Source organism: Helicobacter sp. NHP19-012, from assembly GCF_019703325.1.
In the GTDB taxonomy this organism is placed as follows: Bacteria; Campylobacterota; Campylobacteria; order Campylobacterales; family Helicobacteraceae; genus Helicobacter; species Helicobacter gastrofelis.
The window spans coordinates 454,922-511,337 of record NZ_AP024819.1 but is presented as its reverse complement, the minus strand read 5'-3'; the positions used below and the strand labels follow the sequence as shown (position 1 = coordinate 511,337).

At 42.8% G+C, this 56,416-nt stretch carries 55 protein-coding genes and 9 pseudogenes (1 of these 64 only partly in view); 28 read left to right on the top strand and 36 right to left on the bottom strand.

Features of this window, described 5'->3' with window-relative positions:
• Positions 1-22: 22 nt before the first annotated feature.
• The 3 genes from K6J74_RS02665 to K6J74_RS02655 all read right to left on the bottom strand — a co-directional run bounded on the left by K6J74_RS02665 (position 23) and on the right by K6J74_RS02655 (position 1,841).
• On the bottom strand, positions 23-460 hold the full coding sequence (locus tag K6J74_RS02665) for a hypothetical protein (protein WP_221272342.1): 438 nt from the start codon (positions 458-460) through the stop codon (positions 23-25).
• A 361-nt stretch (positions 461-821) separates the two neighbouring features.
• Positions 822-1,031 (bottom strand): hypothetical protein, encoded by a 210-nt coding sequence (locus K6J74_RS02660; protein ID WP_221272341.1) that lies wholly within the window; start codon positions 1,029-1,031, stop codon positions 822-824.
• A gap of 450 nt (positions 1,032-1,481) precedes the next feature.
• Positions 1,482-1,841, bottom strand: coding sequence for a hypothetical protein (locus K6J74_RS02655; protein WP_221272340.1), 360 nt, complete (start codon positions 1,839-1,841; stop codon positions 1,482-1,484).
• 51 nt (positions 1,842-1,892) lie between these two features.
• Between K6J74_RS02655 and K6J74_RS02650 the strand changes: the two genes are divergently transcribed.
• Positions 1,893-2,672, top strand: a complete 780-nt coding sequence (locus tag K6J74_RS02650; RefSeq protein ID WP_221272339.1) for a protein rep — start codon at positions 1,893-1,895, stop codon at positions 2,670-2,672.
• A 692-nt stretch (positions 2,673-3,364) separates the two neighbouring features.
• On the opposite strand, the gene K6J74_RS02645 is transcribed toward K6J74_RS02650, so the two are convergent.
• Positions 3,365-3,535, bottom strand: a complete 171-nt coding sequence (locus K6J74_RS02645) for a hypothetical protein (RefSeq protein ID WP_221272338.1) — start codon at positions 3,533-3,535, stop codon at positions 3,365-3,367.
• A gap of 1,294 nt (positions 3,536-4,829) precedes the next feature.
• Between K6J74_RS02645 and K6J74_RS02640 the strand changes: the two genes are divergently transcribed.
• On the top strand, positions 4,830-5,276 hold the full coding sequence (locus K6J74_RS02640; RefSeq protein WP_221272337.1) for a hypothetical protein: 447 nt from the start codon (positions 4,830-4,832) through the stop codon (positions 5,274-5,276).
• A 915-nt stretch (positions 5,277-6,191) separates the two neighbouring features.
• On the opposite strand, the gene K6J74_RS02635 is transcribed toward K6J74_RS02640, so the two are convergent.
• From K6J74_RS02635 to K6J74_RS02620, 4 genes and pseudogenes are all read right to left on the bottom strand, one after another.
• The gene (locus K6J74_RS02635; RefSeq protein ID WP_221272336.1) at positions 6,192-6,833 is read right to left on the bottom strand and encodes a hypothetical protein; all 642 of its coding nucleotides are present in this window, start codon (positions 6,831-6,833) and stop codon (positions 6,192-6,194) included.
• Positions 6,834-7,184: 351 nt separating this feature from the next.
• Entirely contained in the window at positions 7,185-7,448 is a 264-nt protein-coding gene (locus K6J74_RS02630) for a hypothetical protein (protein ID WP_221272335.1), read from the bottom strand.
• 913 nt (positions 7,449-8,361) lie between these two features.
• On the bottom strand, positions 8,362-8,853 hold the full coding sequence (locus K6J74_RS02625) for a KdsC family phosphatase (protein ID WP_221272334.1): 492 nt from the start codon (positions 8,851-8,853) through the stop codon (positions 8,362-8,364).
• Positions 8,854-9,115: 262 nt separating this feature from the next.
• Positions 9,116-10,781, bottom strand: a pseudogene (locus K6J74_RS02620) (ABC transporter ATP-binding protein/permease).
• Positions 10,782-10,971: 190 nt separating this feature from the next.
• Here K6J74_RS02620 and K6J74_RS02615 point away from each other — a divergent pair.
• Positions 10,972-11,568, top strand: a complete 597-nt coding sequence (locus K6J74_RS02615; protein ID WP_221272333.1) for a peroxiredoxin — start codon at positions 10,972-10,974, stop codon at positions 11,566-11,568.
• Positions 11,569-11,570: 2 nt separating this feature from the next.
• Here the strand turns inward: K6J74_RS02615 and K6J74_RS02610 are convergent, their stop codons facing one another.
• Positions 11,571-12,221 (bottom strand): class II aldolase and adducin N-terminal domain-containing protein, encoded by a 651-nt coding sequence (locus tag K6J74_RS02610; protein WP_221272332.1) that lies wholly within the window; start codon positions 12,219-12,221, stop codon positions 11,571-11,573.
• The gene (locus tag K6J74_RS02605) at positions 12,218-13,054 is read right to left on the bottom strand and encodes an ATP-binding cassette domain-containing protein (protein WP_221272331.1); all 837 of its coding nucleotides are present in this window, start codon (positions 13,052-13,054) and stop codon (positions 12,218-12,220) included. The genes K6J74_RS02610 and K6J74_RS02605 overlap by 4 nt, the downstream gene beginning before the upstream one ends.
• A gap of 451 nt (positions 13,055-13,505) precedes the next feature.
• Here K6J74_RS02605 and K6J74_RS02600 point away from each other — a divergent pair, with 451 nt between their 5' ends.
• Entirely contained in the window at positions 13,506-13,670 is a 165-nt protein-coding gene (locus tag K6J74_RS02600) for a hypothetical protein (RefSeq protein ID WP_221272330.1), read from the top strand.
• A gap of 9 nt (positions 13,671-13,679) precedes the next feature.
• On the opposite strand, the gene mnmE is transcribed toward K6J74_RS02600, so the two are convergent.
• The 12 genes and pseudogenes from mnmE to K6J74_RS02540 all read right to left on the bottom strand — a co-directional run bounded on the left by mnmE (position 13,680) and on the right by K6J74_RS02540 (position 21,152).
• The gene (mnmE, locus tag K6J74_RS02595; protein WP_221272329.1) at positions 13,680-15,038 is read right to left on the bottom strand and encodes a tRNA uridine-5-carboxymethylaminomethyl(34) synthesis GTPase MnmE; all 1,359 of its coding nucleotides are present in this window, start codon (positions 15,036-15,038) and stop codon (positions 13,680-13,682) included.
• A pseudogene (locus K6J74_RS08895) lies at positions 15,031-15,797 on the bottom strand (Jag N-terminal domain-containing protein). The gene mnmE and the pseudogene K6J74_RS08895 overlap by 8 nt, the downstream one beginning before the upstream one ends.
• An 8-nt stretch (positions 15,798-15,805) precedes the next feature.
• Positions 15,806-17,446: a membrane protein insertase YidC gene (yidC, locus tag K6J74_RS02585; RefSeq protein WP_221272328.1), complete on the bottom strand. Its 1,641-nt coding sequence runs from the start codon at positions 17,444-17,446 to the stop codon at positions 15,806-15,808.
• Positions 17,443-17,763 (bottom strand): membrane protein insertion efficiency factor YidD, encoded by a 321-nt coding sequence (gene yidD, locus K6J74_RS02580; protein ID WP_221272327.1) that lies wholly within the window; start codon positions 17,761-17,763, stop codon positions 17,443-17,445. Before yidD ends, yidC begins: the two co-directional genes overlap by 4 nt.
• Complete coding sequence (rnpA, locus tag K6J74_RS02575) at positions 17,760-18,119, bottom strand: ribonuclease P protein component (protein WP_221272326.1); 360 nt, start codon at positions 18,117-18,119, stop codon at positions 17,760-17,762. The genes yidD and rnpA overlap by 4 nt, the downstream gene beginning before the upstream one ends.
• Before the next feature lie 10 nt (positions 18,120-18,129).
• A complete protein-coding gene (gene rpmH, locus K6J74_RS02570) occupies positions 18,130-18,264 on the bottom strand; it encodes a 50S ribosomal protein L34 (protein ID WP_015106717.1) in 135 nt (44 codons plus the stop codon).
• 63 nt (positions 18,265-18,327) lie between these two features.
• Positions 18,328-18,726: a biopolymer transporter ExbD gene (locus K6J74_RS02565; protein WP_221272325.1), complete on the bottom strand. Its 399-nt coding sequence runs from the start codon at positions 18,724-18,726 to the stop codon at positions 18,328-18,330.
• A 9-nt stretch (positions 18,727-18,735) separates the two neighbouring features.
• Positions 18,736-19,203: a TonB-system energizer ExbB gene (gene exbB / locus K6J74_RS02560; protein WP_221272324.1), complete on the bottom strand. Its 468-nt coding sequence runs from the start codon at positions 19,201-19,203 to the stop codon at positions 18,736-18,738.
• A gap of 4 nt (positions 19,204-19,207) precedes the next feature.
• Positions 19,208-19,660 carry an SsrA-binding protein gene (gene smpB, locus K6J74_RS02555; RefSeq protein WP_221272323.1) on the bottom strand — a complete coding sequence of 151 codons (453 nt, stop codon included), beginning with the start codon at positions 19,658-19,660 and terminating at the stop codon, positions 19,208-19,210.
• Positions 19,657-20,424 carry a 4-(cytidine 5'-diphospho)-2-C-methyl-D-erythritol kinase gene (locus K6J74_RS02550; protein ID WP_221272322.1) on the bottom strand — a complete coding sequence of 256 codons (768 nt, stop codon included), beginning with the start codon at positions 20,422-20,424 and terminating at the stop codon, positions 19,657-19,659. The genes smpB and K6J74_RS02550 overlap by 4 nt, the downstream gene beginning before the upstream one ends.
• Entirely contained in the window at positions 20,421-20,657 is a 237-nt protein-coding gene (locus tag K6J74_RS02545) for a carbon storage regulator (protein WP_221272321.1), read from the bottom strand. The genes K6J74_RS02550 and K6J74_RS02545 overlap by 4 nt, the downstream gene beginning before the upstream one ends.
• A 6-nt stretch (positions 20,658-20,663) precedes the next feature.
• A complete protein-coding gene (locus K6J74_RS02540; RefSeq protein ID WP_221272320.1) occupies positions 20,664-21,152 on the bottom strand; it encodes a peptidylprolyl isomerase in 489 nt (162 codons plus the stop codon).
• A gap of 80 nt (positions 21,153-21,232) precedes the next feature.
• Between K6J74_RS02540 and K6J74_RS02535 the strand changes: the two genes are divergently transcribed.
• Positions 21,233-22,201 (top strand): hypothetical protein, encoded by a 969-nt coding sequence (locus tag K6J74_RS02535; RefSeq protein ID WP_221272319.1) that lies wholly within the window; start codon positions 21,233-21,235, stop codon positions 22,199-22,201.
• Positions 22,202-22,484: 283 nt separating this feature from the next.
• Here the strand turns inward: K6J74_RS02535 and K6J74_RS02530 are convergent, their stop codons facing one another.
• Positions 22,485-23,468 carry an alpha/beta hydrolase gene (locus K6J74_RS02530; protein ID WP_221272318.1) on the bottom strand — a complete coding sequence of 328 codons (984 nt, stop codon included), beginning with the start codon at positions 23,466-23,468 and terminating at the stop codon, positions 22,485-22,487.
• A 298-nt stretch (positions 23,469-23,766) separates the two neighbouring features.
• On the opposite strand from K6J74_RS02530, the gene K6J74_RS02525 reads away from it, so the two are divergent.
• Positions 23,767-24,786, top strand: a complete 1,020-nt coding sequence (locus tag K6J74_RS02525) for an aliphatic amidase (protein ID WP_221272317.1) — start codon at positions 23,767-23,769, stop codon at positions 24,784-24,786.
• A 172-nt stretch (positions 24,787-24,958) separates the two neighbouring features.
• A pseudogene (locus K6J74_RS02520) lies at positions 24,959-25,255 on the top strand (MerR family DNA-binding transcriptional regulator); the annotation flags it as partial.
• Between the two features lie 5 nt (positions 25,256-25,260).
• Here the strand turns inward: K6J74_RS02520 and tnpA are convergent.
• Positions 25,261-25,688 (bottom strand): annotated as a pseudogene (gene tnpA / locus K6J74_RS02515) (IS200/IS605 family transposase).
• 69 nt (positions 25,689-25,757) lie between these two features.
• Between tnpA and K6J74_RS02510 the strand changes: the two are divergent.
• The 7 genes and pseudogenes from K6J74_RS02510 to K6J74_RS02475 all read left to right on the top strand — a co-directional run bounded on the left by K6J74_RS02510 (position 25,758) and on the right by K6J74_RS02475 (position 31,510).
• Positions 25,758-27,025: pseudogene (locus K6J74_RS02510) on the top strand (RNA-guided endonuclease InsQ/TnpB family protein).
• Positions 27,026-27,352 (top strand): annotated as a pseudogene (locus K6J74_RS02505) (IS607 family transposase); the annotation flags it as partial.
• Between the two features lie 16 nt (positions 27,353-27,368).
• Positions 27,369-28,652, top strand: a pseudogene (locus K6J74_RS08980) (RNA-guided endonuclease InsQ/TnpB family protein).
• 276 nt (positions 28,653-28,928) lie between these two features.
• Positions 28,929-29,665: pseudogene (locus K6J74_RS02485) on the top strand (SDR family NAD(P)-dependent oxidoreductase).
• 182 nt (positions 29,666-29,847) lie between these two features.
• Positions 29,848-29,970, top strand: coding sequence for a hypothetical protein (locus tag K6J74_RS08415; protein WP_260321662.1), 123 nt, complete (start codon positions 29,848-29,850; stop codon positions 29,968-29,970).
• Between the two features lie 897 nt (positions 29,971-30,867).
• Positions 30,868-31,311, top strand: coding sequence for a PIN domain-containing protein (locus tag K6J74_RS02480; protein ID WP_221272316.1), 444 nt, complete (start codon positions 30,868-30,870; stop codon positions 31,309-31,311).
• A complete protein-coding gene (locus tag K6J74_RS02475; RefSeq protein ID WP_221272315.1) occupies positions 31,301-31,510 on the top strand; it encodes a PIN domain-containing protein in 210 nt (69 codons plus the stop codon). Before K6J74_RS02480 ends, K6J74_RS02475 begins: the two co-directional genes overlap by 11 nt.
• A 331-nt stretch (positions 31,511-31,841) precedes the next feature.
• Here the strand turns inward: K6J74_RS02475 and K6J74_RS02470 are convergent, their stop codons facing one another.
• From K6J74_RS02470 to K6J74_RS02445, 6 genes are all read right to left on the bottom strand, one after another.
• On the bottom strand, positions 31,842-32,651 hold the full coding sequence (locus tag K6J74_RS02470) for an HsdR family type I site-specific deoxyribonuclease (RefSeq protein ID WP_221272314.1): 810 nt from the start codon (positions 32,649-32,651) through the stop codon (positions 31,842-31,844).
• Positions 32,618-34,588 (bottom strand): type I restriction endonuclease, encoded by a 1,971-nt coding sequence (locus K6J74_RS02465; RefSeq protein ID WP_221272313.1) that lies wholly within the window; start codon positions 34,586-34,588, stop codon positions 32,618-32,620. Before K6J74_RS02465 ends, K6J74_RS02470 begins: the two co-directional genes overlap by 34 nt.
• Positions 34,572-35,465: a restriction endonuclease subunit S gene (locus K6J74_RS02460; RefSeq protein WP_221272312.1), complete on the bottom strand. Its 894-nt coding sequence runs from the start codon at positions 35,463-35,465 to the stop codon at positions 34,572-34,574. Before K6J74_RS02460 ends, K6J74_RS02465 begins: the two co-directional genes overlap by 17 nt.
• Positions 35,429-35,812, bottom strand: coding sequence for a restriction endonuclease subunit S domain-containing protein (locus tag K6J74_RS02455; protein ID WP_221272311.1), 384 nt, complete (start codon positions 35,810-35,812; stop codon positions 35,429-35,431). Before K6J74_RS02455 ends, K6J74_RS02460 begins: the two co-directional genes overlap by 37 nt.
• A 52-nt stretch (positions 35,813-35,864) precedes the next feature.
• Positions 35,865-37,760, bottom strand: coding sequence for a type I restriction-modification system subunit M (locus tag K6J74_RS02450; protein ID WP_221272310.1), 1,896 nt, complete (start codon positions 37,758-37,760; stop codon positions 35,865-35,867).
• Positions 37,761-38,612: 852 nt separating this feature from the next.
• Complete coding sequence (locus K6J74_RS02445; protein ID WP_221271264.1) at positions 38,613-39,029, bottom strand: hypothetical protein; 417 nt, start codon at positions 39,027-39,029, stop codon at positions 38,613-38,615.
• 660 nt (positions 39,030-39,689) lie between these two features.
• On the opposite strand from K6J74_RS02445, the gene K6J74_RS02440 reads away from it, so the two are divergent.
• The 3 genes from K6J74_RS02440 to K6J74_RS02430 all read left to right on the top strand — a co-directional run bounded on the left by K6J74_RS02440 (position 39,690) and on the right by K6J74_RS02430 (position 43,397).
• Positions 39,690-41,981, top strand: coding sequence for an AAA family ATPase (locus tag K6J74_RS02440; protein ID WP_221272309.1), 2,292 nt, complete (start codon positions 39,690-39,692; stop codon positions 41,979-41,981).
• Positions 41,957-42,115, top strand: coding sequence for a hypothetical protein (locus tag K6J74_RS02435; protein WP_221272308.1), 159 nt, complete (start codon positions 41,957-41,959; stop codon positions 42,113-42,115). Before K6J74_RS02440 ends, K6J74_RS02435 begins: the two co-directional genes overlap by 25 nt.
• Before the next feature lie 61 nt (positions 42,116-42,176).
• Positions 42,177-43,397: a HipA domain-containing protein gene (locus K6J74_RS02430; protein ID WP_260321661.1), complete on the top strand. Its 1,221-nt coding sequence runs from the start codon at positions 42,177-42,179 to the stop codon at positions 43,395-43,397.
• Between the two features lie 631 nt (positions 43,398-44,028).
• Here the strand turns inward: K6J74_RS02430 and K6J74_RS02425 are convergent.
• Positions 44,029-44,295 carry a tetratricopeptide repeat protein gene (locus K6J74_RS02425; protein ID WP_221272307.1) on the bottom strand — a complete coding sequence of 89 codons (267 nt, stop codon included), beginning with the start codon at positions 44,293-44,295 and terminating at the stop codon, positions 44,029-44,031.
• 430 nt (positions 44,296-44,725) lie between these two features.
• On the opposite strand from K6J74_RS02425, the gene K6J74_RS02420 reads away from it, so the two are divergent.
• From K6J74_RS02420 to K6J74_RS08875, 6 genes and pseudogenes are all read left to right on the top strand, one after another.
• Positions 44,726-45,058: a hypothetical protein gene (locus K6J74_RS02420; protein WP_221272306.1), complete on the top strand. Its 333-nt coding sequence runs from the start codon at positions 44,726-44,728 to the stop codon at positions 45,056-45,058.
• A 24-nt stretch (positions 45,059-45,082) separates the two neighbouring features.
• Positions 45,083-45,346 (top strand): ribbon-helix-helix domain-containing protein, encoded by a 264-nt coding sequence (locus tag K6J74_RS02415; protein ID WP_221272305.1) that lies wholly within the window; start codon positions 45,083-45,085, stop codon positions 45,344-45,346.
• 19 nt (positions 45,347-45,365) lie between these two features.
• Positions 45,366-45,575, top strand: coding sequence for an SEL1-like repeat protein (locus tag K6J74_RS08975; RefSeq protein ID WP_221272304.1), 210 nt, complete (start codon positions 45,366-45,368; stop codon positions 45,573-45,575).
• A 45-nt stretch (positions 45,576-45,620) separates the two neighbouring features.
• Positions 45,621-45,842, top strand: a complete 222-nt coding sequence (locus tag K6J74_RS02405; RefSeq protein ID WP_221272303.1) for a hypothetical protein — start codon at positions 45,621-45,623, stop codon at positions 45,840-45,842.
• 72 nt (positions 45,843-45,914) lie between these two features.
• Positions 45,915-46,565: an IS607 family transposase gene (locus K6J74_RS02400; protein WP_221272302.1), complete on the top strand. Its 651-nt coding sequence runs from the start codon at positions 45,915-45,917 to the stop codon at positions 46,563-46,565.
• Positions 46,540-47,825 (top strand): annotated as a pseudogene (locus K6J74_RS08875) (RNA-guided endonuclease InsQ/TnpB family protein). Before K6J74_RS02400 ends, K6J74_RS08875 begins: the two are co-directional and overlap by 26 nt.
• Before the next feature lie 1,145 nt (positions 47,826-48,970).
• Here the strand turns inward: K6J74_RS08875 and K6J74_RS02380 are convergent.
• The 3 genes from K6J74_RS02380 to K6J74_RS02370 form a co-directional block, all read right to left on the bottom strand.
• Complete coding sequence (locus K6J74_RS02380; protein WP_221272300.1) at positions 48,971-49,120, bottom strand: hypothetical protein; 150 nt, start codon at positions 49,118-49,120, stop codon at positions 48,971-48,973.
• Positions 49,121-49,383: 263 nt separating this feature from the next.
• Entirely contained in the window at positions 49,384-50,067 is a 684-nt protein-coding gene (locus tag K6J74_RS02375) for a 3-methyladenine DNA glycosylase (RefSeq protein WP_221272299.1), read from the bottom strand.
• Entirely contained in the window at positions 50,064-51,359 is a 1,296-nt protein-coding gene (locus K6J74_RS02370) for a M99 family carboxypeptidase catalytic domain-containing protein (RefSeq protein ID WP_221272298.1), read from the bottom strand. The genes K6J74_RS02375 and K6J74_RS02370 overlap by 4 nt, the downstream gene beginning before the upstream one ends.
• A gap of 98 nt (positions 51,360-51,457) precedes the next feature.
• Between K6J74_RS02370 and K6J74_RS02365 the strand changes: the two genes are divergently transcribed.
• Both K6J74_RS02365 and K6J74_RS02360 read left to right on the top strand, forming a co-directional pair.
• Entirely contained in the window at positions 51,458-51,964 is a 507-nt protein-coding gene (locus K6J74_RS02365) for a flagellar FLiS export co-chaperone (protein ID WP_221272297.1), read from the top strand.
• A 484-nt stretch (positions 51,965-52,448) separates the two neighbouring features.
• Complete coding sequence (locus K6J74_RS02360) at positions 52,449-53,201, top strand: outer membrane protein (RefSeq protein WP_260321659.1); 753 nt, start codon at positions 52,449-52,451, stop codon at positions 53,199-53,201.
• Positions 53,202-53,499: 298 nt separating this feature from the next.
• Here the strand turns inward: K6J74_RS02360 and panC are convergent, their stop codons facing one another.
• Positions 53,500-54,312 carry a pantoate--beta-alanine ligase gene (panC, locus tag K6J74_RS02355; RefSeq protein WP_221272295.1) on the bottom strand — a complete coding sequence of 271 codons (813 nt, stop codon included), beginning with the start codon at positions 54,310-54,312 and terminating at the stop codon, positions 53,500-53,502.
• Entirely contained in the window at positions 54,299-54,991 is a 693-nt protein-coding gene (gene pyrF / locus K6J74_RS02350) for an orotidine-5'-phosphate decarboxylase (protein WP_221272294.1), read from the bottom strand. The genes panC and pyrF overlap by 14 nt, the downstream gene beginning before the upstream one ends.
• 110 nt (positions 54,992-55,101) lie before the next feature.
• On the opposite strand from pyrF, the gene kdsA reads away from it, so the two are divergent.
• The 3 genes in view from kdsA to nusB are tightly spaced (at most 2 nt apart) and all read left to right on the top strand, a layout consistent with a single transcriptional unit that may run on beyond the window.
• Entirely contained in the window at positions 55,102-55,896 is a 795-nt protein-coding gene (kdsA, locus tag K6J74_RS02345) for a 3-deoxy-8-phosphooctulonate synthase (RefSeq protein ID WP_260321707.1), read from the top strand.
• 2 nt (positions 55,897-55,898) lie between these two features.
• A complete protein-coding gene (gene ribH, locus K6J74_RS02340) occupies positions 55,899-56,366 on the top strand; it encodes a 6,7-dimethyl-8-ribityllumazine synthase (RefSeq protein WP_221272292.1) in 468 nt (155 codons plus the stop codon).
• A protein-coding gene (nusB, locus tag K6J74_RS02335) for a transcription antitermination factor NusB (protein WP_221272291.1) crosses the window boundary here: on the top strand, positions 56,366-56,416 show its start. Its footprint extends 351 nt past the window's final position; 51 of the gene's 402 nt are visible here — the first part of the coding sequence; its start codon is at positions 56,366-56,368; its stop codon lies off the right edge, out of view. Before ribH ends, nusB begins: the two co-directional genes overlap by 1 nt.

Sequence of the window (56,416 nt, the reverse complement as noted above, 5' to 3'; positions counted from 1 at the left end):
GTTAATTGATTCTGTGAGTCTTTTAAGTGTTTCTTGGGGTGTGCTGTTTTGATCTACATTGATGCCCAAGCTCTCGCAAAGAGTGTTTAAGTCTTTTATAGATGATGTCTAAAATTTCAGTTTTATTTTTTTCTAATTGAAACCTAGTTTCTATAGCCTTGAGCTTGTCTTGGGCTGTGAGTTTGTCATCTTGTTCTTTTGGCTCAATCAATACGCTGTAGATAGTGTCTAAGACGGTTTCTAGACTAGTTCTGGCGTTTTCGACTGTTTCTGCCTTGCTTGCTCGTTCTTTGAGCTTGTCAATGCTTTTTTCAAGGTGTTCTTTAGCATATTTAGGTGTTTGCCACTTACCTCCACCTGCCCACTCACAAAGTGCGGTTAAATTAGTTTTAAATTGTCTAATGCTCGCCCCAAGGCTCGCTAAACTCTCTTGCGCTGTGTCTTTGCTATCACCCGTCAAAGAGCAAAGGCTTTTAAAATCCTTTAGACGTTTTGCTTCTATCTGCTCGGTGTTTAAGCAATCCTTGTATTTAGTTTTAACTTCATCAGGGCTAAGGTAGTCCCGTATTGAGTCTTTGTAACATTTACCCTATCCTCTACCTATTTAGGGCTTAAGTGTTTTTTGTATTGTTTGGCGATGGCATTTATCTTGTCTTGCACTTGCTTGGAACTCAGATAGTCTTTGTATTGCTCTGCAACTTGTTCTGGGCTTAAGTAACTCTCGTATTTAGTCTTAACTTCATTGGGACTTAGATAATCCTCGTATTGGGTCTTTATGGCATTTATCTTATCCTCTACCTGCTCAAGACTTAGATAGTCTTTTATTGCGCTTGCACTTCATTAGGGCTTAGGTAACCCTCGTATTTCTTTTGTAACTCCCCATAGTCCGCTTTAGCTTGTTCATCTATCTTGGCAAGTTTGGTCTTTACTTCGGCAAAGATGAGTCTCTGCTGCTTCAATGCACTAACCGCCTTGTAAACCTTTTGCGGATAGAGTTTTAGCTCCCCAAGTTTGGCATTGACAGCAATCATGTGCTTGCGGACATTGCCACAAAGGGCTGTAAGCTCTTTAGTTGTAAGCTTCTTGTCTAAATGGAGTGGAGGATTTTTTGCTCTTGCTTTATCACGCTTGCAAGATCAACAATGGCTGTTTCTAGGTCTTGGTAGTTTTGCTTTAAAACTTTGTAAGCACTCTCTAGTCTTTGATTGTTTTGCTTGGCTTGCTCGTGTTTAGTTTTTAAAATATTGTGTTCTAGGCTATCGGCTTTGTAACGATGAAGGTTGTCGTTGATGCAATTTATCCATAGTCATACCTAGTTTCATAGACTTTCAAAATGTCTCTTTCGTTCTGTATTTCTATTTTAATTTGAGTGTTGAGAGAGCCTAACGCATCAAGCCCTATAATATTAGCTTGTCTTGCTATCTTATACACCACCTCTTTCATGTCATTCACAACTTTTTAATGCCCACCTTTTTCTTTCTCTATGAGCTGAGCGTAAGCTCTAGGCTCAATGCGTTTAGTCCCGCTATGCGTTTATCTACGCCTCTTTGCATGTGTAAAATCTCAGCGACTTCGCTTTGGATTTCTCTAAGGCGTTGGCGGTTTATGGTGTAAAAAACATTTTTGCCCGTGCGCTCATCAAGCATGAAAAATTCCATGTGGGCGTGGTGATTGATCTGCACTTTACCCTTATCATCTATATACCCCTCATTTCTATGGATAGCGATTTGGTAGCACTGAAAGCCGTATTTGTTTTTAAAATGTTTTGCTAGCCTTTCTAGGTTTTGCATGGTAATTGTGTCTTTGAGATTAACGACAGCACTCCATAAATAACGACTCACCCTTGCTTTAAAACCATTAAGGTGCCCTAAAACCCGCCTTTAAGGTTTTCTTTGTTTAGTATAGACACTAAGAGCATCGGCGTCGCCTTGGCTTTGGCATTGCTCTTGGGTGCGCTTGGCAGTGGTGAGCGCTGGTGTCCCGTATGTTTGTGGCGCAAAGTGACTCGTTTGATGATGGAAACCATCAGTATTCTAAATCAAATACAACACGACCATAAAGTGGTGTATATTTTTCTTACTCTGACGATGAAGAATGCGAGTATGGACAAATTGAGAGCTTCCATTGAGCATTTATCTCAATCATGGGATAGACTAACTCAAACTCCGCAATGGAAAGACAATATTTTAGGCTTTGTCCGCATCACTAGGTTTCTAGGTAACAAGATTTTTGCTCAAAAGTGTAATCCTCATTACCATTGTATTTTAGTTGTGTCCCCTAACTACTTTTCACATGGCTACATTAAACAAGCTGAGTGGGTGCAAATGTGGCATGAGGCTTTATGTGTAGATTATAATCCCATTGTGTTTGTGCAATCTGTTAAAAGCAACTTAGAATCTGTTTTGCTTCATTGTATGAAACCTACTAAGGTAACTAGACTCAACCAAGAGAGTTTTAGTATCTTAGACAATCAAGTAAGGGGTATTCGTCAATATAATAAGGGCGGATTAGTTGAACAATATAAACCACTTGTGTCTGATAATCTTGACTCTAGCCTATGGGAAAAAATTGAGAATGGATTTTATGAATGGTATGATGAAACTTATTTATTGAAGGTTAGAGATGTTATAGGCTATTTATCTAAGCACTTACAGCCTCCACGGCGTATTTGAGCGGTGCGCTATGTGTAAGCTTGCGAACTTTTGGAGACACGGGGCGCGCTATGCACTATAAACCTATAGCGTAGACTGCGCAAGTTCCGTTGTTATAGTGCGCTCTATGGGTTAAGTAAACCCAAACCCAAAAAAGTATGTGCGCCATGTATTCTGCGGTCAATCAGTGGTGAAGTGTCCACCCGCTAAAGACGAGTGGGATTTCTGCCAATAAGATCAAAACGCTTATGAGTTTTAACATGGCGTTCTAACGCTCCATGGCTCGCAGAGCTTTCATGGCATTTTCGTTGCCAAAATCTACAGCTTTTCGCAGAAAAGTTTTAGCCTTACCTAATCCCCGTTTCTTGTAGATCATGCCCATGTTATAGAGTGTTTGGGCAACAAGGTTTTTGAGCATGGGGGCATTGGTAAATTCAGCTACTCTTAAATTTTTTACTTGAGCGTATCTAAAATAGATTAGAGGAATTGTAATTATGGTGAAAGCAGTGAGACCGCCAAAGATGATTAGTCCATATCCTCTAAAGCTTTTTTAAAGCGGCTGTGGGGGATTGCAGAGTATTTAGACTTGTGTCTGCACACCAAGCTCAGTCTCATTTAAAACCAATCGTATTACAATTACCCTAACTCACTTGAGAAAGGGTTTCTCTTTCTAGGACTAGCTACCCTACGGCGGTTTTTGCAAGTTGGGAATGTTAATCAATCACTTCGCGTTTGAGTTTGTCCTTAATGGTCTTTGACACTTCATCGCTCACTTGGGCAATCTTGGTTTGTCTGCGCTTTACATCAAAGGCTCTAATTTGGCGCAGTAAAGCGATCTGTTCTGTGTTTTTGCTGTCTTTGAAACGGTGGGTGATAGTAGGCATATTGCTTTTTTGAATTTGGCTACTAAGGGGGATGCCTAAAAACAATCTAGCAACAACATCTTTAACACTAACATAGGGTGTGTAAAACTTGCCGATTTGCCATAAACCTCATGCCCCACATTATAGTCGATACGAATACAATAGATACGAATACAATAAACATTTTTAACATAGGTCTTTTTAGCGACTTTGTTCTGTATTTTTCTTCTGCGCATCCACTCATCTCATCAAAAAGTTTGTCCACTATCTTCTTCAAAATTTAAGACATATCAAAAGTAGAATATTTTAGTCAATAAAGTACGGTTTTAGGGGATTGTGGAAACGAAAAATACAAGACAGACAGAAAGCGCATTGTGGTTCACGGACCTTATACTAACCTACTCCTAGTGAGGATTTTTTGACTTGCCAATACAGAGTTGCCCCACTTTTGAGTATGGCGATGCATGTCGCTTCTTTTCTAAACTCTGCCTCCAATTTTTCAAAGTTCTCTCATCTATACTTCTTGATGCTTGTTATGCTAAACTCCATAGTAATCAAAATCACATAGAAACCGAAAATGAAAAATTATGTCGTTTCAGATCTGCACTTCTTTCATAAAAATATCATTAAGTATTCAGCACTCCCTTTTGAATCTGTAGAAGAGCTCAATCGAGAATGGATTGCCATGCTTAGATTGTATAGAACCACAAGACACGGTCTGGTATTTGGGAGATCTCACTTTACTGAGAAAAACCTCTAAAGAGCTCAACACCCTTCTTTCCAGCCTAAAAGGTCAAAAAATCTTGATCAGGGGCAACCACGATGTGTTGCCAGACAAAGCTTATGCAAATTGCAATTTTTGTGTCTTAGACAAGCTTTTTACATTTTTGATTTAGAAATGGACAATCTCTACAGATTCATCATGTGTCATTACCCGCCCGATTCTAGAGAATACAATCAGTTGGTTGCCGATGAAGTTCTAACAGAGTGGGCACAAAGAGAAGAGAATCAACCTTCAGTTAAGACTTATTGGTTGTATGGACACACGCATACAAGACAAATCCAATCAGAACAGGTCGATTTTATCAATGTCTGTATTGACTTTAGATACAAGAATCGAATGCCCATTTTCTGCATCGAAGATTTTATACAAGGGCTTTTTAAGGACAAAATCAAGACCATGAGTTGAGTTAGGGAGTAAATGGAATGCCTATGCACGCACATACAGCTAATCTTGCTACTACAAATTAAAAAGACTACTAGCAATATTTTTTAAACGAGCTACAAGCATGCAAAGATAGATAAAAAATAAAAGATGACAAGAAAATGGGGCTTGTGCGTTACTTTTGGGATTTTTGCCTTTGAGGAAATCGTAAAGATTTTCAGAGAAAAATACAACATCTTCGCTGAAGACGTCAATGATGACATTATTAGGGGTGATAAATTTAGTTTAGCTCTCATATTTGACAAAGACTTAAATTTTGTAGAAGACAAGACTTTTTACACCATGTGTGCTTATGTGCGTGAAAACCAAGAGCTTACAGAGGACATGCAAACCCATGAAAAAGAGCTTAAGCATGCATTGCAGGTACAATTTGAGGAACGAGGGTTTGATGCAACCTTTCTAGACCTTTGTAAAAAATATAAGGTAGATAAGGACAATTTTAGATTTGTTCTACTCAAAAATATGGACACAGAACTCACCAATTTACATTCTTTTTTTTATCAAAGATTTACAGACAGCCAAAGGCTTAAACAATAAAAATTTCACCACTTACTTTAGTGAATCCAATAAAGCCAAAAAGAATTGCGACAGCCAAGGCAGTTCATCTAACTTTAACCCTAGTTTGTTTCACAAAATCTTAGCTCCTAAGAAATACCCCACTCCACATCTTCATAGGTTTACGGGGTCTTTAACCCCCTTACTAAAAAGTTTTTTCACATTGTTAAGAACTTTGAATTTGCTCACTTTCAACTATTCACCCAACGCCACATACACGCCCACTTGTTAGATCATCTCTTCTTGACATTGTTTATAGATCGCTGTAATCTTTTCACCACTTGATATATATGCACCGCTACACCTGTGGTAACGGAAGCTACATACTTCTTGGTGAGATGAATGGTCTGGGTTTCAAAAGCCTTAAATGTGTGCCCGACTCCTTGCTTCTGTTTTTGCTGTTTTTAGATCAGCTTTAAGGGCTCGGGTTTCTTGTTCTAAGCTAGTGTTGCGGATTAACCATTTGCTACGCAAAAACACGCCGCAAGCTTATTTGCATAATTTGCCACTCAAACGCCGTGGGGGCTAAAATTCTATTTATATTGATTTAATATTGATTTATGGGTTTGGGCTGTTTGTGGAGAAAACCTTAAATATGTTTAAGCTTATAAAAGGCTCTAAAAGCGATGAGGGCATGCTAGAGTGCGGGTTTTGGTTTATGTCGTAGTTATGGGGAATTATGTTGTAGCTAAAATAATGATTTGATGAAAGTATATATTTTGTTTATAAAGTCTTGGGGACTTGCAAAGACATGCGTAAAGTATTCTTGCCCGTTCTGGTTAAACTTCTCAATGTAAAGCTTATGCTCCCCTGCTATGTAAAAATCTTTGTCGGTGCCTTCGATAATCTCAAACAAGCCTAGCACCATTGTGCTTGTTTGAGAAAATCTCGTATCCACTAATTTGACCTTTCTAAAGTTGTGTTGTGGCTGTTCATCTTCAAAAAATTCTCCCAAACACCCGTGGTAACTTTGGACTTCTCTTTTTGTGCTTCTGTATGAAACTGGGAAATTTTAATCATTTTCTCAAACTGCTCTAAACTTTGAAAAATTTGGGTAAAGCATTTTTCTAGTAACTCTGCAGTGGGAGGGTGTTTGGAGTATTTTTTAAAGTCTTCAAAAAAGTTAGGGCATTTTTTAGCCCATTCCAGCTCGGCTTGCACCACCTTTTGTTCTTGTGCTGTGATCTTAAACAATACTTTGATATGCCCTGTGGGGTAGTGTAGAATATCTTTTAAGAGCACTTTTATGAAAATGTGATCTGGGGTGTGTAAGTCTACAATCTGCCCATGATAGGTCCTTAGGGTTTCTAGCTCGGTCCGTATTACCTCTTGTGTCCTTGCTTTGGGCGATTCTTGTTGTAGTGTGGAAGAAGGTATTTCTTGCGGTGTTTGTGGTGTTGGGATTTGCGCTTCTAAGACAACTAACTTTTGCGTGGTGTCTGAGTCGCCCCCTCTTTTGAAATCTTTGATGAATTGGTCAATGTCCTCAAACACTGCCACAAAATGCCCTATCCCGCCCAAGACTCCACACAATCCCATCCCCCAAGCAACAGACGCTTGTAGGGGTATTGTTAGAAATCCTTAAAGGTTTAAACGCATTGACCAGGCTAGGGTGCTCTAAAGTGCCCCTTCAAGAGCACTTCATAGCCAAACCTAGCATTCTCTAGGGCGTTGAAATCCTTCGCACGCATTCCTTTTGTGTCTCTAGCTAAAAATACCACGAAAATTTTTAAACACTCGGCTAGGGCGTTGTATTTAAAGCATGCGCCCTAGCTTTTGCGTTTATCTTAATTGCTCTCTAGCACCCACTGTCATGCAGTGCGCCCAAATAGTGGGTTTAAAGGGCAAATAAGCCGGTTTAGCCGATCCCCACCACAACCAATTCTAAATCTAACAAGCAAGAGCGCAAGGCTTGTAAGAGCAGGTCATAACCCTTGGGGTCGCTGACATCCTTGCCCCAAAGCCCACGGGTTCTTTAGAGGTGTTTAGCCCCAGTAACTGCTGGCAAAAGGTTTCGTCTAGGGGCTTGTAGCTGTCTGTGTCTATGGGATTGGGGATGTTACAATGGGACTTATCTTTTAAAAGCACACTTTGGTGCGCTAAATTTGAAATCCAAGAGCTCACCCCCACAATGTTAAAGTTAGGGGGTTGCATGTGCCCATTTTTTCGTTACAAACCCCAAAGTGGCCAGGCCGTACTCAAAGGGCATTTAAACACCTCCTTTTTGTGCTTGGAGTAGAGCAAAATCGGGGCTTTGTCCAAATAAGGGCGCACAAACACCCAAGCTTTGGCTAGGGTGCTCTCAGGACTTAAAATATTTGGCTCTAGCCCAGTCCCCACCTAGCACCCACACAAAGTTTTCTATGTCCTTTTTGCACAAAGCACTATGTAGGCGCAAATACCCCATTGCCCCCTGTGAGCGTGGCGTTGAGGTGTAAGACTTTCATGATTTGATCCCTATAGTGGGTTTTTATGTGTTGCGCCCATGCTAAAATTGTGAGTTAATTTCATTTTGGACGATAGGGATGTGTGTTTGAGTCCCCATTGGATGGAAAGGCGCTTTTCACTTCACCCTAAACACTCAAAACCATCGATTCATGGATTAGACTTAAATTTAACATTAAAAAGCTCTTGGACCGGCAAGGTAAGTGCTAGGGTTAAAGTCTTGCTCTTTTGACTAAAGCTTGAACTTGCTTGGGGCTCAACATCCCTCCTTTATTGATGTAGTCGGCGATGATGTAGGCCGTGAAAGGAGTGTTGTGCGCTTTGAAGATGGACAGGATTTGGCGTAAGTGGAGGCAAAGCCTCAATCTAGGGTGAGGTGCACAGCGTTTTGTAGGGGCTTGTCTTGCTCCAAAAGATCATAAATTTCATCCAAGTCTACAAAGCAATGCCCCACTTGTTTTAGAAGAGTTAAAAAGCTGTCTAAAATGCTGCGCTAGGGCCATGCCCGTCTGAAATTTGGGGAATTTTATGCCACCCCATCCCCCTTATAGTAACTTTTGGCTGGGGGGTTGTTGGATAAAAACATGGCCAACGATTAAATCTTTCAACACTTGATTCGCGTTTAACTTCTCAATTCTCTAGGATTGTTTAGCCATAAATCAATGAGCGCACGCACACCCCCCTCTCCCCCATTTTTCGGTGAGATGATGATGCCGGGTAAAGCCTTTAAGTGGGGGTGGGCATTGGCCACGCAACCCTTAAAACCTACACACTCCAACACGGGCAAGTCGTTGAGATCATCGCCCACATAGGCGACATTTTCTAGGCTAATGTTCTCTTTGGCACAAATCTCTCTCAGCGCCTCTAGCTTATCCTGCGGTCTACAGCCTTGATATAAATAGTCCATTTTCAACCTCTTGGCGCGCTGCTCGACTATGGGCGTAACCTCGCCCGTTAAAATGCCCGTTTTGATCCCCGCCTCTTTTAAGAGCTCAAAGCCGATCCCATCGGCCACGCTGAACTTTTTGAATTGTTGCCCGCTTTCTAAATAATACATCCCCCCATCTGTCAAAGTGCCATCACAATCGCACAAAAAAACCCGAATGCCAACCATCATTGTCCTTATTTTGTTGATTTAAAACCTTGTTTGACACAGCTTAACCATAATCCACCATTATATCTTCTTTATATAGCCAAAATAAGTAAGCTCAAATGTTTAACTTTATCAAAGCTAGCTCTAATAGTTTCTTCACTAGACAATTTAAACTTCCATAAAAACCCTAAGAGCTCTAAGAGGTGCTTTTATGCAAACAAAATTAGCCAAAGTATCCAATGTGGTCTATGGTGGAGATTTTAAACTTAAAATTTAGATGCGCTCACACAGCGGGTTTACTTAGATCAATTTTGACATTGCACCGCTCAATGGTGCTTAGGCGGTGGGCGATGATAAGCAAAGTTTTATCTTCCGCTACGCCGTAGATCTCATCCATGATTTTTGCCTCTGTGGGGGTGTCTAAAGCCGAAGTCGCCTCGTCTAAAACTAAAATCTCTGGGTTGTCATACAAAGCCCTAGCGATACCCAGACGCTGTTTTTGCCCCCCGCTTAAATTGATTCCCCCCTCGCCTATGGTGGTCTCAATCCCGCTATGTTGGCACAAGAAGTCGTAAATATGTGCCATTTTGCAAACCTCTATCACCCGTTTTTCATCTAATGGGCTCCCGCAAGCGACATTTTCAGCTACACTGCCGTCAAATAGGTAGATGTGTTGAGGGATGTAACCGATCTTTTGCCGCCATGTGCGGATATTTTGAGAAGTTAGGGGGGTGTTGTCTATGAAAATTTGTCCCGCATTTGGATAAAGCACGCCCATAATAATGTCCACTAAAGTAGATTTGCCACATCCGCTAGGACCCACAAAGGCGACTCTTTGCCCCCGCTTGATTTCCAAATTTATGTTTTGCAAAATAGGGTGGGTGTGTTTGTAGGCAAAGTTGATGTTTTTAAGGCGGATCGCCTCTTTAAAGGGCAACTCCAACACCCCCTCCTCTTGAATAGGGTGGCTCAAATCCTTATAGACACCATGGATTGCTTGTTGTCTGTAGCAAATGATGTTGTATTGCTCTAAAATGCGGTTTAGCGAGGGCAACATGCGATAAAGCGCAAGGGCATACATGGAGATGATAGGCAAGACCATTTTGGCCTCCCCATATTTGTATAAGACATAAGCAACCGATAAAATGAGAAGGCTAAAACCCACGGTTTCTAAAAACGGTTAGGGATCGCTTGTAAAGTGTTGTAAGTGGTGATGGCTTTAGCGTTGTTTAGGCTGTTTTGGCTAAAGGCTTGGTAGGCTTCTTCGTGGTTATCTTTAAGTTTGGTGAACTTGAAATTACCAAAAAATTTAGAAAGAATTTTTAGGGATTTGGCATTAGAGTCGTTGACAATAGATCCCTTATTTTGGATAAATCTAGACATGTATTTTGTAATGAAAAACACTTGCAAGGCTAGGATAAAAGTCAAAACAAAAGTCATTTTCCAATTCGTGTAGACCAAGACTCCGTATAAAAGAAGCATCACGCTGAGTTCTGCAAATAAGTTCAAAAGGGCATTCAAGCTCTCTGTTACACCGCCACTCTTAACCATAATGGTGTCTCTGATCCTATCTAGGCTAAGATTGATGTGTTCTAAATAGGATCTTTTAAGATTGCGCATGAACAATCTTTGGGCGAGCATATGTGCCTTTTTACTAGCAAAGCGATTGTTCATATAGGCAAACAATACGCCATAACCCAAGCGGAAAATGTAAAACCCAACAAGTGCAAAACTGAAAAAATATGCAAAGTGCAGGGGGTTTGAAAGTGTAAGGCGTTATAGATCATGCGGGCAGAAGCGTGAGATAAAATCAAATCAGGCGAGCTGACAAGCGTGATGAAAGGCATGATCATGCTAATTGCAAAGACTTCAACCAAAGACATCAAGATCGACATAAAAACCAGTAAGATTAAGATTTTTTTATCCCTTTTATCAAACAAGGCAGACATTTGGATAAGTGAACGCAAAAAAAAACCTAAATGAACCAACGCGCTTCCTAGAAGCCAAGCAAATCCTTCAAGTGCGATTTTAGGAAGACAAATTATACCTAAAACTCGCCTTGATTGTTAACGGATATTTGGCTACAATGCGCCCGTTAGTTTTTGCTAACAAAACCAAAATATTTAGTGAGGAGATTTTATGTTGGTTACGAAAGTTGCTCCCGATTTTAAGGCCACTGCTGTTTTGCCTAATAATCAGGTCGATGAACATTTTGAATTGTCTAAGAATTTGGGGCGCAATGGGGCTGTGTTATTCTTTTGGCCCAAAGATTTTACCTTTGTCTGCCCCTCTGAAATCATTGCTTTTGACCACCGCGTGAAAGAGTTTAATGAAAGAGGCTTCAATGTTATCGGGGTTTCTACCGATACCGAAGTTGTCCACTATGCTTGGAAAAACACTCCGGTAGAAAAGGGTGGGATCAGCCAAGTTACTTTCCCCATGGTGGCAGATGTGACCAAAGACATCGCTAGGGCTTACGATGTGCTTTTTGAAAACGCTGTGGCTCTAAGGGGATCCTTTCTCATTGACAAACACCAAAAAATCCGCCACGCTGTGATCAACGATTTTCCCTTGGGGCGTAATGTGAACGAGATGTTGCGCATGGTCGATGCCTTGGTTTTCTTTGAAGAACATGGTGAGGTTTGCCCTGCTGGTTGGCAAAAAGGCGATGCAGGCATGAAACCTAGCCATGAAGGTGTGGCTGAATACCTCAAAGAACACGCTAGTAAATTGTAGTTCTAAAACGAACCTGTGGGGTTTGCCAAGTTTATTTGGCTTGCCCCCGTGGGGTTTGTTTCTAGGTTTGCAAATTGCAAAATTTGACAGCCCCCCTCGATTAAGTCAAAGATTTTCAGTAAGCCTTGTAGTTCTCTGTGGTAAGCCACAATCCCGCAACCCTTGATAAAAATAAACCGCCTTTTGCTCGCTTGTAAATAGTGCAAAATATCCACAGGGGAGCGATCTTGCCAATCTTTATAACTTTTGGGGTCGTAGATTTCAATTTTTTGCCCTAAAAGCGTGTAGCCTAAGTAATCCTTGGGGGTTAAATATTCGTGGGTTAAGGAGTAGGCAATGGCGTGTGGAGGACGGCCATAGGCGATGAAACGGGCCTCTGTGAAGTGGCTGTAAATGCTGGCGTGGATGCTAGTGTCTATGCTTGCTTCCCGCCAACGGTAGTCTAATTTATCTTGTAAAACAATGAAAGATTCTTCGTCTAGATTGTCAAAAACCGCATTGTTTTTATTGATGAGGAAACGCGTTGCTCCCACGCGTGCCGAGATAGAGCCTCTAAAAATGCTAAAAAAACCCTTGCGAAACATCGATAACGACACTTTTTGCAGTTGTCCTAGGAGTTTTTGATCCACTTCTCGTACATAGACATTACTCATGGTGGGGATTCTAACACATTTATTTTAAGATTTTCAAACTCAAAAGACACATAGGTCCCCTCTTTAAGCTCTTTGGTGCAGGACAAGGATAAAATTTGTGGCTCAAGGGCTAAGGTTAGTTGTTTTTCTTGGTGTTTCAGCACTTTGGCATGCAAGCCTTTTTTGGGGTTAAGGCTTTGGATTTTTGCGCTATGGATTTGCCCTTGTTCTTTTAAGTAAATAAGAGTGTCCGCCATTTTATACGCCTCGAATAAGTCGTGGGTGATGAATAGAGTTGTGAAGTTAAAGTGTGTGCTCAGAAACTTGATTTGCTCTTGCAACTTGGATCGCATGCGCCAATCTAGTGCGCTCAAACCCTCATCTAGGCATAAGAGAGAGCCGCCATCGAGTACCCGCAAAATTGCCCGAGCTAGGGCGACCCTTTGCGCCTGTCCACCTGAGAGCGTAGCAATGGGGCGTTTTAAAAGCCCTTCCAGCTCCATTAAGGCGATGATCTCAGCAATTTTAGGGTGCTTAGGGTTAGCAAAGACAATATTTTGGTAAACATTTAAATGGGGGAACAGCCCATAATCTTGGAAAACGAATCCTACTTTGCGCTCTTGGGGGCTTAAGTTAATGTGCTGTTGCGTATCGCACCACACTTTATTTTTAAAAACAATGCGCCCACTATCGGGACTCTCTAGCCCGGCGATCGTGCGTAGCAGGGTACTTTTACCCACGCCAGAAGACCCCATAAGTGCAATGGTTTGCGCAGATTTTAGGCTTAAATCCACTTGTAAGCAAAAATCCCCGCCGCCCCCCTTTAAACATTTTTCTATAAAAATCTCTAACATGTTCTCATCTTAATAGGTCTAAGTTTCAAAACACTACATCGAAATTCGATGACCACATTATGACATGTGTATGCGTAAAGGTTTTCTCTCCGGTTTTTGACATTTCATCTTCAACACCAACCACCCTATACAAACACAACTCAAAGATGCAAGCCACAGATCGAAAGCTTTTTGCCCTACAACTTGCACAATGTCAATCTGTGTATGACCACCGCTAACGAGCAAACTATGCCCAAAACGGGCTCACGCCATTAACCTAGTCGCCTGTGGGGATGGATGCGTCTCGGCTTTAAAATTAATCACAGCACCTACTGCCTCTGCAACAAAAGGGGGCTAGGGTTGTGTGCCATAAATTAAATTTAAAAGCTCTATGGCATGTTTGTGGATTTTCGGGCGTTGTGGAGGGGTTATAGCTTGAAGGGGGGTTTAACAGCGGCATTTAAACCTAGATGTGGGCTTTAACTACCGCTACAAGCACTCCAAATACAGCATTGGCATCGCCCTACCTCTAGCCCAGCAAAACCTCATTGCCAAAATCAACACAGACGACTTAAGCGGCACACTCATCATCAAAGAAGGCGTGCGCCATTTCAATGTCTTCTTCAACCACGGCTAGGTGTTTTAGCTACTTGCCTAGGCAAAACTGAGAAAACATCACCCCGAGCATTTCCTCGGTATTGTAGGGGCTTGTGAGCTTAGCTAAACTCTCTAGTGCGTCTTTAATGTGGTAGGCAAAGAGTTCTAGCTCTAGGCTCTTTAGGGGCTTTTGTGCGCTTTGTAGGTGGGCTATCGTGGCTTCTAGGGCTTCTTGTTGGCTTAAGGTGGGCAAGATCACATCGGGCAAGTCGGTTTGCATGAAGGGGGCTAGGGCTTCTTGGATCAAGGGCAAACAAGGGCTTTCTTTGGCACTCAACACAAGCGGGGGGGCTTTTAAAAAAGGCAGTTTTGCTAAAAGGGCGTTTGTATCGAGCTTGGGCGTGCAATCGCTTTTATTTAAAATCACAAGAATCGTTTTATCTTGTTGTGCGTTAAGCAAGTCTAAAATGTGCCTATCTTGCGCGTCCATTTCTTGGCTCAAGTCAAATAAAGCCAAAATGATTTGGCTCTCTTGCATGCGTGCCTTGCTTCTGGCAATGCCTAAGCTCTCCACAAAGTCCGCCCCCTCCCTAATGCCCGCTGTATCCACAAGGCGCACACAAGAGCCATTAAGATACACCACTTCCTCAATCGTGTCCCTAGTAGTGCCCGCTAGGGGGCTTACGATCGCGCGCTCTTGCAACAAGAGGGCGTTTAAAAGCGAGCTCTTGCCCACATTGGGCTTACCCACAATGCTAAGCGTGTAGCCCTCTAATTGGGCTTGTTTGGCTTTAGATACCTCTAGGGTGTGTTGCAACTTCTTTAGAGTGGGACGCATTTTAGCGCGCAGGGTTTCGGGTAAATTTTCGGGCAAATCCTCCTCAGCGTAGTCGATCAACACCTCAGCCGTGGCGATGAGCTCCAGTAGGGCGGTGCGGATCGTTTGCACAAAGTCTTGTAGCCCGCCTTTAAGCTGTTTAGCCATTGCCTTAGCCATAGAGGCGTTTTGGCTCTCTATGAGTTGTTGCAGGGCTTGTATTTGCGACAAGTCCATGCGTCCATTGAAAAACGCCCGCTTACTAAACTCCCCACTTGTGGCTAGCCTTGCCCCCGCTTTTAAGCAAGCCTCTAGGATAAGTCTAGCCACAAGAAGCCCCCCATGGCATTGGATTTCAGCCACATCCTCGCCCGTATAGCTGTGCGGGGCTTGAAAGTAAAGGGCTAGGGCTTGATCTAATAAATCTCCGCTAGGCTCAAAACAATCCACCAAGATCGCTCGTCTTGGGGGGAAGTGCTGGCGGTGGGTGAGGGTTTGTAAAATTTTTAGACTCTGATCTCCGCTTAATTTTATGATGGCGATCGCACCTAGGGCGGGGGGGGTGGCGATGGCGGCGATGGTGTCAGTCATTCACCACCACAACCGACTCGTGTTGGCTGTTTTGTTCGATCACTACATGCTTATTAGGGAATGCCTCTCTTAGGCGTTTTAGGGCAATGTGTAAAAGCATGCCATCTAGGGGCTTGGTTTGCGCTTTGCCGACCTCATGCACGGCCATCATCACGCCCTGCAAATACACCTCCATCATCTCCTCTTGATCTTTTAAGAAGCTCGCCACCTCTAGGCGGATATTGTAATTGTGTTTATAGTGTATCCAGTTAAAGAGCAAGTAAGACAAAGCGTTGTAGCGGTAGCCCTTTTCACCTATGATGAGCGCCGAGTCGGGGCCGTTGATTTCAATTAAAAGTGTTTGGGGGTTGTAAAGGCGCACTTCTATGCGGTCTATGTCGTAGGGCAGGTGACTAAATAAACTCTCTAGCTCGGCTTGGATTTGGGTTAGTTTGTGGTTGGCTTGGATTTGGGGGTTTGTTTTTCTGGCGTGGGGTTTTCTGGGATTTGGGGGCTGTGGATTTGGGGGCTGTGGGGGTGGTGGCTTGGATTTGCTGGAGCTCTTGGGCTTGGGGGGGTAAATTGCGGGGACTCTTGGCTGGGGTTTGGGATTTGGGGTTTTCGTTGCACCTTTAAAATGGCTTCCTTTTTGCCTAAGCCTAAAAAGCCCTTGCAGGGGGCTTGCACCACTTCATACTCTAAATCCACAACCGAACAGCCTAGCAGTGAAGAGGCCTTAATGATCGCCTCTTCTAGGCTCGGGGCGTTGATGGTTTGCATGCCAACTCCTATTTTTTGTGTTCGGCGATTTCTCTAGCCTTTTTCTTGTCAAGCATTTGGTTGATCATCCACTGCTGGACAATAGAAAAAATATTATTAATCGTCCAATAAAGGACTAACCCCGCCGGGAAAGTGATTAAAAAAATCGTAAAGAATAGGGGCAACATTTTAAAGATTTTGGCTTGCGTGGGGTCGGTGATGGTGCTCGGGGTTAGGGCTTGCTGGGCGTACATGGAAATGCCCATTAAAAGGGGCAAAATAAAGTAAGGGTCCATGATCGATAGGTCGTGAATCCACAGCATCCACCCCGCACTTTTGAGCTCTACGGCGTTGTAAAGCACCCGATAAATGGCAAAGAACACGGGGATTTGTAGGAGCAAGGGCAAGCACCCGCCCAAAGGATTAGCCCCGTGCTTTTTATAAAGTTGCATCATGTGCATTTGGAGTTTTTGCGGGTCGCTTTTATACTTCTCTTGCAACTCCTTCATTTTGGGGGCTAAATCTTTCATTTTTTGCATACTCACCATGCCCTTGTAGCTTAAAGGGTAGAGAATGATGCGTACAATGAGCGTTAATAAAATGATCGCCCACCCCCAGTTATGGGTGTAGTTGTGTAAGAAGTCTAGCAAGAGAAACACAGGACGGGCAAAGAAGGTGATGATGCCATACTCAATCACCTCTGTTAGGGCGGGGTTGATTTGGGCTAATAAATGGTGGTCTTTGGGGCCTATGTAGCCATGCAAGCTGGCATCGCCCTTTAAAGACACAAAGGGCAGAGGGTTTTTGCTCGGCTGGGTATCCACAATGGCATTTAGTGGGGTGTTGGCAAAAAAGAGCGAGGTGTAGTAGCGGTCCACACTGGCGATAAAAGTCGTGTTGCTAAAGGTCTTGGTTTCCTTGGCCTTACCATCTTCAATCTTTTCTAGTTTATGATCTTGTGTACCCAAAAGCACGCCATGAAACGCGTAGCCATCCGTATCGGCCACGGGTCTTGAGCCATTGGAGAGCACGTAGGCGGTGTTGGTTGCCCCCTTAGGCTCTAGGTGGATTTTTAAATCGTAGGTGAGGTTGGGGTAAAAGGTGAGGGTTTTTATGAGGGTCAAGCCGGGCAACTCTTGGGTTAGCACCAAGCTTTGGGGGGCGTTGCTTAGGGTGATTTCTTTTGCCGAAGCTGTGTAGGGGGTCTTAAACGCCTGGACATTTAAAGCATTATCCACAAAACGCAGCTCTAAGGGCTTTAAAGAATCTGCACCCAGCAGGGGCAGTTTTTCTAAAGGGGGTTTGGGTTTGGCGAGTCCTAATAATTCTTTGACATGCTCAACAAAGCCCTCTTGGCGGTGGGCGGTGAATTTCTTATCTTTTAAGTATACCTGAGCGATGCGCCCCAGCGAGTCGATTTCAATCTCCACGCCTTTAGAGCGCACGAGGGCAATTAGGGGGGTGCTTTGTATAGGCTGGGCGGTTTGCTCTAAAGTGCTTGGGGCTAAGTGAGAAGTGCCATAGGCTTGTCTCTGCCCTTGTAGACCTTGGGCGGCCTGGTGTGCCTTGTCCTCTGGCTTTGTTTTTGGCTGAAAAAAGTAGCTGTAGGCGATCAAAAAGATAAAGGAGAGCGCAATGGCTAAAATGAATTTGGAATTGTTTTCGTTCACGAGTGTACCTTGAGAATATAGTAAGTGTGGACGCCTGGGCTTGTAGGCACTAGGTAATAAACTAGCTTAAACGCATTTGGGGCGCAGAATTTAGGGCTTAAGGACTTGCTTGTGGTCGGGTAGTCTAGCCCACCGGGGTGAAAGGGGTGGCAGGACAAAATCCGCCTAGCGGTTTTAAAAAGGGCTTTTAGAAAAGACTCGTTTTTTAAGAGCCACAGCGCATAAGTGGAGCAACTCGGGTAAAAGCGGCAAGTGGCAGGCTTTAGGGGCGATACATGGTTGCGGTAAAAGGTAAGCAAGGCTAGGACAACTCTCATACACGCCTCAGTGCGCCCTTGTGGGGGTGTTTGCGTTTAAGGCATGCCAAAATCTGCTGTTTCAACTCTGTATAACTTAGACTAGCAATCCCCACCTTTGCCACAAAGACCAGCACCTGCTTTTCTAGGTGGGCATGGCTTAAAATGGTGCGTACCCGCCTTTTGAGCAAGTTTCTTTGCACCGCCTTACCCACTTTCTTAGACACGCTAAGCCCGAGCAAGGAAGTCTTAGGGTTTCCAAAAAAAGGGGGCAAACCCTCTAGGGGCAAGCTGTAAATGGCAAAAAACACCCGATGTGTCCGCATGCCCTTTTTATAGGTGTAAGAAAATTGCTTGGTGGTTTTTAGGGATTGCACGCCGCAAAAATCAAACGGCTAGTTGTTTCCTTCCTTTGGCACGGCGGGCTTTGATGACCTTTCTCCCGTTCTTGGTCTTCATCCTCACAAGAAAACCATGCGTGCGCTTTCTAGGCGTGTTGTGGGGTTGGTAAGTCCGTTTCATTGTTTTCCTTTAAAATTTTCAAAAGGACCATTCTAGCCAAAGTTGGCTAAAAGCTATCTAAATTCAGTGGGTGCTGTTTTTGTCTTCTACGAGAATATAGAGTTGGTTGAGGTTATGGGTTTGGAGCAAATCCACGACTTTGACAAAGCTGTCTAAATTGCTGTTTTTATCGCCTTGTAAAATGATGGGTGTGTCTTTGGGATAACCTGAAACCGCCCGCCTCAACGCCTCAAAGCTCACCTTTTTTTTGTCTAAATAAAATTCGCCCTTGTGGGAGATGGCAATGCTCACTTGTTTTTTATTGAGGACATCTTCGGCTTTATCCGAGCTTTGATCCACCTTGGGGATATTGATGGGGAGTTTAGAAGTAGAAACAAAAGAAGCAGTGGTCAAAACAATCACTAAGAGCACCAGCATAATGTCAATGAATGGGACAACATTCATTGAGTCGATTTTTTTCATTTTGTAATCCTAATCCATGTCTAGGCGGTTGAAACTTTGGCCCTGGGCGGGGTTATGGTAGATGTCCCACTTGGTGGCGATGATTTCGCTCTTACGCACCAACATGTTATAAATCACCACAGAGGGGATCGCCACAATCAACCCCATGCCCGTAGACTTTAAAGCCAATGCCAACCCGACCATGATCGCCTTCGTGTCTACGCCTGTGGTGTTGCCAAGCTCAATAAAGGTGATCATAATCCCGGTCACCGTGCCTAAAAGCCCCACATAGGGCGCATTAGAGCCGATGGTGGCGACTAGGGTTAGTCGGCGGTGCAAATCCAGCTCTAGTTTGCGCTTGTCGCTGTAATCATCTACCCGCACCGTGGCGTAAAACCACACCCGTTCGATCCCGATAGCGATGACAATGATGGATAAAAAACCCAAAAAGCCCAAAATCCCATAATCTACCATTTCTTTTAAGTTAAAGCCACCCATTAAACTATCCTCTATGCTTTAATTGGCTCTTGGCTTCCATGTCTAAAACCCTTTGTTTCATGCTCTCTCTCTTGTCATAAAGTTTTTTGCCCCGCACGAGGGCGACTTGCAATTTTACCCGATTTCTCGCATTAAAATACAACTTCAAAGCCACAATGCTTAGGCGTTGCTGCCCCACTTGGGCATGCCACTTAGCAAGCTGTTTTTTGTGGAGCAACAGCTTACGCACCCGCCTTTCATCGGGCGTGTAGTGGGCGTTTGCGGTTTGCAAATGCGCCACATGCACGCCAAACAAAAAGGCTTCACCCTTGACTATCTTAACAAAATTATCCTTTAAATTGACACGCCCCGCCCGAATGGCTTTGACCTCAGCCCCCACCAACACAACCCCCGCTTCCAAACTCTCTAGAATCTCGTAGTCAAAAAAGGCTTTCTTGTTATGGGCAATCTCTTTCATACCTGCCCCCTCATGCCAAAAAAGCTCGCCCCACTCCCGCTAAAAAACCATGTATAATTTTTATCCAGCCCCTGCGCCCACTCTTTTAAGGCAGGGTAGCACTCTAAAGCGGGGGTGAGTAGATCGTTTAGATCGCTTGCGCTGTGGGTTTGTAAAAGTTGCTTACTTGGGGTTTTTAGCCAAGTTGGGTTAAAGTCTGTGAAAGTGCTAAAGGCTTGATACACCCTAGCCGTAGAGCACTCAAAGGGCGGGGTGCCAAGTTGCACTTCTAAGGGGGGTTCGCTAAAGCCTCTCACCACCTCCCCAAAGTGGCTGACATTTGCACTAGCAAAGCCTGAGATAAAAAAATTCACATCCGCCCCCACTTTTGTCCCGATCGTGTAAAGCTGCTCTAAACTTAAGCCCAATTCCAAATGTTGATTCACTTCTCTTAAAAATACCCCGGCATTTGCACTTGAACCCCCAAGCCCCCCACCTAAGGGGATATGCTTCTCCACTTCTATATGGATTTGCTCCAATCTGGGGCGCAAGGTGGGGTTTACCCTCTCTTTTAAGAGTTGCCACGCCTTGTAAAGAGTGTTTTGCTCTAGCGCACAGCCAAAGTCACCCTTTAGGCTAAACTTAGACGCGCTTTTTACGCAGAGCACATCGTGTAAATTTTGCACCACACACAAACGAGAGTGTAGTAAATGATACTGCCCCTCTTTGCCAACCACCTTTAAAAAGACATTAACTTTTGGATAAACGGGGCAACTAAAAATCAATCTATCTTGCCTAATTGTTTGCCTATACCGACTAAAAGCGCGTCGTTCACATCTTTAGACGCTTTTTTATTCTCCAAAGCCACCGCCTCTTTAAGCTCTGAACGCAAAATCAAGGTGTGGGGGGGGGCTTCAAAGCCCAACTTCACACTCCCCTTATCAATAGAGATCACGCGCACATAAACGGAGTCGCCCACGACAACCCCCTCCCCCAATTTGCGCGATAAAATCAGCATACAAACTTAAGATTGCGCCGAAATTTGGACGCTCTCGATCTTGTCGCCCTGCTTTAGGCTGTCTAAAACTTGTAAGCTCGCCTCGTCTTCAATCTGCCCGAACACTGTGTGCTCGCCATCTAAGTGGGGCTGGGGTGCAAAGCACAAAAAGAATTGGCTTCCCCCCGTGTCGCGCCCTGCGTGCGCCATACTCATTGCCCCTCTTTTGTGTTTGTGGGGATTGTTTTCTACCTCACATCTAATGCGGTAATCGGGCCCGCCCGTGCCCGTGCCAAGCGGACAACCCCCTTGGGCGACAAAGCCGGCGATGACCCTATGAAAATTCAAGCCATTGTAAAAGCCCTCGTTGGCTAAGGTCGCAAAGTTTGTTACGGCTTGGGGTGCATCGTTGCCAAAGAGACGGACCTTGATCGCCCCCTTGCTCGTGTTGATTGTGGCGGTGTGGTAGCTTTCTAAATCTCTAGGATTGGTTTCAAAAACTTTTAGGGGTTTCATACTCAAAATTTGTCCTTGAAAAAATTAAACGATCGGGGCATTTTACCGATTTCCCCCTTAATTTATGTTATGGGATGCTTATGCAACATATTGGTGTTTTGGTGGTTTATCTTGTCTTAGGCGGAGGGCTCTTAGGGGCGCAAGCGCAAGAAGCCCTAGACACCTCTTTAATCCACCACCACCCCCACAAAGAGCATAAAGACCAAACTAGCACCACCCCAAACCACACCCCCAAAGACCACGCAACACCACAAGAGTCTAGCACCCACCACACCCCAACGCCACAGCATAATAACACCCGCACCCCGCAAATACAAAAACAAACCTCTAGTTACACCCCCACCACAGAGCCTAACCACACCAAAGCAGCGCACACACCACATAATAGCCACAACACCCCCAGCCCCAACCTTGAATACATACAGCAGAGCAAACACACCGCTTTGCACCCATGGATTTACAGCGCGGTGTTTTTGACCGCCTACTTTGGGGATGGGCATTACAAACAAGGCTATGGGCTGTTGCTGCAAAAGGGGCATGTTTTGACCTCTGCTGAACTTGCCTACGACAAAGGCATGTACGCCACGACCTTTATGGCGCAAATGCAAGACGACAGCGCACCTGTGCTGATTTGCGTAGCAAGGCTACACATTAAGGCGATTGACCGCAATCGGGGGCTAGCCCTCTTAAACACGCACGCCTTCACCAACGACTTTTGCCAAACCCGCCCCGAGAGTTTCTACCATGCCCGCATTTACAGAAAATATGCCCAAAATCTCTCAAAATGTAAGAATGCCCAGCCCGGTTTACATATGTATTACCCTAAAGTGAGTAAAACAAACGCTTTTATAGTCCAAGACATGCACCAAGTCTTGAAGCAAACCCAGTACTCCAAAGCAAATGAGACCATGTATGGTAGACCTTTTTTTAACAGCGTTGGGGATTTTGTTGGCATGGCAATCAACAACACCCATGACCCCCACTCTTTTGTCCCCAATCCCGTTATTTGCGATTTTTTGCTCAATCTCAAGCATAGACAGATATTTTAATGAAGAGCGTTTATGGCTAAGATTGGCCCTAAGACATTTTTTATAGATCTAAAAAAGATCGCCAGCGGTTTTTAGTTATCCTTCTGACTCGACTTAATTACGAGCAAATATAATTTTTTCAGCACCAGCAAGGGTGGGGAGTGCTTTGTGCCGATGAAGTGGCTTATGGCTTTAAAGGGGGTTAAGACATTTAAACTTAACCCCTTACTTTCTCCTTGCCCTTAGAGCCAGTGGTAGTGGTGAACTTTATCCAATGATTTATATTTAATATTTAAACACTTTTTCAATGCGAAGGTGCTAAGTGCCATTTCTTTAGAAAGGCAAAAATGGGGGCTAGGTTTTTAGACTCTTCAAAGGTAGGACCGCCATGTCCTGCCCCTGGTAATTGGATATAAACCACCTTGTCTTTACCCAGCACCTTTTGCAAAGCTTTTGCAAAAAGCATACTTTGCTGTGTAGGCACAATAGGGTCCTTAGAGCCGTTCATGATAAAGAAGGGGGGTGTGTTTTTAGAGATGTAACTTGCGGGGTTGGCAAACTTCACTAGGTTAGGGATTTTAGAAATGGCAACGCCCATGTATAAAGACTCGGCGGAGTTGGGGGCGTTGTGTTCTTGAAAGGATGTTTGTCCGCTTTGCTTAAACTGCACGTCCATGGTGCTAAAATCAATGGGTCCATAAAAATCCACCACTGCCTGTACTTGGCTTGTTTGCGTGGGATTACCCATTGTCAAATCCTCTAGCTCGGGGTGAAATGCCGTTGTGCCAAGCATTGAAGCCAAATTGCCCCCTGCTGAGTCACCCCAAGCGATGATTTTATGTGGGTCTAGGTGGTATTGCTTGGCGTGGGCTTTGATGAAGCGCACGGCGGCCTTAAGGTCGTAAATGGCGGCAGGGAAGGGGGCTTCTTTGGATAGGCGGTAATTTGCGCTCACAACTGCGTAGCCAAGCTTTAGGGCGTGCATTTGGGGGTTGATCTCACCTGTTGCCTTGTCCCCAAAGGCAAACCCACCCCCATGGATGGCCAAAATCACCGGATAGGGGGCTTTGCCGACTTTAGGTAGGTAAATGTCTAATTTTTGGGCTTGAGATTGTTTTGCGTAGGCGATGTCTAGGTATTTGCGCCCCACATGTTGCGTGTGGATGGGGTGCATTTTGCCCCTTAAGGGGGGTGGCATGTTATCAAGGGGATTTGGCACTTTGTCTAGGTCTGTGGCAAAGGCAAGTGTGGCTAATGCCACTAATCCAAAAACTTTTAATTGATACATCTATAGCTCCAAATTTTAATTTTGATTTATCAAGGATTAGAAGCACTATACCATATAAACATAAGTGGCATTTATCTTATGGTAAGAATCATTTTTAGGTAGGCAGACAATTATAAGTGAGGTTTTACAGATTTAAAAAGTCTTTTTGTTTTTCTGTCGTTTGCGTGTAACGATCACATAAGGATTTAAGGGTTTAATAGCTCAACTGCATAGTTCTTATGAGTTGCTAATCATTAATCTTACTATCTTAAATTCCTCCTTTGAGTTTTTGAAACTCTAAAAAATTGAGGAGACTTTTATGAGACATGGTGATATTAGTAGCAGTCCAGATACAGTGGGTGTGGCAGTTGTTAACTACAAAATGCCTAGGCTACACACTAGGCAAGAGGTGTTAGAAAATTGCCACAATATCGCTAAGATGATTGCAGGGATTAAAACAGGCTTGCCAGGGCTAGATCTCATTATCTTCCCCGAATACAGCACACAAGGAATCATGTATGATAGACAAGAAATGTTTGACACAGCTGTTAGTGTTCCGGGTGAAGAAACCGCTGTTTTTTCTGAAGCGTGCAAGAAGAATAAAGTGTGGGGAGTGTTTTCTTTAACCGGTGAAAAACATGAGCATGCACATAAAAACCCTTACAACACCTTGATTTTAATCAACGATAAGGGTGAAATTGTGCAAAAATACCGCAAAATTTTGCCTTGGTGCCCAGTGGAATGTTGGTATCCTGGGGATAAAACTTATGTGGTGGACGGACCAAAGGGCATGAAAGTTTCTTTAATTATCTGTGATGATGGAAACTACCCTGAAATTTGGCGCGATTGTGCAATGAAAGGGGCAGAGCTCATTGTGCGCTGCCAAGGCTACATGTATCCTGCTAAAGAGCAGCAAATTAATATGGTTAAGACCATGGCATGGGCAAATCAATGCTATGTGGCTGTGGCTAATGCAGCTGGGTTTGATGGGGTTTATTCTTATTTTGGACACTCTAGCATTGTGGGCTTTGATGGGCACACTTTGGGCGAGTGTGGAGAGGAAGAAAACGGCATCCAATACGCACAGCTTTCAGTCCACCAAATCCGCGATGCTAGAAAATACGACCAAAGCCAAAACCAGCTCTTTAAACTCATGCACAGAGGCTATAGCGGAGTGTTTGTCAGCGGTGATGGGGATAAGGGCGTCGCCGAATGTCCTTTTGAGTTCTATAAAACTTGGGTTAACAATCCCAAAAAAGCTCAAGAAAATGTGGAAAAGTTTACACGAAAACACATCGGCGTGAAAGATTGCCCGGTCTATGACCTACCGCATTCATGAGGATTAATTAGGTCTTTGCTTTTAACTAGAGCTACCCCTTGTGGGGCTAGCAACAGAAGCATAAATTCTATAAAATCCTATAATTTTCTATAAATTTTTTATATGATTTTAAGTTTTTAGGTACTGCTATGTCGGCATGAATGATTTGTTATCCATAGGATAGGCAAGCAAGATTTTAGGTGTCAGTATCCAAACTTTGAGAAATTGGGAGAAAAAAGGCTTACTTAAACCCGATAACTACACAAAAGGCGGCGAGCGGAGATACAAGCTAGAGAGCCTTAAAAATATCAACAAAAACATTGTTTTTCATAACGATAGCCGCAAAACCATCGCCTATACCCGTGTTTCTAGTGCCGACCAAAAAGAGGACTTAATCCGCCAAGTGCAGGTTTTGGAGTTATATTGTTCTAAGTTAGGTTTTAAAACTCTCCGGCAGAAATCCCACTCGTCTTTAGCGGGTGGGATGAATGCCCTCTACCCTTGATTTTCTATGTATCTTTTGATAGTTTCTGGGTTAGCTTCTCCTATGGAACAGGCAAAAAATCCATCTGTCCAAAACTTTTGTTCTTTCCAAAATGCTTGCGCAAGAACGGGATAAATCTTGGTTCTCTCCAAACCCTATAAGTGGTAATCTGCTTGATGCGCAAGATGATGGAACTGATAGACACTCTAGGGATATACTGAATCATCAAGTGTAAATGGTCTTTGTCTGTCTCCATTGCTATGATGATAAAATCTGAACTTTCCTCTATCTCCTCAACCACAGACTTTATAAAAATAGCCACATCTCCTACGAGCAACTTTTTTCTGTATTTACACACTAAAATCAAATGGGCTTTTAGATTATGTTTGCTCCTGTTTGTGGATAAATAGCCTTTGAGTTTGTAATGGTTTTCTTTCATAGCTCTACACCTCAAAAATATTTTATAAAATTATGTTATAATAATGTAAAATAGTTAAGGCGTAAGAAATTGCTTAAAGCAATAAAGTTTAGAATTTACCCTAGTGTTGAACAAAAAACCTTGATACACAAGCATTTTGGTTGTGCTAGAGTGATCTATAATTACTTTTTAGCATACCGCCAAAAGCAATACGCACTAGGCATTAAAGAAAATTACTTCAGCATGCAAAAGGTGCTTACTACTCTCAAAAAACAAGAGTCTTATGCTTATCTAAGTGAATGCAATTCGCAAAGCTTGCAGATGGCACTAAGACAGCTGACAACAGCCTTTGATAGGTTTTTCTCTAAGTGGCAGATTATCCTAGATTCAAATCTAAGAAGTATGCCAAGCAATCTTTCTGTGTCCCGCAACACTTAGAGATGGATTTAGGAAACAACCAAGTCAAGCTACCCAAATTCAAAGAAGCTATTAAAGCCAAGTTTCATAGGCATTTGCCTACAAACTCTATCGTCAAACAGGGGTTTATCTCTTGTGTAGCAGATAAATACTATCTCTCTGTCAGTTATGAGGACAATAAGCCTGAACCTAAACCCACAACTATCAGAAAAGCTGTGGGTTTAGATATGGGTTTAGAGTCTTTAGTCATCGCCAGTAATGGCGTGTTCTACCCATATAAAAAGTTTTTCCAGAATCTACAAACCAAACTCACTAAAGCGCAAAGGAGATTGTCTAAAAAACTCAAAGGTTCTAGTAATAGAAAAAAACAAGCAAAGAAAGTGGCACAAATCCACGCCTCTATCAGCAATAGCAGAGAGGACTACCTACATAAAATCAGTAATGAGATAATAACCAATCAATACGATTTGCTAGCAGTAGAAACCTTGAAAGTTAGGAATTTGGTCAAAAACCACAAACTAGCTAAGAGCATTGCCAATGCCAGCTGGTCTAGGCTTATTAGTCTATTAGAATATAAGGCTGGTTGGAAGGGTAAAACCCTTATCAAAATTGACCAATACTTCCCTAGCTCTCAAATCTGCTCGACCTGTGGGAGCAATACCGGTAAAAAGCCACTCCATATTAGAAATTTTGTCTGCCCTTGTTGTCAAACACACCATCACAGAGACCTCAATGCTAGCATCAACATTAGAAACTATGCTTTGGGAATGCTAGATGAGCGACACGCTATCAAGGTAGATAAAACTAGGGTAGGGATGACCCGAAGTTACGCTTGTGGAGATTCCGCTGATGGGGTTGTAACCAAGTATGGCTACATACTGGATATAGCTAGTTATGGATCGTTGAAGCAAGAAGCCCACCCGTCTTTAGCGGGTGGGTGATTCACTTATGAAGTGATACAAGACTTAGGCTCAGGTATGAATTATTACAAAAAAGGCTTAACCAAGCTTCTTAATCTTATCCTAGAAAGCCAAGTAAAAAGGCTTGTTCTTACCCATAAAGACCGCTTATTGCGTTTTGGTGCGGAGCTGGTGTTTGCCATTTGTGAGGCTAAAGAGGTGGAGGTGATCATCATTAATCAAGGTGATGAAAATGTCTACTTCGAGGAAGAGTTAGCCAAAGATGTGTTAGAAATCATCACCGTATTCTCAGCTAGACTTTATGGAGCACGCTCTAAGAAAAATAAGCAGCTTTTTAGAGAAATGTAGGCAGTGGTAGAAAACAATGTACCAGCTGACCCACAAGATTGAGCTAACCCCCAACAACAAGGCAAAGACCCACTTTAAAAAGGCGTTTGGGTGCGCTAGACTTGCCTATAATTGGGGATTAGCTAAGTGGAGAGAAAACTACGAAAAGGGCATAAAATCTAACCACTTTGCCCTAAAGAAAGAGTTTAACGCCCTTAAAAAAACACAATACCCCTTTGTGTATGAAGTTACTAAATACGCCACAGCACAGCCATTTAACCACTTAAACCTAGCTTTTCAAAAGTTCTTTAAAGATTTGAAGTTGGGTAAGGTGAGTTACCCACGATTTAAGCACAAAAGAGAATATCAAGGGAACTTTTACATAGGAGGCGACCAAATTAAGGTTATTCAAGGTGGCACAAAAGACTATCTAAAAATCCCCAACTTGTCCAAAATCAAAATGACTGAAAGGCTAAGATTGCAAGGCAAAATCAATGGGGCGACCATCACGCAAAAAGGAGATAAGTTTTATGTTTCTATTCAAACCAACACCACACAAGAGGAGTTTAACCGCACGCATAAACCCGTTAAAGGCAATGGCATTTTAGGCATAGACACGGGCTTAAAGCCTTTGTTAGTCTATCTAATGGTTTGCAAGTGAGCGTACCCAAGCCCTTAAATAGGCTGATAAGACGGCTTAAAAGACTTAGTCGGCAAGTTTCTAAGAAAAGCAAGCATTCTGCTTGCCTCCCGAAAACCAAGGGTGATAAAACTAGAAAATCCGCTAATTACCTTAAAGCCAGCTTGCGCCTAAATCGCTTACATACCAAAATCGCCAACACACGCAATAACTTCCTACACAAACTCAGTACTGCCCTAATTAGACACTCCAAAGTCCTTTGTTTAGAGAGTTTAATAGTGTCTAACATGCTGAAAAACTCTGGCTAGCCAAAGCTTTGAGCGATGTCGGTATATCCGCCTTTAATACGCTCTTAGAGTATAAAGCCAAATACTATGGCAGAGAGATTAAAAGAGTCGATGCCTTCTACCCTAGCCCTAAAACTTGCTCGATCTGTGGCAATATCAAAAGGATTTAACACTGAGTGATAGAGTGTATCAGTGTGGGGCGTGCGGTGTGGAGATTGATAGGGATTTTAACGCTAGTGTCAATCTAGCAAAGCATTTAGTAGGTGGGAGCTACGCCGAATTTACGCCTGCGGACATGACGGCAATGCTAGGCTGTTTTGCAAAGAATGACTTGGTAACCAGCATGGTTGAAACAGGAATACAACAGAAACCGCTAAAAATTTTTTTCTATTGATAGGATTTTATGCGGTTTTATAGGTTTGTAAGGGCGGCAATGGGTCATATTCTTTTACAAACTGCCTAGGTTGTACTGCCTTAGCCCTTTGCTTATGTGTCAAGAGCGGCAAATTACTCTTGGTCTAGTTTGGCTACTTTAGCGGATTTGGCAATGCATTTCACACATACATAAGACAGAGTAGAGAGCTGGGAATTAGATTAAGATTAAATACAACAAAAAAATTTAAACTTCTCGCAATACAAGCAATACAAGGAGAAAAACACATATGAAAAAGTGTATTTTGGTTACGGTGCAACTTCTGGACTTGGGTTAGCGATTGCTAAAGCCTTTTTAGAAGAGGGTTTTCTTGTTTTTGGAACAGGTCGGCGTGTAGAAATTTTAAAAAGAATTGCAAAGCAATTATCATGAGAGTTTTATTCCATCATGTTTTGACATTCAAGATAAAAATGCCACACAGCAAGCAATTAATAAGATTTTTTCTATAACCAAGCACATTGATTGTTTAATCAATAACGCCGATTGGCCTTAGGCTTAGAGAAAGCATTTGAATGCAATTTGAATGATTGGGAAACTATGGTAGAAACCAATATCAGTGGGTTATTACGCATAACTCGCCTTGTACTGCCCTCAATGATTGAAAACAACACCGAACGATCGTCAATATCGGTTCTATCGCAGGAACTTATCCTTACCCCGGAGGCAATGTTTATGGTGCTAGTAAAGCCTTTGTAAAACAATTTTCTTTAAATTTAAGAGCGGATTTAATTGGCACTAAAATTCGAGTAAGTAATGTGGAACCAGGTCTTTGTGGTGAGACAGGTTTTAGCTTGGTGCGTTTTAAAGGTGATAGAGAAAAAGCTAGAGCTGTCTATGAGAACAAAACTTATATCAAACCACAAGATATTGCAAATATTGTGCTATGGATTTACAAACAACCATTGCATGTCAATATCAATAGCATTGAAATTATGCCAACCAATCAAACTTTTTCACAATTAGTAGTTAAATAGCCAAAAGGATATTCTTAGTTCTAAGATAGATGGTTTTTGAGTTATGCGTGCGGATTTTTACGGTGAGGGATTAGTTTTTAGCATATGTTTGCACAATACAGAGCTTAACTTAAGATTTAAGCGTTACTGCCCACTGATAAAGTGCATTGAGAGCAGGGATTTTCGGTAAGCCAAGCTGACGCTTGGCATCTATTTTGCTCTTGGGGGCAAGCCCCCAAACCCCCAGAGAGGGCTTTGAAGTGAGAAATGAGTTTGTGTTGTGGCTGTATCACGCCATTGCAGTAAAAAGGCTTTGGGGGTTTTGAAATGAGAATGAGCGTTTAAAAGGCTCTGTAATCGTTTTGGAAGGGTAAACAAGCTATGGTTTAAGAGTGTTGTGTTGATTGTAGAGCCTTTAAAACGCAAAGAAACAGCATAAATCACAAACGGCAAAACTCTAAAGGGCTTTGTCTTGCCAAAAGTGCCCAAAAAAACCCAAATTCTCAGTTTCAAAAACCAAAATTTAGCGTTTTGCGTTTAAAAGCCCATAGGGCGTTAAGATGGGGTTAAAGGTTTCAAAACTGTTAGGGGCATTGTGTTGATTGTAGGGCATTCTAGGGGGTAGAAAGGGCATTTAAACGAGTGGGCAAGATTGCAAAAGACAATCTACACCAAAATACAGCCCAAAATGGCTTTTTAGAGGCTAGACATTGGGGGTTTGCTTAGGGTGTTGGAGCTTTGGAGTCTTTAGAGCTTTAGGGTGGCAATGGGGTTAGGGGTTACTTGTGTTGGTTTGGGGTGTTGCAGTTTTGGGGAGGGTGGGGTTGTTTGGAGGTGTTTACGGTTGTTTGAGGAGAATAGAGCAAAGCACTTAAAGCACATATAGCGTTAAAGCGCTTTTAAAGGCTCGTAGGGCGAAAGGTTAGGGGTAGGGAGCATCAAACTATGGTTTGTGGGTTGGAAGCGGTTGTGGGGGATTTTAAGATTAAAGAATAGAGAACAACAAGAAAAAAACAAATCCCGACTTAATGACGTTACACAGGTCTTTTAGTAGAGCAAATAAGGAGAAATTTTATCATTCGATTTTAAAGTTACTTTATAAGGGTGCAAGCTTTAAAATAGCGAACGAATTTAAAAGTAAACAACTCTCTTAATCCCCCGTTGCCACATATTCTAATCCGTTGTGGGTGGGGATTAAGAGAGTTGTTTAGTAGAAAGTTTTTATGAGGATTGCGGTTTTTGTCGATTGGGAGAATCTTGGGCGTGATGTGATCCATGTCCAAGACTCTTGCCAAGAGTTCAAGAGTGCTTTTGACTATAACAAGTGCTCCCATGTAATGACTCTCATCCATGCTTTCTTGAATCCAGATGAGAAGTTATACCGAGTTTTCTTCTACACTGCTACGCCACTAAGCATAGACGGGAAAAAAGAGAGCAAGCGTTTAGCAGGCTTTTCTGGCTATCTTAAGAACCACCAAGAGGCATTTTTTAAGATGAAACAACGCTCCGATCAAATCAAAAAATTTATTACAGAAATATCTTTTGAAAAGTTTGTGGCACTTAGATTAGGGAGCTTGCAACTAAGAGGGGTCAATCACAATGGACTAGACGTTATCCAAAAGCAGGTGGATATACTTCTAGGGCTAGACATTGCATGTGGCTTATAACAAGCTTGTAGATTGCATTTTAGTCTTTTGCAAGGACACAGACATTGTTCCTGCCCTCAAGTGTGCAAGGATCAATGGACTCAATGTATCTGTAGCGCACCTAGAACACGGCTTTCAAGTGGCTAAAAAGCTAAAAGTGCATAGCGATGGCATCCGCACAATAGGGATACAAGAGGTAATGCATAGACTGCCTTCTTGAGTGAAAAACTTCAGGGACTATTGTTCGGTTTAGACAGCCAAAGTAGGGTCTTTGATACAAAGCGCAGACAAATATACAGCAAGCCCAAGAAAAGGGAGAAGCTTGCTTGTATTGGATGGCCCCAAGACTTTTGGAATTTCTGACCTTATCAGTCCTCTGCATTTTCTAACCCCTCTTCAAGGATTTTTGAGAGTTTTAGAAGAATAGATTTTTAAAATCTTGGTTTTCTTCGATTGTTTTGATTGTTTTATAAAGTTGTGGGTTATTGTCGGTCAAGTTAAGAAGTTCATTTTCAAAACTCTTTCTAAAACAGACTTGTCTGTTTTGTGGGTCAGGAGTTATTAAAATTTTCCATGAAGTTTTGATTTGAACGCATGCTGTTTAGGACATCATTTAGGACCTTGGCTTGAGCTTGCTTAGCATGTTCATCTAAAGTAATTCCATACTCTCTATGAAAGGTTTCTAAAATTTCCGAGAGTTTTTCCAACTGGCTTTGGGGTATATGGCTAGAGCCATCGGCTTGGGATGGATGTAACTCTTTGGAGCCTTCAAGCTGAATGCTAACCTCTTTATTAGGATTTAAGTGGTAAGCCCCCAGTGCTACGACTTTGGTGATGTCCGTATCTAGATCGCCTCTTAGGGAGGCTAGTTTTTTAATGAGGTGTGTGAGCAATCTAGAGAGTTTTTCTAAAGATAAATCTTGAAAGAGTAAGATTTGTACCAAAAAAGCATAGTTTTTGAGGTAAGACTTTGCCTTGCTGTAAAACTCTTGTTGTGAGTCTTGTTCCACATCATTGTAGCGTTGCACCATTCTATCTAGCATGGCATGGATTTGAGGTAGGGGGGCTTGTTCAAAGAGGGCGGCATTAAAAGCTTCCACTTCTTCTAGTGTATACACCCCATAGCTATCCAAATGCGTTTTGAGATCAAAGAGTTTATCAGGGTCGCTAGGTTCTGCTAGAGAAGTTTTTTTGTAATAGGGCTCAAAGGCTTTAGCGATAGTTGTCACATCGTTGACAAAATCTAAAATACAGGTGTCTATTTTGTCTGGGTAATTCGTGTCGGTGCGGTTCAAGCGCGAGAGTGTTTGCACACAAGCTACGCCGCTTAAAGCTTTATCGACATACATCGTGTGTAACAAGGATTGGTCAAATCCGTTTGGTATTTATCTGCCACAATCAAAAAACGGTAATCGTCTTTTTTAAAGGCTTCGGATGTCTGGTTGTCGGGCATACCATTTAAACTCGCTTCGCTGTAAGTCTTGCCCTCTAAATTGAGCTCTCCTGAGAAAGCCACCAAGACTTTATGGGGGTGTTGTTCTTGCTCTAGTTGCGCTTTAAAAGCTTTAAAATATTCAAAGGCACTCTTGCGCGAATCTGTAACTACCATTGCTTTAGCTTTGCCCCCTATCTGCCTATGTGTGCAAGTATAAAAATGGGTAAGCATTATTTGTATTTTAGCCCAAATGCTTTTAGGATGATTTTTAACATAGGCTTTGAGTTTTTTAAAGGCGGGATTTTTATCATAGCGTGGGTCATTTGGAGTCGTGGCAACCAAGTGGGCATAACTTTGATAAGTGATGTAGTGTTGCAAAACATCTAAAATAAATCCCTCCTCAATAGCTTGTTTCATTGAATAGAGATGGAAGGGAATAAATTCATCTCTGCTTGTTCGTGTCCCAAAAAGCTCTAAGGTTTGTGGCTTAGGAGTTGCGCTAAAGGCAAAGTAAGAGGCGTTTTTTTGGAATTGCTTGGCTTTAATCTCTTGTAATAAATGTTCATTAGGGTCTAGATTCTCTAACTCTAAACCCTCATCAGTCCCCCTACTTGTGGCTGTGCTTAGAGCTTGGCTGTGTGTCCCCCCTTGGCTAGAGTGCGCCTCATCTATGATAATGGCAAACTTTTTATCCCCCATTTTAGGAATGTCCTCTAAGATGTGGGGGAACTTTTGGATTGTGGTGATGATGATTTTTTTGCCCTCTGCTAAGGCTTCTTTGAGTTGGCGACTACCTTTTTTAATTGCCTCAACAACGCCCTTAATGGGGCAAAAGGCTTCGATTTTGTCTTGTAACTGATGGTCTAAGATGATCCGATCTGTAACTACAAGCACACTATCAAAAAGCACCTTTTCATCCACACTAAGCCCCACCAAGGCGCATGCCAACCACGCAATAGAATTGCTCTTGCCACTGCCTGCGCTGTGCTGAATCAAATAACGCCCACCCACGCCATCTTTTACAGCATCACAGAGTTTTTTCACCACATCTAACTGGTGGTAACGGGGGAAAATAATAGATTTGCCCACAGGTTTTAAAAAGTTAAAGAGAAGGTTTAGTAAGTTATCCTTTTGTAACATACTCTCCCACAGATACGCGCTTTTTAGCCCTTGTGGGTTAGGTGGGTTAGACGCACCACATTCTCTATCAAGTTCCCCACTTCCATCATTCAAGCCCTTATTGAAGGGAGTAAAGCGGGTCTTTTTCCCCTCTAGCTTAGTGGTCATATAGACAAGGTCGCTATCTAGGGCAAAATGCGCAAGGGTGTGCTTAAATAGGGATTCGTGCGGGTTGCGATCCTCTCTGTATTGGCACATCGCATCCTCCACACTTTGATTCGTGAGGGGGTTTTTAAGTTCAAAGGTAAAAAGAGGTAAGCCATTTAAAAAGATCACCAAGTCTAAAGAATTGTTGTTCTTGGAGCTATAGCGCAGTTGGCGCACCACAGAAAAGACATTGCTTTGGTAGTTTTTCCAAGTATCTGGATTCTTTTGGCTTTGGGGTTTGTTGTAGGCAAGGCTAAATTTTACCCCCAAAAGCCCAAAGCCCTCTTGCAGGATTTTAAGCAAGCCTTGTTGTTCTATTTGGCGTTTTAAATCCTTTAGAAAGTCCGTTTTATCTTTTCGGCGTTGTTTAAGCTCATTTAGTTGCCTCGCTTGCGTGCGTTCTAAAAAGTCCCATAACAAGCCTACATCTAAACAAAGTTCTTTATCATAATCTTGTGAGGTGCGCTTGGTGTAGCCACTTGCAAGCAAATGTGCTTCAATCAAGTCTTCAAGGGCTTTTTCATTGTATTTTTGCATGGTTTGCCTTTAAGGGGAGTTGTCCTAGCACGCCCGCACTGATGAGCGCGCTTTTATGTTCTTTTAGGGCTTGGATTTGTGCTTGTAGTTTGGCTAGTAGGCTATCTATCTTGGCGGTTTTTTCATCTAAAGCAGAGGCGATGGCGTGTTGCTCGGGCAGGGGAGGGAGGGGAGTTAAGATATTTTGAAAATCCTCATATCTAAGACAATTCATGTCGGCACACAATCCATAAGAAAACTTATTGAACATGGCAAGCATGTAAGGAGACTTAAACAAATAGTGAAAATAGGGGGCATGCGCTGTTTGGTGTGGTAGGATGACAATGTAGGCGGGGCTTACAATTCCCTTTGAAATGTTGTTATAGCCCATTGCGCCTTGCCACATGCGCATTTTGTTATAAGCGATAGCACCTAATGGCACAATTTTATACTTAGCTTTATTCCTGTTAGAAATATCTTTTTTGTTAGGTATCGCTGACTGCGGTATGATGCCTTCCTTTTGCGTTACAGAAAGCAAGGTATAATCGCCCTCTCCGCATTCTTTATCAAATTCATAAAAGCAGGCACGCAAACGCACCACCCCCACCCCTCCCGGAATATCCCCCAGCCACGCCACCCCGCTTGGCTTGAGCTTGGCTTGTGGGTCTAGCCCTTTGGTGGTTATTTGGGTGGTCAAGGCTTGTTTATATTCTTTTAAAAGTTCTGTCATGCGTGTCTTTTTGGCAATGCACTCTTGGATTTTAGCGATCTTGTCATCTAAAAAAGAGGCGATGGCGTGTTGTTCCTCTAGGGGAGGGAGGGGGATTTTAAGGGTTTTAAGATTGATAGGTCTAACCTCTGTTACCTTGACACCATAGGCAATCTTTGCTTTTTGCATAAAAAAATTTCTGTTTGGAATGCATAGGCGATATATTTAGGGTCTTGCTTGTGTTTAAAAATAGCGGTATGTCCACCCGTTACAATTTGCGCTTCACCCAGCCATGCCACACAGCGACAAATACCCTCAATATCCTCGCTGGTGGTGGCAATGATAAGATCGCCTTGATTAACCCTTTTAAGCCTTCGCGCTAAAGTGGGGCTTACAAAGCTCTTTGTTTGGGTGGTGTGGGTGTTGTAATAGGTGTGGATTTGCCCATAATGGATAGCTCCTACGCCCTCTGCTTGTAAATCTGCCTTAGTCAGCCCTGAGCCTCTTATAAAAGTGCCTATTCTGCCAAGTTCCATAACCCCCAATGCGCAGGGATTTGCCCTAACCCCTCCACCTTTTTAAACTTTTTCATGCCCAAATCTCACTTAAGAGGATTTGTATTTCCCCCTCTGTATCTGTAATTTCTTCTTGCAACTGGGCTAAGGATTTTTGTGCGCTGGGGGTATAGAAATATTGATTAAACAAGATTTCATAACCCACTTTCACGCTTTTAGCCTCTATAAAACTTAAAGGCGTGAAAGGTTGGATTTCCTTTAAAAAATAGCCCTCTTTGTCCTCTTTGAGCGGGATTTTTTCTTCTTGTTTGTCAAATAAATTTAAGGGGGCAGGGATTTCTATGCCCTCTTTAGTTTTGAGTTTGGGTGTGGGTAGGTCTAGAGCCTCTAAAAACTCTTTGGGGGTTTTGTAGGTGGGTTTTAGCTTGGGGGGCTTGCTCTCTAGTTCTTTTAATCTCTTTAAAATGGCTTGGTGATTAGAGAGGGCGTTAAAACCCTCCTCCTCTAAGAGTTCTTGGCTAGACTTTAAAGCAAACACGCTAAATTTTTGATAGCCTAAGTCATCATTTTCTACGATCACGCTATGGGGGCTCTTGGGTTGTTCCAAGAAAAGTTGCACAATCGCGCTGATGTGGGTGGGGGTTAGGTAATTGCGTTTTTGCCCTAAGGATTTTTGCATGGGCTCAAAATAACTGGTCGCATCTATGAGCTGGACTTTTCCTTGTTTATGTGCTGGCTTGCGGTTGCTCAAAATCCAAATAAAGGTGGGAATTCCTGTATTGTAGAACAAATCTAGGGGTAGAGCGATCACGGCTTCTAAAAAGTCGTTTTGGATAATGTGGCTTCTAATGGCGACTTGTCCGCTATCGCTATTAAAAAGCGCGCTCCCATTATGCACAGAGGCGATGCGCGAACCTAGCGGGGTGTCTTTCATTTTGGCTAGCATGTTGAGTAAAAACATCATCTGCCCATCACTTGCCCCCGTAACCCCCATACTAAAACGGGGATCGGCTTTGCATTTTTCTTGCTCGCTCCCCCATGCTTTGCCAAAGGGCGGGTTAGTGAGCATAAAGTCAAACTTCTCTTCACTCTCTTTAAACCCGTCTTGGCTCAAGGTTGAACCAAATTTTATGTTGTCTGCATCCTCTCCTTTAATGAGCATGTCTGCCTTGCAAAGAGCGTAGGTTTCGGGATTGATTTCTTGTCCGTATAATTCAAACTCCGCTTTTGATTGTAAAACATCTTTGACAAAGGCTTTAGACTCGGTGAGCATGCCCCCACTCCCACAAGCGTTATCATAAATGAAAAAAGTGCTGTTCTCTTGGATTTGTGTGGCTACGGGCCTAAAAACAAGCTCTGCCATTAAAGCAATGACCTCTCTTGGGGTGAAGTGCTCACCCGCCTCCTCGTTATTCTCCTCATTGAATTTACGGATCAACTCTTCAAAGACATAGCCCATCCCTAAATTGCTCAAACCCTGATGAACTACCTTGCCTTGATTATTTAAAACGGGAGAAATGGAGAAATTCACTTTAGTGCTACAAAATTCTTGCACAAGCTCAAACAAAATACCGGCTTTGTCTAAGGTATCTAACTGGACTTCAAATTTAAATTTCTCTAAAATGTCCTTAACATTGGGGCTAAAGCCTTCTAGGTAATTTTTGAAATTCGCTTTAAGCTCTGCGGGGTGGGCTGTGAGCTCTTTAAGGGTAAAATGAGATGTGTTGTAAAAGTCAAAACCACTTGCCTTGCATAAATATTTATGTCTTTTTGGAAAGCCTTGCTCCTCGTCTTCCCTCTGTTTTTGCAACACCTTTACTTTTGTGGGTTCTAGCACGGCATCTAGACGCCTGATCACGGTCATGGGCAAGATCACATCGCGGTACTTGCCCTTTGTGTAATGATCCCTTAGCAAATCTGCGATATTCCAAATAAAATTGACAATGGGTTGAAATTGTGTGCCATCCATAACTCTCTCTCCTTTGATGAAAAGGCAGAAAAGACTAATCCTTGATTCTTGTTCTTGAACATTTAACATTCTAGCACAAGTGCTGCCAATGGATTAGTTCTTGGTATCGTGTTTTAAATATTTTTTGTCATTTAGGCATTTTGCGTGTGGCTAAGTATTATTCATAGTTTGTAATTTAAATTGAAAAATAAATAAGAGTACACTAAACACAATGATCAGAAAAAAAGAAAGCAACACAGACCCTAAAACCCCGTATAACACCCCCACCGCCCTTTGGACTAAAAGATTTTGAGAATAAATCATTAGAGCAAAGAAAGCTTGCACCTTGGCAACACCTAGAACACATCTTGCAGGGCGTGCCACCTGCTAGCGTGCTGTCTTGGGATTTGGATCGGATGTATTTGTATACTCTATGTAAGTCTTAGGGAGTATTGGACAGCCCTCTTATGTCTTTTTACACACAAAGCCCTCCTATCTTTTGGAGAATGTCCCCCATTTTAGGTCTCTAGCAGATCGCCCTACTTTAAAATACGAGGATTTATGGATGCGCTTAGGGCACTTGTTAAATGAACACACTCTTGTTTTTGACACACAATGGTGTAAGAATGTATGTTTTAAATTTGCTTGGGACAACATCACCACTTCTTTACAAGAACGCAGAGAAAAACGAGAGGAGTTGAAGGTGTGTAGAGCACAATTAAAAAAATACAATGCGCAATTAAAGCCATATAAACACGAAAGACTTAAACGGCGCATTGCTTCTAGCTTTGCCATGGCAAAAAGAGGAATAAAGAGAAAGGACAGATAAACACCCTAGCAGGCTTGTCATCTAACCCATTTTGTGCGGCATTCTTAGCTAGTCGTTGGTGTTTTAGCCAAACCAAACCCCCTCTTCTCTCTCTTAATCCGCTCCAGCTCTTGCATGCTCGAATTAGAGTAGCTCAAAGCCCTTTGTCCCCCAAACTCCTTAAGACCGATCAAAGTTCCAAAATACTTTTTCATAAAGGGATTTGCCTTTTCACAAAAACGCCAAAGGTATTCTAATTCAGTGTTGGCATTTGTGAGCTTTGTAAGGAATAACCACTCTTCAAGGGCATCAATAAGTTTAGTCGTGTCTGTTTCAACTTCTTTGAGTTTAGCCTGTAAGTCTTGGTGTTCTTGCTCAATCCGTGTGAGTCTTAAATACTCTTTACTGGAGATAAACATCCCTTGCTCGGGCACTTCTGTCTTTGGGTCTAAGATTTCATAAATCAAACTCTGAAAACGCATTAGGTTTTCTTTACTCAAAGCCGCAGAATACCTTGCCAATTGCTTGCCGCTCTTTAAATCCAAAGTGAAAAACCACACTTCGTAAGCAACAGGTGTGATTTTGGTGTATTCCAGGAGGGCAAATCTCGTAGAGCGGGCAATTTTACCTATAAGACGGGTGATTTGGCTATGGGTCGTGTGTTCATAGACATTAAAGACAAGCTTTAATAGTGTGTTGTCCTTTAAAGGGGCAAATCCACTTCTTCTTCTGCCCTGTCTGCGGTCTTTGCATTCTTTGGCTTTTTGATAAAGCCTTTCAAAACGCTTTAAACTTTTTTATGAAACAAACCCAGTGGGTATCTTCTAGGAGGCGGAGGCGTGAAAAGATCGAAGCGGTGATCTACTGGAACCTCAGGCACTTCTAAATAGTTTTTATTGCGCCCTCTACACACGATGACAGACAAAGCAGGTTTTTGTTGTGGGCTATTGTTATGGTTTGGAGATTCTGACAAAATCAACCTTTTTAAGAAATTCAAAAAATGTTTATACATAAAAGCTTAATAAAAATCAAATCTCGTGCTAAGTCTGTGAAATTAAATATTTGTTTATACTCTTTTAAGCTAAAGTGTTTTAGCATGGTTGTGTTTTTCGATAACCTTAATAAAAACTGAAAGGGAAGCGATGCAAGAAGTGGCAAAAGTAGGTTACTTTGAGTTGAGAGAGTTTCTCATTAGAAAGGATGTGCGTTACGATTTAGCAAAACGCATCAGCAAGCGCATTTTTAAAAATGGGGGCAAGTTGCCTAAAAATTATGCCCTTGATTTTGTCAAAGAGCATGAAGCCTATGCCAAGACTTTGTTAAAAAAACAGGGCAGAAAGTTGGGAGATGAGGCTTGGGACTTTCCTAAATTAGGGGAAGAAAGAGAAGTCCAAAAGCTTGATTTTTCCCAAATTGCCCAAGATTGTGGGGAGTATTGGTTTTTCCCCCAAATCTGCCAAGAACGCCAAAGCATAGAACCCAAACAACTTTTTGCAAACTCTGCTCAAATTGAAAAATTTATATGCGGGTGCTTTTCCTTTTCTAAGCAAATTTGCGATCATGTCGCCCAGCATTATCTAAAGAGCAATTATGGAGGCTTGTTTGGCGATTTTAAAATCTCCTTTGAAACTTTTAAGCAAGATTTATTAGAGACTTTTAAGGGCAATGATTTTGAGTTGCACAAGGCTTTTTGTAAATTACAACCCTATTGTGTGGATGGGGATTTGGTGTTTGCGATTACACCCAATGCGAGCACTCCAAAATTTTCATTGCCACGAGAATCCATGAATCACTTCTTAAAGTTTTTAGAGAAACAAGAGAAGAAGGATGGAGCTGTTCTTAAACGCTTGATCGACATTTTATGCAAAAAACCCCTAGATTCTACACCATCACATTCATCTAAAAGACTCATGCGCTTGTGGCTAGAAAGAGATTGTGGGTTTTTAAAGTTCGCGCATATGCCAAGACTAGACAGAGCGTTAAAAGATGCCCATATCTGCTTTGCAAGCGTATCTCATCCTACACAAAGTACACACCACTATTACTTCCCTGTTGCTTTTAGATTGTGGGCTTTTGCACGCTTAAAAGAAATTTTGAACAAATATAACTTTAGAGGCACGTTAGAAGCCTTGTTAAAACAGCTCACATCAATGCAGCGAACGATATTGTATCGCTTACAAGACAAATCCACTCCCTTGATGATTTGGCGTTGTGTGTGCTTTTTACTCAGTCATTTACAACTCCCCTTGCGGATTTTAGGAAAAGATGATGGATGGTGTGTTGATAAGGCTTCTAACTTTTTCCCCCTTGCTATCTCTTTAAACCAAAAGTCCACACCCATACACGAGATACGCACTTTGCTTACGTTGGACAACCTTGGAATCAATAAGGGCAGCCCCTCTACACAAAGAAAGCAGCCATCCTCAATGTCTGAAACGACCCAAGAAGAACCAATAACTCAAGAAGAATTTGATGAGTGGGAATACCAACAATATGAGGCTCTTGTAGAGGAAGAAGAAAAATTGTTATCTAGGATGCTAGAAGATGGCATATATCCTTTAGATGAGCCACAAATTTCTTACACTCCAGAGATACTCTACAAATACTTGAACTGTGTGAGCGGTCAAGAAGAGGCTAAGAAGGCACTTTGTGTCACGATTAGCGACCATTATGCCCGCTTTATGGGGCAACCTTGCATGCCTAAAACCAACATGCTTTTAATCGGGCCCTCAGGCAGTGGTAAGACCTTCATGACGACCACACTGCTAAAAAAGTTAGACATCCCCTACTACATCGCTGATGCTTCTAACTTAACACCTACGGGGTGGAAGGGTGAGGAATTGATGAGTATCTTTGTTGGGCTGTATGTGAGTGCAGGCAAAAACATAGAAAGAGCCCAAAAAGGGGTGATCTTCTTAGATGAAGTGGATAAACTGGGCATGGAAGTGACTAACGAGCAGTTTAAATCTTTGGTGCAAACTGAACTACTAAAGCCCATGGAAGGGCACACAGTCACCTTCACCCACGATAAACAAGACATCACGCTTAAAACCGATGAAATTTTATTCATCTTTGCGGGGCATTTTAAGGACCTTTATACGAGCTTAAATACAACAACACAGCCTAAAAACTCCATTGGCTTTACAAACACTAAGCCTACACCGCCTAGTACAACTTCAAGAGAGGTGAGCAGTCAGGATTTACAACGCTGTGGGTTGTTTAGAGAGTTTATCGGGCGCATTGGCAATGTTGTGGTGTTAGAGCCTGTCGATCATAAGATGTTATCTAATGCCATTGACAACGAGTCCAAACCCTTCAAAGACAACTTTAGAGAGCATGGCAGTGTATTAGAAATTGATGAGGGAGCTAAAGAGGTGCTTATTGAGAAAGCCATGCAGAGGGGACGGGCATGCGTGCCATTAAAACCCTTCTAGCCAAAATCATCCATCCTTTGAGATTTGACATGGAAAGGTGGCGTGGCTACAAGTGCATCATCACGGCAGAAACCATCACAAACAAAAAAGAGCCCATGAAGATTCCATTAAACACATCTAAGAAAAATGGTTAATGCTTGTGGGGTTCAAAGGCAACACTATATTTTCCACAAAGGGAGAAAAGGAGGTTATATCATGCACTACACCCTTAAAAACAAAGACCGCCCCGTTTTAGAATTTAAAGTGCTAAACGAGGGCAAGAACCTACACTTTAAAGTATTGAATGAAGCTCTATTGCCCCATTATATCCGCATCAATGGGGCAAGTGAAAAGCACCTTTTAAGATGGCTACGCAAACGCAAAGTCCCCGATAATCGCTGTTTCGCTTATTCAATCTTAAACGCCCTAGAGGGAGGCATAGAGGCTGATGAAAAAAACCCTTTGTCCTATCTTAACACAACTTTCGCACTCTCACTAAAAGACAGCTTTTGGGTTGTGCCCACTAACGAGGCACATCTGTATAAGTGGGCTCATGTTAATCTTTTTGAAAATGCGTTTAACCCCATTTTGCAAGAAGTGGCTTTTAATGGGGGTAGGGGGCAAACACAAGGGCAAATCCTAAGCCCTGAACCCACTACCGATGGTATGCTTAGAAAGTGTTGGTATAGAACCTCTCAGGGCATTGAACTCATTAAGGGGACAGGGGAGGGAGATGAAGTGCGCTATGTTGTGGCTAGAGAGCCTTTATGTGAATACTATATGCCCCAAGTCGCACAAGCTATGGGCTTAGATTGTGTGGTTTATGGTTTAGAAAAAGGGATTGGGGAATGGGGGAGGCGTGAAAGGTTTAGCACTTGCCCCCTTTTTACAAGCCAAGAGGTGGGCTTTTTAGCCATTTGGGAGTGTTTGCCTTATGAAGTGTTGACAAAGAGAGGATTGGATTTTGATTATGAAAAATTAAGGCAAGCCATAGAGGCGGTGATGGGCAAGCAAGCCTTTAGCGATTTAATGCTCTTTGATGCCATTATTGGCAACATAGACCGCCACTTAGGCAATTATGGCATGCTGATTAACAACGACACAAATGAGATCATAAAACCCGCCCCCATCTTTGACAATGGGCGGGCGCTTTTTAACTTTCTCAATCGATGGAGGATTGAAAATTATTTTCATTTACATCACTCGCAACCCTATTATTTCAAAAGTAGCTTGGGCTACTACTTTGATAGACTTGTTAAAATGCATGCCACACCTAAAAGCTTAGAGTTATGCGACAAGCTCCAAGACTTTACATTTACCCCACACCCCAAGTACCGCCCAAGCCATGGTTTGATCAAGGCGTGCAGTGAAGTGATTTGCCAAAGAGCGAAGGATGCTAAAAGGGTGGTTTATGAGACATTGAAAAACCACAGTTAGCAAGTCTTGGCTTACTGCAAATCTTAGGGGGCTAAAGTAGCTCTGCGCCCATTGCCTAAAGCTCTTGCCTTACCAAAGCTCTAGGGCAAAGCTATATACCACACAACCCCCTTATTTTGCGGGGCTTAAGAGTTATATTTATTAACCTTTGTTAGCTACAGCGAATTTTACACCACTTGGTCTTAGCTTCAAAGAATTCAAAACAATAAGAAATATTTAGAATTGCATAAATGAAAATAAATAATATTTAAAATAGTATTAAATACAATGCTAAATGTGATAGCCCCAGCCCCATTACTGCTACAAGATTTGATTGGTTATAAAGAGTGAGAAAAGCAAGAAAAGATATACCCACTAGCCTTTTTACAAGTAAGATGCCCCTCACAAAACTTGCAACATATTGTTACATAACAAAGATCGTGTATATAACAAAGATATGTTAAAAGACACTTAATGGGGCATTAACAATCTCTGCCCGCTAGATTAAATATGCTTGCCCCCGCCCCCATTTGCTCTTGGAGTATTTGCTGAAGTGTTTCGGGCTTGGGTATATATATTTTTTAAGTCTAGTAGTGTAATGACATTGAAAGCCATTGCGCCCTCACTTCTAGCTCTTTGCTACTCTAATTAATTATTTATTGGCCCAACCTCTTGGCATTTTCACAGCCTTTTTTGACTCCCATATCGCAAGCTTTTTGATAGTATTGTTGTGCCATCGTCCGTCTTTTTTGACTCCAAAACCATGTTCGTACGCCGCACCTAGGGCAATGTAGCTATCAGCATTTCCCATATCTGCGCTTTTTTGTAGTAGTTCTAAGCCTTTAGAATAGTCTTTAGAAACTCCTTTGCCTTCATGATACAGATCACCTAATTCACTATACCCCCTAGCATCCCCCATATCTGCAAGCTTTTAAAGTATTCAAATTCTTTTGGATAATCTTTGTTTTTCTTAGCTTCTTTGGCTTTAGCATAGGTTTGACTGCTTCTTTAGTGCTGACAATCCCTTGTGAAGTGAATTTATACTTAGAGTGTAGAAAGTGCCAAGCAAAGAATATCCCCAAGCACAAAAAAACAACACCAACCCGAAACGCCAATCGTTCTTGCTCAAAGAAGTTCACTTAGATTTTATACTTGGACTTATTTTAACAATTTTACCTTTACTAAATGAGACACCTAGCTTGGAGATGTAGTGCTGTCATGTAAAAGCACGAAACACTCAATATAGTGTGCGCACACCATGCACTTTGTCTCTCTCTTTCTTGGTAAAAAAGAGCGCACAGAAAAGAGATTTTTACACCATCTTATGCCAAGAGTCAGGCAAAGTATATATGCAAGCGGTCTATCCCCTCTCTCTTATCCTCATCCCCTGCACTCCCCTTTACAACTCTCTATTAAAAACCATTGAAACCATCCAAGAGTTGCAGGCTTTAAAAGTGCCCTTAATGGTGCTCATCACTGATTACCAAAGCCTAGAAGAGCAAGATCAAGCAAGATCTACCTTACAATCCAACTTCACAGACTTAAACTTTTTCTTTTTCAAACACTCTAGGATTATAGAGAACTCTATGCGCAAGGGATTGAGCTTTAAAGAGTTGTCTATGCAAACCCCACTCTCTAGAATCCACTACAAGACCTTCATTACAGAATACCAACGCCTTTAGACACTTTAACACAAGGAGCAAGCGATGCGTGAAAACAAAAACATCCCTAAATCTATCCAAGATGCTTTGAAAAACACCAACAACCCACAAGCAAACACTTTCAGTGCTAAAGACAAAGCTAAACCGGGCAGAAAACCCTTACCTGCACACTTAAAACAAAACCACACCATCACTTTTTATCTATCCCAAGATGAATACAACACCCTCAAAGCTCTAGCTGACAAGGAAGCTGATAGTGTGAACTTCTTTGTCAAACGCTATGTGTTGAAGAATTTGGTAAGGGGGTAGGGAGTGGTGGGGTAATACTGTGAATTGTGCTACCACAGACAATCAAAGAGCCATAGAATATTATCAAAGAGCAGGCGAAATGGGGGATGCTAATTCTTTCTACACATTAGCAGTGATGTATAAAAATGGCAATGGTGTTTCGCATAATCCGCAAAAAGTCGCAGAGTATTATACTAAGACCAATGATATGGGATTTTCTGCAGACAATTGGGATGTATGTAATCATTGATGCATAGAATTTACTAAGGATTAGGAGTAAGTTTGAGAGATATTGATGCAAGAACATAAAATTTTTTACGATGAAAGTAACCACTCAGACTATAACCTCTCTTTGGGCTCTAAGGTGACGGTGCTAGGAGCAACTAGCCTACCTTCAAGCGAACTAGCCCCCATTAACCAAGTAGTCAAAGATTTAAAACACCAATTTAACCACAAAAAGGAAATCAAGTGGACAAAACTCATCCAAAACCAAATGGGGCTAGAAACAGCAAGATAAACCCTATAAAATCCTATAATTCTCTGTAAATTTTTTATATGTTTTTAAGTTTCTAGGTGCTACCATGTTGGCATGAATAATTTGCTATCCATAGGTCAAGCAAGTAAGGTTTTAGGTGTCAGTATCCAAACTTTGAGAAACTGGGAGAAAAGAGGCTTACTAAAACCCGACAATTACACAAAAGGTGGGGAGCGGAGATACAAGCTAGAGAGCCTTAAAAATATCAACAAAAACATTGTTTTTCATAACGATAACCGCAAGACCATCGCCTATGCCCGTGTTTCTAGTGCCGACCAAAAAGAGGATTTAATCCGCCAAGTGCAGGTTTTGGAGCTGTATTGTTCGAAACTGGGCTTTAATTACGAAGTGATACAGGACTTAGGCTCTGGGATGAATTACTACAAAAAGGGATTAACTAAACTTCTTAACCTTATCCTAGAGAGCCAAGTAAAAAGGCTTGTTTTGACCCATAAAGACCGCTTATTGCGTTTTGGAGCGGAGCTAGTGTTTGCCATTTGCGAGGCTAAAGGCGTGGAGGTAATTATCATTAATCAAGGCGATGAAAATGTCCGTTTCGAAGAAGAGTTAGCCAAAGATGTGTTAGAAATCATTACGGTGTTCTCAGCTAGACTTTATGGTGCTCGTTCAAAGAAAAACAAGCAGCTTTTAGAGCAAATGCAAGAAGTGGTAGAAAACAATGTTACAGCTGACCCACAAGATTGAATTACAACCCAACAACAAAGCCCAAACACACTTTAAAAAAGCCTTTGGCTGTGCAAGACTTGCCTATAACTGGGGCTTGGCGAAGTGGAAAGAAAATTACCAAAAGGGCATAAAATCTAACCATTTTGCCCTAAAGAAAGAGTTCAACACCCTTAAAAAGACGCATTACCCCTTTGTCTATGAAGTGTCCAAATACGCTACAGCACAGCCCTTTAACCATTTAAACCTAGCGTTTCAAAAGTTCTTTAAAGATTTAAAATTGGGCAAAGTCAGTTACCCCCGTTTTAAACGCAAAAGAGAATATCAGGGGAGCTTTTACATTGGGGGCGACCAAATAAAAATCATTCAAGGCAGCACAAAAGACTATCTTAAAATCCCCAACTTGCCTAAAATCAAAATGACCGAAAAACTACGCTTTAAAGGTAAAGTTAATGGGGCGACCATCACGCAAAGAGGCAATAAATTCTATGTTTCAATCCAAACAGACACCACAAGAGGAGTTTCACCGCACCCATAAGCCCATAGCAAACAACCACACTCTAGGTATTGACACAGGAATAAAGGCTTTTGCTAGTCTATCTAATGGCTTACAGATTTTCGCCCCCAAGCCCTTAAATAGGCTCGCAAGACGGCTCAAAAGACTTAGCAGACAACTTAGCAAAAACGGCATTCGAAAACCAAGAATGACGGGATTAAGAAGTCCGCTAATTTTCTTAAAGCCAGCTTGCGGCTGAATCGATTGCATACCCGTATAGCCAACACCCGTAATAACTTTTTACACAAACTGAGCACCGCCCTAGTGCGGCACGCTAAAACCCTTTGTTTAGAGAGTTTAAAAGTCAAAAATATGCTTAAAAACTCTAAACTAGCTAAAGCTTTGAGCGATGTCAGCATCTCCGCCTTTAACACGCTCTTAGAGTATAAGGCAAAGTATTATGGGCGGAAAATTTTAAGAGCCGATGCCTTTTACCCGAGCTCTAAAACCTGCTCTAGCTGTGGCAATAAAAGGCGGACTTAACACTAAACGATAGAGTTTATAAGTGCGGTGTTTGCGGTGTTGTGGTCGATAGAGATTTTAACGCAAGTGTCAATCTAGTGAGGCATTTAGTAAGTGGAGTTCCCACTGAATTAACGCCTGCGGACATGACGGCTCTACTGAGCGATTTTGCAAAAAATGGCTTAGTAACCAGCATGGTAGAAACAGGAATACAACAAAAACCGCAATCTTTAAAATTTTTTTCTATTGATAGGATTTTATAGGATTTTATGCGGTTTTATAGGTTTGTAAGAACGGTTTTATAATGCCTTGCTAGAGTTTTTCTTTTCTAGTGTCCATCTACGCTTTCAAGCCATTTTAATCCCAGATAAACAAAGGCTCGCCCACGACTACTATAACCAAAGCAACCCAGATATTTTCTATTATAAAATGTTTTATTATGTATTGAGAAACCTTATAGAACCCCGAACCGCCATCAAAATTTACCTAGACTACAAGGATTCAAAATATGCGGTGCGGATGCGGGAGTTAGAGAGGGTGCTATGTAACCACTACAATAACACCACCCGAGCCCAATGTTTCACCGCCCAATCCCACCAATCCCAACTTATCTAGCTTACTGACCTACTCACAGGGGGCGATCGCCTACAAAGCCCGCGATGACATCCCTCCTTTTAGATTTTAGCATATGTACTTGTGAAGAGAAGATGGTAGAGCCTGCCTACCAACAATTTAAGTAAGACTTTATAGACACACCCCTTTACCTTGCTAATCGCCTTTACATTGACCCCCTACAACCCCCAGGCCGCCCCAACCAAAAGAATAGGTCTTTTGGCATTTTAATCACAAGGCGAAATAAAGAGAATAAAAGGGCATTTGATCTACAAAGAGCCTGCAGAATCGGATGGATTAGGCAAACCATCTTAGACCACGAAACCCCCATGTCAAATTATTTTACTACTTAGCCAAGAAAATAAGGCTGTGCCTATGCTCTATGATTTGATTTTATGGTGATTTTGCAAAGGGCGCACAAAGGGGAGGCAGTATTTCTTGTGACTGGCTTTTACATTGATAAAAACGACAATAAAAAGACCCATGAGGACCGCTACGAAGCTTATAACAACGACCCAAAGCTTAAAAGTTGTGCGTGGTTTTAGTGGGTGCAGACAAAAGCTGCCAGCCATCTCTTTCTACCATCGGTAGTTGAGCAGAACCTACGCCACAATTCGTATTAAAAGACAATGAAACATGTTAGGTAGATGAAATTATTACATAAAATAGCTAAATAAAGTGTTTTGAAAACCACCACTTATATCCGTAGAAACATTCCTAGAGGCTTTTTCTTGCAAAAGACACACGAATACAAAGCATGTCTACATCAAGAAATCAAGAAAGGTTAAAAAATGGGTTAAAGCCCCTTGTATTTGGGCGCGTCTAAGCCCTCTTTAGCGGTGTAATAGATTGTAACTTCGCCTGCGTGTGGACTAATAACCTTGATTTTATCCACGCCCTTTAAGATATAGTCCAAGTCTTGACGGGCAAGCTCACAAAGCCCCACGCCGCTCCCTTCCTTTAATGACTTCTTTGCCCCCACATAAACATATATCATCTTGGTAGTCTATGCAGAGGTAGGATTCTCGTCTTATGTGGCTAACCCCTGCGTGGGGGCATGCAATAACTCCGCCTACTTCAAGCTCGCCTTTTTTCATTCCAGCCCTCTGCCTTTGTGCCGACCTTTAGCTCCACCCTCCTATTCTGCACATCTACCAAGTACACCAAATAAGCCAAATCGCCACCGCATTTATCCAAGAAATGCTACTGCTAAAGATAATCTGCTAAATTTGCTAAATGGGGTTTAAGCGCAATTTTTCCTTGCATGCAAGCCACAATCTTGCCATGCAACCTTGCGTAAATGCCCGCTAGATCTAGTTTGTTCTCATAAAGCGCTAAAACTTGGGGCAGATCCTGTTCTAGCCCTTTGGTGAAAAACTTTTGCAGGGCGTGGTAGTCCTCAATCTCCATGCCTAGAGTGGCTAAGAGTTTGTAGGTGTAAGTGTCCACGACAAATACGGGGCGCAAGCAGGCGTAATTTAAAATGCTATCCGCACTCTCAAAACCCACCCCCTTTTGGGCTAACAGCCACTCACGGTTCACCTCAGCTTTGAAGGTTTCAAAGCTGTTGAAATCCTTGAGGATATTTTGGCTAAGGGCGTTTAAATGTCGTGCCTTTTGGTTGTAAAACCCACTAGGGGCAATGAGGGGGGCAAGCGTGGCGAGGGGGGTGTGGGCTAGATTTTTTAGGCTCTTGTTGGGATCTTGATCTAAAAGTCCTATGCTTTTGAGTTGCTCTAAACTCTTTTTAGCGTTGCTAAATTTGGTGCGCTGTGTGAGGATTGCACCTAGCACAACCTCAACGCTCCCGGCATTTGGCCACCATAGGGGCGGGGCGTTGTCTATGAGTTTTAAGGCTTTTAATGCTTTAAGGATACAAAAGGCAAGACTCATAAAAAGCGCGCCAACACCATGCCGCTAAAAGCTTGGTTTTTGTAAAACTCAATGCGGTAAATCCGTCCCTTAGCGTCTATGGAAAAGCGTTTGTCTAGGTCTTTGTAGCGGATAGTAAAGCCTGCTTCATCGCTCGCCCCATTGTGGGTGTAACCGATGACATTTACCCGATAGCCCTCTTTTACCAAGACTTTAAAGGATTTATGCACCTCTATGATACGAGCGGGTGCGCTCTGCTCTAATTTGCCATCAATTTCTAGCTTGACGCTCTTTAGGCTGTGATCGAAGGGTAGGTATAGGGGGTGTAAGCGGGTCATTAATTTATTGCCGTATTTGAGCCACACTTGCTTTTGACGGGGGAGTAAGCCCAAAATATAGCTTTTAGAGTTTAAGGGGATTTGCTCTATGGGGGTGTTCTTGGGAAGAGGGAAAAAGTTTAAATGGTTGCGCAAGCCATAAAGGGGCAAGATGGTGTTGTTATTGAGCACCACGCTTAGACTTGGGTCATTGATGAGTTTGTAAAGGTTCTCAGGGCTTAAATTAAAATCCTTGCTGTATTTAATGCCTAACTCTTTTAAAAGCCCCTCAATGGCGAGCAAGTGGTAATACACCCGTGAGGGCAAGGGCAATTCTTTGCTCGCCTCGTTGGCAAACGCAGGCTTTTTATGCTTAATGGCAAAATAGGTTAGGGCTTTCTCCATTTCTACATTGCCCCGTGCGGTGTGGGTGTTGCGGATGTAGTAACGGTGCAAGGGCTTTAATAAAGACTTATTGATGTTGGCGATAATGCCCTGCGACACCTGTTTTAAATGCCCAAAGCGCACCGCAGGCAGTTCGTCTTGGTCTATAATAGATGAGTTGCCCCAACGCCTAGGATTTAAAAGAGGGCTTTCATAGCGAGGGCGGTAAAACCCACTGCCATCGTGCAAGTGTAAAATTGCACTCACCTCTTTGGCGGTGATGATTTTCTTAATGGATTGGATTAAGGGGTATTCGGGGTCTTTGCGGCTTAAATAAGCGAATTTGCGGTTTAAATCCCCATACACGCCTCTATGGTTTCTAAGCATGGAGTAGCGGTTTAGCACGGGCACCACCCACACACTCCCGGATAAAATCTTGTAGTGCATTAAGAAAATGTCTGTGGCATTAAACCCCCCGGGCTCATCGCCTTGAATGCCCCCCATTAAAAGCAAGGTGGGAGCGGACTTGGCACTTTCTTTCTTAACGACCTGGATAGAGGCGGCGTTTAAAGATACACATACAAGCAACAATAAAATTAAAATAGATCTCATCAACAATCCTACCTAAAGTGCGCCATTATACCCAAAACTCTCCAAGTGTTAAGGAATAAAAAATGCTTGTGTATTGTATCTTGCAACAAAGGATGGATATGTTAAAACAGGACATTTTACAGGCTCTCCAAAAACACTTGGGGGCGATCGACACGCAGTCTTTGGAGATTTTAGACACCCAACACAAGACACATAAGATTGAGAAGTTTAGCCACGAAATCAAGGGGATTAACGAGGGTATCGGGGCGTTGCAAAGCCTGCAAATCGCCTGCCAAAAAATCCTAAAGTTAGAAACCTTAAATGCTGAGAGCGTGCAAGAGTTGGTGCAAAAGGCGCAATTCATGGGTAAAGCCTTGTTCAACAGCACCCTTAGCATTAATTTGGGCGAAAGTATGCTTAAGCTAAACGCCCCAAGCCCTTTAGACTTGCTATCACAAGGGGCGGATTTAAAAGCGGCGTTGCAAGAGAGTCTAGAGCAAATCAAGCAAGCCCTAAACACAATCCAAGAGAGCGTGAGCCAAAAGCAGGTTTTCAAAAAACCCCCCACACTCAACACCCCAAGCTTCAACAAAGATGTGTTGTTGGATTTAATGAAAAGTTCTTAAAAAAAATGGATGGGTGGGAACGCTTTTTAATGATGTAGTGCGCTCAACCGCACTTTAACCTACACAGCGTGGGCGCGAAGGCGACTCATCAAAGATGGTGTGTTTTTTCTAACAAGACCATTTTAAAATCCTTGGACTTAAGGTCCTTGATTGTTTAAAACAAATTTGATAAAATTTTTCCGTTTACTTTAGTTTCATTTTATTTCGCTTTCATAAAGGATTTTTTGATATAATACGCAGTCAGCAGTCAGCAGTCAGCAGTCAGCAGTCAGCAGTCAGCAGTCAGCAGTCAGCAGTCAGCAGTCAGCAGTCAGCAGTCAGCAGTCAGCAGTCAGCAGTCAGCAGTCAGCAGTCAGCAGTCAGCAGTCAGCAGTCAGCAGTCAGCAGTCAGCAGTCAAAGCTCCGCTTTCTAAAGGTTGCCTTATTAGGCTTTTTTGCGGCTTTTTCTTTAAACCCTTTGAGTGCAGAAAAAAACGGCGCATTTGTGGGGTTGGGCTTTCAGTATTCGCATTTTTTAGGTCAATCTTTAGTGGGTTCAACACTCACAACCTCCTCGCAAACATTCGTCAATGCGCTGTTTTCCTCGAACCCTAATGCACAGACCTTTTTAAGTGGGAATCTTTTTGGTGGAGATTTGCAGATCGGTTATAAATATTTTTTTGGCAAGAAAAAACGCTTTGGAATGCGCTTCTATGGATTTTTTAGTGGGCAGGGCATCGGCAGCTCCCCTTCTCTTCCAAGCTCTCAAGCCAGTGCAAATCTCTTCTATGGTGTGGGGCTTGACATGCTTTTAAACTTTTATGACAACCCTAAGGCAAACCACTTTAAATCTTTTGGCATGCTCTTTGGTGTGATGGCAGGGGGAAGTTCGTGGTTTATGGGCAAGGGTTATGATAACAGCGGAAATTGCTTATGGCAAAACCAAAATAATCTAGGCATAGGCACGCCCACATGCACCACAATGGATCAGTATTTTTCCCAACGATCCCAAAGCACTAACCAAATCTATCAAGGGACTGCTGCCGCAACCATGCCCACTTTCGTGCAATTGATTGTCAATGTTGGTCTTAGGGCTAATTTTAAGAAGCATAGGGGCTTAGAGTTTGGTGTGCGCATCCCCATCATTGCCGATCCTTACTATGTAGGGGCATATGATGCTTATGGTGTGGGCATGGCGCAAATGATCACCTTAAAGCGCAACATCGCTGCCTATATTAACTATGTCCATAATTTTTAGCCTCTACAACACTTTCTACAACCCAAAGTCTAGGGTGTGGAAATTAGGGATGGGGTCAAATTCGGGTTCGTAGCGTTCGGGTTTGTCGATCTCATAACTTGCAAGCAAAACCCACCCTCGCCATGTCGGGGTAGATCCACCTGATGTCCTATTTGCTTTTTGTGCTTTTTTCGTGGTGGATGGTCTTGGGGTAAATCTCCCACTGGTAGTAGGCAATACGGGTCAAAGTGTTTAGGGTATGGGTTCTTGGATCGCCTCAAGCACTTCTAGTACAATGTCTATATCCGCTCGTTTCATTTCACAGCCATAAATTATCTAAAAGTCTTGTGGTGCCGACTCTCACAGCCACGAGAATTAGGCTGTTGTTAGGTTCGATGTGTTCCAGGGGTATAAGTTGCCGATTAACGAGGCTTAAATACTGCACCTCAAGGGGACTTAGGATTTCTTGTCCCAAAGCTAAAAGATTGGTGCCTTGCGTGATGCCCGCCTTGTAGGCTTCGTGGATCGTGTTTAGGGCTTTGGGGATTTTTAGGGCAAGTTGCCTTTGTTCTGGGCTTAAATAGACATTGCGTGAGCTTAAAGCCAAGCCGTCAAAGTCGCGCAAAATGGGGCAAGGCACGATCTCAACGGGCAAGAATAAATCTTGCACCATACGCTGGATAATTAAAAGCTGTTGGGCGTCCTTTTGCCCGAAGTAGGCTTTAGTGGGGCGCACGAGGTTAAAGAGTTTTAAAACCACTTGCAAGACCCCATTAAAATGCCCGGGGCGTAGGTCCGCTTCAAAGCCCAATAAATCCTTTGGGGGGTTTAAGCTAATGGCTTCTTTAAAGGGGTAAAGGCTGTCGGCTTGTGGGGTGAAAACTGCGCCAACCCCAGCCTTAGCGCACAGCTCTAGGTCCTTTTCTAGGGGGTGTGGGTAGGTGCTGAAGTCCTCGTTTGCGCCAAATTGCGTGGGATTGACAAAGATAGACACGATGACAAAATCATTTTCTGCCCTTGCGCGCTCAATGAGGCTTAAATGCCCTGCGTGCAACGCCCCCATTGTGGGGACAAAGCCGATGTTTTGCGCCTTTAGGGCTTGTAAATCTACGGGTGTTTTACAAATTTGCATGTTCTAGGCTTTCTAAGATTTGGGCGGTCGTTTCTTTGGGGTCTTTGGCTTGGTAAATGGGGCGTCCAATCACGATAAAATCCGCCTTGGCTGTTTTAGCGTCTTGCAACGAGCCCACGCGCTTTTGATCCTGCACTTCTTGCAAGTTGGGGCGTATCCCCGGGGTTAGAGTTAAAAATTTTGGGTTTGTCGCCTCTTTAATGACTAAACTCTCAAACACCGAGCACACCACGCCATCAAGCCCGCTCTCATAGCACAACTTGGCTAAGTGCAGGGCGTGTTGCTCTAAGGGGGCGTTATACAAGCTTTGGCATTGCGCTTCATCTAGGCTGGTGAGCAGAGTAACGCCTAAGATTTTGGGGCGCTGTTTCAAGCCCTGCACTTGCTCCATGACCGCCAAAAGGGCTGGCGCGCCACTGCTAGCATGCAAGGTTAAGAGCTCCACGCCCAAATGAGCGCATTCTAAGACAGCACTTGCCATGGTGTTTGGGATGTCGTGTAGTTTTAGATCCAAGAAAATTTTAAAGCCCATGTTTTGGATTTCTTTAATGAAGCTAGGACCCTCGCGCACAAACGCCCTCAAACCCACTTTTACGAGCAACTTAAAACCCTTTAAGCTCTCTAGCAAGTCTAAACATGCCCGCTTGGAATCCAAGTCCAAAGCTAAACAAAGTTGCATACCGCCCTTTCAGCCAAATATTAAGACAAAACGCTATTATAGCACACTCCAAACAAAGGTTAAATTTGCCAAAAAGTGTTTTAATCGTCGGTCCGTGCGTGATTGAGAGCATGGAGGTTTTAGAGGAAATCGCCCACAAACTCCACCCCCTAGCCCTAGACCCTAAAGTGGATTTTTACTTTAAAGCCAGCTTTGATAAAGCCAACCGCACAAGTCTAGAGAGTTACCGCGGTCCCGGGCTACAAAAGGGCTTGGCTATGCTCGATCGCATTAAATCCAAATTTGGCTATAAAATCCTCACCGACATCCACGAAAGCACGCAAGCCGCCCCGGTGGCTGAGGTGGCCGATGTCTTGCAAATCCCCGCTTTTTTGTGCCGGCAAACGGATTTAATCGTGGCGGCGGCTAAGACCAAGAGCGCGCTGAATATCAAAAAGGGGCAATTCATGCACCCAAAAGACATGCAATACAGCGCCTTAAAAGCCCTAAACATGCGGGCTAAAAACAAACATGAAAAAGCCACTTACCAAGCGTGCTTAGAACATGGGATTTATTTATGTGAAAGGGGGGCGAGCTTTGGGTATGGGAATTTAGTTGTGGATATGCGCTCTTTGGTGGTCATGCGCACCTTTGCGCCCGTGATTTTTGACGCGACCCACAGCGTGCAAATGCCCGGGGGGGCAAATGGCAAGAGTGGGGGAGAGAGCGCATTTGTGCCTTATTTGGCTAAGGCGAGTGCGGTTGTAGGCGTGGATGGGTTTTTTATGGAAACCCACACAAACCCCAAAGAGGCTTTGAGCGATGGTCCAAACATGATCGCCGTGTCCGCTCTTTTGCCTTTAGTGCAAGATTTATTGATTTTACAAGAAACCAACGCTTCATTAAAAACAACGCATAAAGGATAGAAATGCACCACACATTAGAGGGGCAACTTGTTTTAAAGGGAAGTGAGAGGGTCGCTATTTTGGTTGCCCGCTTTAACCACCTCATCACAGACCGCCTCGTGGAAGGGGCGCTAGATTGCTTTAAACGGCATGGAGGCGATTTAAAAAAACTCACTTTGGTGAAAGTGCCCGGGGCGTATGAATTGCCCTTTGTGCTGGATAAACTCTTAGGCTCACAAAGATACGATGGGGTCTGTGTCTTAGGGGCGGTGATTCGGGGGGCAACGCCACATTTTGATTATGTGAGTGCGGAGGCGACTAAGGGCATTGCCAACACGACCCTAAAATATGGCTTGCCCGTGAGCTTTGGACTACTCACCACGGATAGTATCGAACAAGCCCTAGAGCGCGCCGGCACAAAGGCGGGCAATAAAGGGGCAGCGGCGATGGACACCCTCATCGAACTTCTTAGTCTTTACAGCGTGTTTTAATGGCAACCCGTAGCCAAGCTAGGGAGGCGGTGGCGGGCTTACTCTATGCC

Excerpts from the sequence above, each read along its gene's own strand:
- K6J74_RS02660 (WP_221272341.1), bottom strand. The coding sequence starts at position 1,031 with ATGATTGCTGTCAATGCCAAACTTGGGGAGCTAAAACTCTATCCGCAA.
- K6J74_RS02645 (WP_221272338.1), bottom strand. The coding sequence starts at position 3,535 with ATGCCTACTATCACCCACCGTTTCAAAGACAGCAAAAACACAGAACAG.
- K6J74_RS02640 (WP_221272337.1), top strand. The coding sequence starts at position 4,830 with ATGACAAGAAAATGGGGCTTGTGCGTTACTTTTGGGATTTTTGCCTTT.
- K6J74_RS02635 (WP_221272336.1), bottom strand. The coding sequence starts at position 6,833 with ATGGGATTGTGTGGAGTCTTGGGCGGGATAGGGCATTTTGTGGCAGTG.
- K6J74_RS02630 (WP_221272335.1), bottom strand. The coding sequence starts at position 7,448 with ATGCAACCCCCTAACTTTAACATTGTGGGGGTGAGCTCTTGGATTTCA.
- K6J74_RS02625 (WP_221272334.1), bottom strand. The coding sequence starts at position 8,853 with ATGGTTGGCATTCGGGTTTTTTTGTGCGATTGTGATGGCACTTTGACA.
- K6J74_RS02615 (WP_221272333.1), top strand. The coding sequence starts at position 10,972 with ATGTTGGTTACGAAAGTTGCTCCCGATTTTAAGGCCACTGCTGTTTTG.
- K6J74_RS02610 (WP_221272332.1), bottom strand. The coding sequence starts at position 12,221 with ATGAGTAATGTCTATGTACGAGAAGTGGATCAAAAACTCCTAGGACAA.
- K6J74_RS02605 (WP_221272331.1), bottom strand. The coding sequence starts at position 13,054 with ATGTTAGAGATTTTTATAGAAAAATGTTTAAAGGGGGGCGGCGGGGAT.
- mnmE (WP_221272329.1), bottom strand. The coding sequence starts at position 15,038 with ATGACTGACACCATCGCCGCCATCGCCACCCCCCCCGCCCTAGGTGCG.
- yidD (WP_221272327.1), bottom strand. The coding sequence starts at position 17,763 with ATGAGAGTTGTCCTAGCCTTGCTTACCTTTTACCGCAACCATGTATCG.
- rpmH (WP_015106717.1), bottom strand. The coding sequence starts at position 18,264 with ATGAAACGGACTTACCAACCCCACAACACGCCTAGAAAGCGCACGCAT.
- K6J74_RS02565 (WP_221272325.1), bottom strand. The coding sequence starts at position 18,726 with ATGAAAAAAATCGACTCAATGAATGTTGTCCCATTCATTGACATTATG.
- exbB (WP_221272324.1), bottom strand. The coding sequence starts at position 19,203 with ATGGGTGGCTTTAACTTAAAAGAAATGGTAGATTATGGGATTTTGGGC.
- smpB (WP_221272323.1), bottom strand. The coding sequence starts at position 19,660 with ATGAAAGAGATTGCCCATAACAAGAAAGCCTTTTTTGACTACGAGATT.
- K6J74_RS02545 (WP_221272321.1), bottom strand. The coding sequence starts at position 20,657 with ATGCTGATTTTATCGCGCAAATTGGGGGAGGGGGTTGTCGTGGGCGAC.
- K6J74_RS02540 (WP_221272320.1), bottom strand. The coding sequence starts at position 21,152 with ATGAAACCCCTAAAAGTTTTTGAAACCAATCCTAGAGATTTAGAAAGC.
- K6J74_RS02535 (WP_221272319.1), top strand. The coding sequence starts at position 21,233 with ATGCAACATATTGGTGTTTTGGTGGTTTATCTTGTCTTAGGCGGAGGG.
- K6J74_RS02530 (WP_221272318.1), bottom strand. The coding sequence starts at position 23,468 with ATGTATCAATTAAAAGTTTTTGGATTAGTGGCATTAGCCACACTTGCC.
- K6J74_RS02525 (WP_221272317.1), top strand. The coding sequence starts at position 23,767 with ATGAGACATGGTGATATTAGTAGCAGTCCAGATACAGTGGGTGTGGCA.
- K6J74_RS02480 (WP_221272316.1), top strand. The coding sequence starts at position 30,868 with ATGAGGATTGCGGTTTTTGTCGATTGGGAGAATCTTGGGCGTGATGTG.
- K6J74_RS02465 (WP_221272313.1), bottom strand. The coding sequence starts at position 34,588 with ATGCAAAAATACAATGAAAAAGCCCTTGAAGACTTGATTGAAGCACAT.
- K6J74_RS02460 (WP_221272312.1), bottom strand. The coding sequence starts at position 35,465 with ATGCAAAAAGCAAAGATTGCCTATGGTGTCAAGGTAACAGAGGTTAGA.
- K6J74_RS02455 (WP_221272311.1), bottom strand. The coding sequence starts at position 35,812 with ATGGAACTTGGCAGAATAGGCACTTTTATAAGAGGCTCAGGGCTGACT.
- K6J74_RS02450 (WP_221272310.1), bottom strand. The coding sequence starts at position 37,760 with ATGGATGGCACACAATTTCAACCCATTGTCAATTTTATTTGGAATATC.
- K6J74_RS02445 (WP_221271264.1), bottom strand. The coding sequence starts at position 39,029 with ATGCGTTTTCAGAGTTTGATTTATGAAATCTTAGACCCAAAGACAGAA.
- K6J74_RS02440 (WP_221272309.1), top strand. The coding sequence starts at position 39,690 with ATGCAAGAAGTGGCAAAAGTAGGTTACTTTGAGTTGAGAGAGTTTCTC.
- K6J74_RS02435 (WP_221272308.1), top strand. The coding sequence starts at position 41,957 with ATGCGTGCCATTAAAACCCTTCTAGCCAAAATCATCCATCCTTTGAGA.
- K6J74_RS02430 (WP_260321661.1), top strand. The coding sequence starts at position 42,177 with ATGCACTACACCCTTAAAAACAAAGACCGCCCCGTTTTAGAATTTAAA.
- K6J74_RS02425 (WP_221272307.1), bottom strand. The coding sequence starts at position 44,295 with ATGGGGGATGCTAGGGGGTATAGTGAATTAGGTGATCTGTATCATGAA.
- K6J74_RS02420 (WP_221272306.1), top strand. The coding sequence starts at position 44,726 with ATGCAAGCGGTCTATCCCCTCTCTCTTATCCTCATCCCCTGCACTCCC.
- K6J74_RS02415 (WP_221272305.1), top strand. The coding sequence starts at position 45,083 with ATGCGTGAAAACAAAAACATCCCTAAATCTATCCAAGATGCTTTGAAA.
- K6J74_RS02405 (WP_221272303.1), top strand. The coding sequence starts at position 45,621 with ATGCAAGAACATAAAATTTTTTACGATGAAAGTAACCACTCAGACTAT.
- K6J74_RS02400 (WP_221272302.1), top strand. The coding sequence starts at position 45,915 with ATGAATAATTTGCTATCCATAGGTCAAGCAAGTAAGGTTTTAGGTGTC.
- K6J74_RS02375 (WP_221272299.1), bottom strand. The coding sequence starts at position 50,067 with ATGAGTCTTGCCTTTTGTATCCTTAAAGCATTAAAAGCCTTAAAACTC.
- K6J74_RS02370 (WP_221272298.1), bottom strand. The coding sequence starts at position 51,359 with ATGAGATCTATTTTAATTTTATTGTTGCTTGTATGTGTATCTTTAAAC.
- K6J74_RS02365 (WP_221272297.1), top strand. The coding sequence starts at position 51,458 with ATGTTAAAACAGGACATTTTACAGGCTCTCCAAAAACACTTGGGGGCG.
- panC (WP_221272295.1), bottom strand. The coding sequence starts at position 54,312 with ATGCAAATTTGTAAAACACCCGTAGATTTACAAGCCCTAAAGGCGCAA.
- pyrF (WP_221272294.1), bottom strand. The coding sequence starts at position 54,991 with ATGCAACTTTGTTTAGCTTTGGACTTGGATTCCAAGCGGGCATGTTTA.
- kdsA (WP_260321707.1), top strand. The coding sequence starts at position 55,102 with ATGGAGGTTTTAGAGGAAATCGCCCACAAACTCCACCCCCTAGCCCTA.
- ribH (WP_221272292.1), top strand. The coding sequence starts at position 55,899 with ATGCACCACACATTAGAGGGGCAACTTGTTTTAAAGGGAAGTGAGAGG.